Annotated in this window: 57 protein-coding genes and 1 pseudogene (2 of these 58 only partly in view); 33 read left to right on the forward strand and 25 right to left on the reverse strand. The window is 61.4% G+C overall.

What is annotated here, in order from left to right; translation table 11 throughout:
- The 3 genes from V6607_RS07395 to V6607_RS07405 form a co-directional block, all read left to right on the forward strand.
- On the forward strand, window positions 1-370 hold the final stretch of the coding sequence (locus V6607_RS07395; protein WP_134325894.1) for a Zn-dependent hydrolase. It extends 860 nt beyond the left edge of the window; 370 of the gene's 1,230 nt are visible here — the last part of the coding sequence; its start codon lies beyond the left edge, outside the window; its stop codon occupies window positions 368-370.
- A 168-nt stretch (window positions 371-538) separates the two neighbouring features.
- Window positions 539-1,564 (forward strand): histone deacetylase family protein, encoded by a 1,026-nt coding sequence (locus V6607_RS07400; RefSeq protein WP_102604241.1) that lies wholly within the window; start codon window positions 539-541, stop codon window positions 1,562-1,564.
- Between the two features lie 179 nt (window positions 1,565-1,743).
- Complete coding sequence (locus tag V6607_RS07405) at window positions 1,744-3,369, forward strand: methyl-accepting chemotaxis protein (RefSeq protein WP_134325895.1); 1,626 nt, start codon at window positions 1,744-1,746, stop codon at window positions 3,367-3,369.
- Here V6607_RS07405 and V6607_RS07410 read toward each other — a convergent pair.
- Both V6607_RS07410 and V6607_RS07415 read right to left on the reverse strand, forming a co-directional pair.
- The gene (locus V6607_RS07410; protein WP_003211926.1) at window positions 3,338-4,189 is read right to left on the reverse strand and encodes a hypothetical protein; all 852 of its coding nucleotides are present in this window, start codon (window positions 4,187-4,189) and stop codon (window positions 3,338-3,340) included. The genes V6607_RS07405 and V6607_RS07410 overlap by 32 nt on opposite strands.
- 192 nt (window positions 4,190-4,381) lie before the next feature.
- Complete coding sequence (locus V6607_RS07415) at window positions 4,382-5,227, reverse strand: DUF6216 family protein (protein ID WP_003211924.1); 846 nt, start codon at window positions 5,225-5,227, stop codon at window positions 4,382-4,384.
- Between the two features lie 151 nt (window positions 5,228-5,378).
- On the opposite strand from V6607_RS07415, the gene V6607_RS07420 reads away from it, so the two are divergent.
- Both V6607_RS07420 and V6607_RS07425 read left to right on the forward strand, forming a co-directional pair.
- The gene (locus V6607_RS07420; RefSeq protein ID WP_008437880.1) at window positions 5,379-5,624 is read left to right on the forward strand and encodes a hypothetical protein; all 246 of its coding nucleotides are present in this window, start codon (window positions 5,379-5,381) and stop codon (window positions 5,622-5,624) included.
- Window positions 5,621-6,523: a LysR family transcriptional regulator gene (locus V6607_RS07425; RefSeq protein WP_008437881.1), complete on the forward strand. Its 903-nt coding sequence runs from the start codon at window positions 5,621-5,623 to the stop codon at window positions 6,521-6,523. The genes V6607_RS07420 and V6607_RS07425 overlap by 4 nt, the downstream gene beginning before the upstream one ends.
- Here the strand turns inward: V6607_RS07425 and V6607_RS07430 are convergent.
- Together V6607_RS07430 and V6607_RS07435 are read right to left on the reverse strand one after the other, a co-directional pair.
- Window positions 6,515-7,273: a substrate-binding domain-containing protein gene (locus V6607_RS07430; protein ID WP_003211919.1), complete on the reverse strand. Its 759-nt coding sequence runs from the start codon at window positions 7,271-7,273 to the stop codon at window positions 6,515-6,517. The two genes, V6607_RS07425 and V6607_RS07430, sit on opposite strands and share 9 nt — an antisense overlap.
- Window positions 7,274-7,285: 12 nt before the next feature.
- Complete coding sequence (locus V6607_RS07435) at window positions 7,286-8,578, reverse strand: MFS transporter (protein WP_003211917.1); 1,293 nt, start codon at window positions 8,576-8,578, stop codon at window positions 7,286-7,288.
- Between the two features lie 198 nt (window positions 8,579-8,776).
- Here V6607_RS07435 and V6607_RS07440 point away from each other — a divergent pair, with 198 nt between their 5' ends.
- Window positions 8,777-8,923 carry a hypothetical protein gene (locus V6607_RS07440; protein WP_166742144.1) on the forward strand — a complete coding sequence of 49 codons (147 nt, stop codon included), beginning with the start codon at window positions 8,777-8,779 and terminating at the stop codon, window positions 8,921-8,923.
- Window positions 8,924-8,935: 12 nt separating this feature from the next.
- Here the strand turns inward: V6607_RS07440 and V6607_RS07445 are convergent.
- Window positions 8,936-9,022: pseudogene (locus tag V6607_RS07445) on the reverse strand (outer membrane lipoprotein carrier protein LolA); the annotation flags it as partial.
- A 21-nt stretch (window positions 9,023-9,043) separates the two neighbouring features.
- Window positions 9,044-9,436, reverse strand: a complete 393-nt coding sequence (locus tag V6607_RS07450; RefSeq protein WP_008437902.1) for a VOC family protein — start codon at window positions 9,434-9,436, stop codon at window positions 9,044-9,046.
- Window positions 9,437-9,570: 134 nt separating this feature from the next.
- Here V6607_RS07450 and V6607_RS07455 point away from each other — a divergent pair, with 134 nt between their 5' ends.
- The 6 genes from V6607_RS07455 to V6607_RS07480 all read left to right on the forward strand — a co-directional run bounded on the left by V6607_RS07455 (window position 9,571) and on the right by V6607_RS07480 (window position 15,830).
- Complete coding sequence (locus tag V6607_RS07455; RefSeq protein ID WP_003211913.1) at window positions 9,571-10,293, forward strand: GntR family transcriptional regulator; 723 nt, start codon at window positions 9,571-9,573, stop codon at window positions 10,291-10,293.
- A complete protein-coding gene (locus V6607_RS07460; RefSeq protein ID WP_008437903.1) occupies window positions 10,290-11,078 on the forward strand; it encodes an SDR family oxidoreductase in 789 nt (262 codons plus the stop codon). Before V6607_RS07455 ends, V6607_RS07460 begins: the two co-directional genes overlap by 4 nt.
- Before the next feature lie 82 nt (window positions 11,079-11,160).
- The gene (locus tag V6607_RS07465; protein ID WP_008437904.1) at window positions 11,161-12,093 is read left to right on the forward strand and encodes a 3-keto-5-aminohexanoate cleavage protein; all 933 of its coding nucleotides are present in this window, start codon (window positions 11,161-11,163) and stop codon (window positions 12,091-12,093) included.
- Between the two features lie 69 nt (window positions 12,094-12,162).
- Window positions 12,163-13,041: an SMP-30/gluconolactonase/LRE family protein gene (locus tag V6607_RS07470; RefSeq protein ID WP_134325896.1), complete on the forward strand. Its 879-nt coding sequence runs from the start codon at window positions 12,163-12,165 to the stop codon at window positions 13,039-13,041.
- Between the two features lie 75 nt (window positions 13,042-13,116).
- Window positions 13,117-14,439: an MFS transporter gene (locus V6607_RS07475; RefSeq protein WP_003211904.1), complete on the forward strand. Its 1,323-nt coding sequence runs from the start codon at window positions 13,117-13,119 to the stop codon at window positions 14,437-14,439.
- 59 nt (window positions 14,440-14,498) lie between these two features.
- Complete coding sequence (locus V6607_RS07480; protein WP_087692587.1) at window positions 14,499-15,830, forward strand: MFS transporter; 1,332 nt, start codon at window positions 14,499-14,501, stop codon at window positions 15,828-15,830.
- Here the strand turns inward: V6607_RS07480 and V6607_RS07485 are convergent.
- Window positions 15,785-16,030: a hypothetical protein gene (locus V6607_RS07485; protein ID WP_166742145.1), complete on the reverse strand. Its 246-nt coding sequence runs from the start codon at window positions 16,028-16,030 to the stop codon at window positions 15,785-15,787. The two genes, V6607_RS07480 and V6607_RS07485, sit on opposite strands and share 46 nt — an antisense overlap.
- Before the next feature lie 61 nt (window positions 16,031-16,091).
- Between V6607_RS07485 and V6607_RS07490 the strand changes: the two genes are divergently transcribed.
- From V6607_RS07490 to V6607_RS07500, 3 genes are all read left to right on the forward strand, one after another.
- Window positions 16,092-17,027 carry a LysR substrate-binding domain-containing protein gene (locus V6607_RS07490; protein ID WP_003211897.1) on the forward strand — a complete coding sequence of 312 codons (936 nt, stop codon included), beginning with the start codon at window positions 16,092-16,094 and terminating at the stop codon, window positions 17,025-17,027.
- Window positions 17,028-17,053: 26 nt separating this feature from the next.
- Window positions 17,054-18,241: a low temperature requirement protein A gene (locus tag V6607_RS07495; protein WP_008437907.1), complete on the forward strand. Its 1,188-nt coding sequence runs from the start codon at window positions 17,054-17,056 to the stop codon at window positions 18,239-18,241.
- Window positions 18,242-18,311: 70 nt separating this feature from the next.
- Window positions 18,312-18,674, forward strand: coding sequence for a 5-carboxymethyl-2-hydroxymuconate Delta-isomerase (locus tag V6607_RS07500; RefSeq protein WP_102368307.1), 363 nt, complete (start codon window positions 18,312-18,314; stop codon window positions 18,672-18,674).
- Between the two features lie 128 nt (window positions 18,675-18,802).
- Here the strand turns inward: V6607_RS07500 and V6607_RS07505 are convergent, their stop codons facing one another.
- The 4 genes from V6607_RS07505 to V6607_RS07520 form a co-directional block, all read right to left on the reverse strand.
- Window positions 18,803-19,738 carry a LysR family transcriptional regulator gene (locus V6607_RS07505; RefSeq protein ID WP_023659100.1) on the reverse strand — a complete coding sequence of 312 codons (936 nt, stop codon included), beginning with the start codon at window positions 19,736-19,738 and terminating at the stop codon, window positions 18,803-18,805.
- 137 nt (window positions 19,739-19,875) lie between these two features.
- Complete coding sequence (locus V6607_RS07510; protein ID WP_134325897.1) at window positions 19,876-21,063, reverse strand: cyanate transporter; 1,188 nt, start codon at window positions 21,061-21,063, stop codon at window positions 19,876-19,878.
- Window positions 21,064-21,294: 231 nt separating this feature from the next.
- Complete coding sequence (locus tag V6607_RS07515) at window positions 21,295-22,737, reverse strand: aldehyde dehydrogenase family protein (protein WP_134325898.1); 1,443 nt, start codon at window positions 22,735-22,737, stop codon at window positions 21,295-21,297.
- Entirely contained in the window at window positions 22,734-24,359 is a 1,626-nt protein-coding gene (locus V6607_RS07520; protein WP_134325899.1) for a 5-guanidino-2-oxopentanoate decarboxylase, read from the reverse strand. Before V6607_RS07520 ends, V6607_RS07515 begins: the two co-directional genes overlap by 4 nt.
- A 111-nt stretch (window positions 24,360-24,470) precedes the next feature.
- Here V6607_RS07520 and V6607_RS07525 point away from each other — a divergent pair, with 111 nt between their 5' ends.
- On the forward strand, window positions 24,471-25,349 hold the full coding sequence (locus V6607_RS07525; RefSeq protein WP_008437911.1) for a LysR substrate-binding domain-containing protein: 879 nt from the start codon (window positions 24,471-24,473) through the stop codon (window positions 25,347-25,349).
- 118 nt (window positions 25,350-25,467) lie between these two features.
- Here V6607_RS07525 and V6607_RS07530 read toward each other — a convergent pair whose 3' ends face one another.
- Both V6607_RS07530 and V6607_RS07535 read right to left on the reverse strand, forming a co-directional pair.
- Window positions 25,468-26,082 carry an NAD(P)-dependent oxidoreductase gene (locus V6607_RS07530; protein WP_134325900.1) on the reverse strand — a complete coding sequence of 205 codons (615 nt, stop codon included), beginning with the start codon at window positions 26,080-26,082 and terminating at the stop codon, window positions 25,468-25,470.
- A gap of 34 nt (window positions 26,083-26,116) precedes the next feature.
- The gene (locus tag V6607_RS07535; RefSeq protein ID WP_102368312.1) at window positions 26,117-26,989 is read right to left on the reverse strand and encodes an MBL fold metallo-hydrolase; all 873 of its coding nucleotides are present in this window, start codon (window positions 26,987-26,989) and stop codon (window positions 26,117-26,119) included.
- Between the two features lie 104 nt (window positions 26,990-27,093).
- Here V6607_RS07535 and V6607_RS07540 point away from each other — a divergent pair, with 104 nt between their 5' ends.
- Together V6607_RS07540 and V6607_RS07545 are read left to right on the forward strand one after the other, a co-directional pair.
- Window positions 27,094-27,999, forward strand: a complete 906-nt coding sequence (locus tag V6607_RS07540) for a LysR family transcriptional regulator (RefSeq protein WP_003210653.1) — start codon at window positions 27,094-27,096, stop codon at window positions 27,997-27,999.
- 100 nt (window positions 28,000-28,099) lie between these two features.
- Complete coding sequence (locus tag V6607_RS07545; protein ID WP_162835184.1) at window positions 28,100-28,276, forward strand: hypothetical protein; 177 nt, start codon at window positions 28,100-28,102, stop codon at window positions 28,274-28,276.
- On the opposite strand, the gene V6607_RS07550 is transcribed toward V6607_RS07545, so the two are convergent.
- Window positions 28,260-29,156, reverse strand: coding sequence for a helix-turn-helix domain-containing protein (locus V6607_RS07550; RefSeq protein WP_003210655.1), 897 nt, complete (start codon window positions 29,154-29,156; stop codon window positions 28,260-28,262). The two genes, V6607_RS07545 and V6607_RS07550, sit on opposite strands and share 17 nt — an antisense overlap.
- A gap of 189 nt (window positions 29,157-29,345) precedes the next feature.
- Between V6607_RS07550 and pobA the strand changes: the two genes are divergently transcribed.
- Window positions 29,346-30,530 carry a 4-hydroxybenzoate 3-monooxygenase gene (pobA, locus tag V6607_RS07555; RefSeq protein ID WP_177437411.1) on the forward strand — a complete coding sequence of 395 codons (1,185 nt, stop codon included), beginning with the start codon at window positions 29,346-29,348 and terminating at the stop codon, window positions 30,528-30,530.
- Window positions 30,531-30,604: 74 nt separating this feature from the next.
- Entirely contained in the window at window positions 30,605-32,116 is a 1,512-nt protein-coding gene (locus V6607_RS07560) for an MDR family MFS transporter (protein WP_134325902.1), read from the forward strand.
- Window positions 32,117-32,260: 144 nt separating this feature from the next.
- On the opposite strand, the gene V6607_RS07565 is transcribed toward V6607_RS07560, so the two are convergent.
- Genes V6607_RS07565 through V6607_RS07575 form a run of 3 tightly spaced genes read right to left on the reverse strand, consistent with a single transcriptional unit; the run spans window position 32,261 to window position 34,297 of the window.
- Entirely contained in the window at window positions 32,261-33,100 is an 840-nt protein-coding gene (locus V6607_RS07565; protein ID WP_003210658.1) for a cache domain-containing protein, read from the reverse strand.
- A 55-nt stretch (window positions 33,101-33,155) separates the two neighbouring features.
- Window positions 33,156-33,626, reverse strand: coding sequence for a cyanase (gene cynS / locus V6607_RS07570; RefSeq protein WP_003210659.1), 471 nt, complete (start codon window positions 33,624-33,626; stop codon window positions 33,156-33,158).
- Window positions 33,627-33,655: 29 nt separating this feature from the next.
- Window positions 33,656-34,297 carry a carbonic anhydrase gene (locus V6607_RS07575; protein ID WP_338743579.1) on the reverse strand — a complete coding sequence of 214 codons (642 nt, stop codon included), beginning with the start codon at window positions 34,295-34,297 and terminating at the stop codon, window positions 33,656-33,658.
- Between the two features lie 112 nt (window positions 34,298-34,409).
- Here V6607_RS07575 and cynR point away from each other — a divergent pair, with 112 nt between their 5' ends.
- The gene (cynR, locus tag V6607_RS07580; RefSeq protein WP_008437920.1) at window positions 34,410-35,276 is read left to right on the forward strand and encodes a transcriptional regulator CynR; all 867 of its coding nucleotides are present in this window, start codon (window positions 34,410-34,412) and stop codon (window positions 35,274-35,276) included.
- Here cynR and V6607_RS07585 read toward each other — a convergent pair.
- Window positions 35,251-36,027, reverse strand: a complete 777-nt coding sequence (locus V6607_RS07585) for a transporter substrate-binding domain-containing protein (protein WP_008437921.1) — start codon at window positions 36,025-36,027, stop codon at window positions 35,251-35,253. The two genes, cynR and V6607_RS07585, sit on opposite strands and share 26 nt — an antisense overlap.
- A 387-nt stretch (window positions 36,028-36,414) precedes the next feature.
- Here V6607_RS07585 and V6607_RS07590 point away from each other — a divergent pair, with 387 nt between their 5' ends.
- The 6 genes from V6607_RS07590 to V6607_RS07615 all read left to right on the forward strand — a co-directional run bounded on the left by V6607_RS07590 (window position 36,415) and on the right by V6607_RS07615 (window position 44,776).
- Window positions 36,415-37,788 carry a glutamine synthetase family protein gene (locus V6607_RS07590; protein WP_003210664.1) on the forward strand — a complete coding sequence of 458 codons (1,374 nt, stop codon included), beginning with the start codon at window positions 36,415-36,417 and terminating at the stop codon, window positions 37,786-37,788.
- 145 nt (window positions 37,789-37,933) lie between these two features.
- Window positions 37,934-38,584: a class I SAM-dependent methyltransferase gene (locus V6607_RS07595; protein ID WP_134325904.1), complete on the forward strand. Its 651-nt coding sequence runs from the start codon at window positions 37,934-37,936 to the stop codon at window positions 38,582-38,584.
- Window positions 38,585-38,706: 122 nt separating this feature from the next.
- Complete coding sequence (gene rnd, locus V6607_RS07600) at window positions 38,707-39,840, forward strand: ribonuclease D (RefSeq protein WP_134325905.1); 1,134 nt, start codon at window positions 38,707-38,709, stop codon at window positions 39,838-39,840.
- Complete coding sequence (locus V6607_RS07605; RefSeq protein ID WP_003210667.1) at window positions 39,837-40,130, forward strand: YcgL domain-containing protein; 294 nt, start codon at window positions 39,837-39,839, stop codon at window positions 40,128-40,130. Before rnd ends, V6607_RS07605 begins: the two co-directional genes overlap by 4 nt.
- Window positions 40,131-40,247: 117 nt before the next feature.
- Window positions 40,248-41,180 (forward strand): D-2-hydroxyacid dehydrogenase, encoded by a 933-nt coding sequence (locus V6607_RS07610; protein WP_003210668.1) that lies wholly within the window; start codon window positions 40,248-40,250, stop codon window positions 41,178-41,180.
- Window positions 41,181-41,302: 122 nt separating this feature from the next.
- Window positions 41,303-44,776: a hypothetical protein gene (locus tag V6607_RS07615; RefSeq protein WP_134325906.1), complete on the forward strand. Its 3,474-nt coding sequence runs from the start codon at window positions 41,303-41,305 to the stop codon at window positions 44,774-44,776.
- Window positions 44,777-44,856: 80 nt separating this feature from the next.
- On the opposite strand, the gene V6607_RS07620 is transcribed toward V6607_RS07615, so the two are convergent.
- The gene (locus tag V6607_RS07620) at window positions 44,857-45,456 is read right to left on the reverse strand and encodes a nitroreductase family protein (protein WP_008437924.1); all 600 of its coding nucleotides are present in this window, start codon (window positions 45,454-45,456) and stop codon (window positions 44,857-44,859) included.
- 153 nt (window positions 45,457-45,609) lie between these two features.
- Here V6607_RS07620 and V6607_RS07625 point away from each other — a divergent pair, with 153 nt between their 5' ends.
- Window positions 45,610-46,059, forward strand: a complete 450-nt coding sequence (locus V6607_RS07625; RefSeq protein WP_003210671.1) for a YcgN family cysteine cluster protein — start codon at window positions 45,610-45,612, stop codon at window positions 46,057-46,059.
- A gap of 12 nt (window positions 46,060-46,071) precedes the next feature.
- Window positions 46,072-47,310, forward strand: a complete 1,239-nt coding sequence (locus tag V6607_RS07630; protein ID WP_087692570.1) for a hypothetical protein — start codon at window positions 46,072-46,074, stop codon at window positions 47,308-47,310.
- A 106-nt stretch (window positions 47,311-47,416) separates the two neighbouring features.
- Here V6607_RS07630 and V6607_RS07635 read toward each other — a convergent pair whose 3' ends face one another.
- The 3 genes from V6607_RS07635 to V6607_RS07645 all read right to left on the reverse strand — a co-directional run bounded on the left by V6607_RS07635 (window position 47,417) and on the right by V6607_RS07645 (window position 48,842).
- The gene (locus tag V6607_RS07635) at window positions 47,417-47,767 is read right to left on the reverse strand and encodes a DUF2892 domain-containing protein (protein WP_003210673.1); all 351 of its coding nucleotides are present in this window, start codon (window positions 47,765-47,767) and stop codon (window positions 47,417-47,419) included.
- A gap of 69 nt (window positions 47,768-47,836) precedes the next feature.
- Window positions 47,837-48,304, reverse strand: coding sequence for an RNA methyltransferase (locus V6607_RS07640; protein ID WP_003210674.1), 468 nt, complete (start codon window positions 48,302-48,304; stop codon window positions 47,837-47,839).
- Window positions 48,305-48,467: 163 nt separating this feature from the next.
- The gene (locus V6607_RS07645) at window positions 48,468-48,842 is read right to left on the reverse strand and encodes a YajD family HNH nuclease (RefSeq protein ID WP_003210675.1); all 375 of its coding nucleotides are present in this window, start codon (window positions 48,840-48,842) and stop codon (window positions 48,468-48,470) included.
- 148 nt (window positions 48,843-48,990) lie between these two features.
- Here V6607_RS07645 and V6607_RS07650 point away from each other — a divergent pair, with 148 nt between their 5' ends.
- On the forward strand, window positions 48,991-49,905 hold the full coding sequence (locus tag V6607_RS07650; protein ID WP_134325907.1) for a ParB/Srx family N-terminal domain-containing protein: 915 nt from the start codon (window positions 48,991-48,993) through the stop codon (window positions 49,903-49,905).
- Between the two features lie 573 nt (window positions 49,906-50,478).
- A complete protein-coding gene (gene rarD, locus V6607_RS07655) occupies window positions 50,479-51,363 on the forward strand; it encodes an EamA family transporter RarD (protein ID WP_032899734.1) in 885 nt (294 codons plus the stop codon).
- Window positions 51,364-51,385: 22 nt separating this feature from the next.
- Here the strand turns inward: rarD and V6607_RS07660 are convergent, their stop codons facing one another.
- The gene (locus tag V6607_RS07660) at window positions 51,386-52,072 is read right to left on the reverse strand and encodes a hypothetical protein (RefSeq protein ID WP_003210678.1); all 687 of its coding nucleotides are present in this window, start codon (window positions 52,070-52,072) and stop codon (window positions 51,386-51,388) included.
- Between the two features lie 78 nt (window positions 52,073-52,150).
- Between V6607_RS07660 and V6607_RS07665 the strand changes: the two genes are divergently transcribed.
- Window positions 52,151-52,438 carry a hypothetical protein gene (locus tag V6607_RS07665; RefSeq protein WP_003210679.1) on the forward strand — a complete coding sequence of 96 codons (288 nt, stop codon included), beginning with the start codon at window positions 52,151-52,153 and terminating at the stop codon, window positions 52,436-52,438.
- Here V6607_RS07665 and V6607_RS07670 read toward each other — a convergent pair.
- Window positions 52,435-52,908 (reverse strand): cyclic nucleotide-binding domain-containing protein, encoded by a 474-nt coding sequence (locus V6607_RS07670; protein WP_134325908.1) that lies wholly within the window; start codon window positions 52,906-52,908, stop codon window positions 52,435-52,437. The genes V6607_RS07665 and V6607_RS07670 overlap by 4 nt on opposite strands.
- A gap of 82 nt (window positions 52,909-52,990) precedes the next feature.
- Window positions 52,991-55,045: a S9 family peptidase gene (locus V6607_RS07675; protein WP_134325909.1), complete on the reverse strand. Its 2,055-nt coding sequence runs from the start codon at window positions 55,043-55,045 to the stop codon at window positions 52,991-52,993.
- A 21-nt stretch (window positions 55,046-55,066) separates the two neighbouring features.
- Here V6607_RS07675 and V6607_RS07680 point away from each other — a divergent pair, with 21 nt between their 5' ends.
- Window positions 55,067-55,205, forward strand: the 5' portion of a protein-coding gene (locus V6607_RS07680; RefSeq protein ID WP_338743592.1) for an MFS transporter. Its footprint extends 410 nt past the window's final position; only the first 139 of its 549 coding nucleotides appear in the window; its start codon is at window positions 55,067-55,069; the stop codon falls past the right edge of the window.

Here is a 55,205-nt window from a genome sequence, read left to right on the forward strand (position 1 = left end):
CCGCGACGCCGACATAGAAGCCATGGAGCAACAGGTGCGCACCCGCTTGCAGAATATCGCTGCCCAACGTGGTCTGAGCGTCACCGTCAGCCCGCACTGGATCAGCCCGGCGACACCGTTTGATGCCGAGTGTGTCGCCTGTGTGCAGTCCGCCGTGGATGCGTTGGGCTATGCCCAGCAATCGATTGTCAGCGGTGCTGGCCATGACGCCATCCACCTGGCGCGGTTCTGCCCCACGGCGATGGTGTTCATTCCGTGCGTGGGAGGCTTGAGTCATAACGAAGCCGAAGATGTGCTGCCCGAGGACGTTCGCCAGGGTACCGATGTATTGCTCAATGCCGTGTTGAAACGTGCCGGCCAGGCTAATTAATGAAACATTTCTGCAAGGTTGAACACGATCAAAATGTAGGAGCTGGCTTGCCTGCGATAGCGGTGGTTCAGGCAACAAATTTGTATCTGAGCCACCGCAATCGCAGGCAAGCCAGCTCCTACAGGTCCGGTGTTCAACCGCAGATGTGTGCCCATCAGGAGAAATCCCATGCGTACTTATTTCCACCCCGAACAACTCCTGCACCATCCTCGCAGCTACTACTCCCGTGGCCAGATGCGTACCCCGCAGGAAGTCCCGGAGCGCGCCCGCAATCTGCTGCTGGCCGCGCAAAACCTGGGCTTCGACATCCAGCAACCCCACGACCACGGCCTTGATCCACTGCTGGCTGTGCACGGTGCGGCCTACCTGGCCTTCCTCCAGGAAGCCCACCAGCGCTGGAAAGAAATCCCCGAAGACTGGGGCGACGAAGTCATGTCCAACATCTTCGTGCGCGAGCCCAACGCCCTGCGCGGCATCCTTGCCCAGGCGGCGCGCTACCTCGCCGACGGCAGTTGCCCGATTGGCGAACTCACCTGGCGCTCGGCCTATTGGTCCGCCCAAAGCGCCGTCGCTGCCGCCCGGGACATCCTCGACGGCGCACCCGCGGCCTACGCGCTATGCCGCCCGCCAGGCCACCACGCGCGTTTTGATGCAGCCGGTGGGTTCTGCTATATCAACAACGCGGCGGTTGCGGCGCAGGCGTTGCGCGCTGGCTTCGAGCGCGTCGCCGTACTCGACACCGACATGCACCACGGGCAAGGCATCCAGGAGATTTTCTACGAGCGTGATGACGTGCTGTACGTGTCGATTCACGGCGACCCGACCAACTTCTATCCGGGTGTTGCAGGCTTTGCCGAAGAGCGCGGCGCTGCTGCGGGTGAAGGCTTCAACCTCAACCTGCCGATGGCGCATGGCGCGAGTGAGGCGGTGTTTTTCCAAAAGCTGGAACAGGCATTGAAGGCAGTGAAGGACTTCTCGGCGGACGTGCTGGTGTTGTCGCTGGGGTTCGATATCTACGAGCTGGATCCGCAAAGCAAAGTGGCGGTGACACGGGAAGGATTTGCGCGGCTGGGGGAGTGCATTCGTGGATTGGGGTTGCCGTGTGTGATCGTGCAGGAGGGCGGGTATCACCTGGAAACGCTGGACAGTAATGCTCAGGCGTTTTTTGCAAGTGCGCAGGCGTGGTCAATGTAACCCGCTGAATAAAGCGCCCCGGACTGCCTTGGAAATACATTCAAGGCGCGTCCGCCCCGTGGGCCTTTTACGTCGATAATTTATATCTCTTAACTTCTGGTCGACACCCCTAAAGTCCCGCCCTGACTGGCCGAAACTCTGTCATACGATGTCGTATGCCCATAATGAGAACAATCGCCATGTCGCTCCGCAGCCTGTCCATCGCCCGCCGTGCGGGTCTCGGTTTTGCCTTGATTGCCTTGCTCGTGGCGCTGTTGGGGTTCTTTGCGCTCTCGAACATGGCAAGCATCCGCGAAAGCGCCGTGCAGGTTGAACGTGGCCTGGTGCCGAAAATGCGCCTGGTCTCGGATATCCGCGAAATCATGCTGCGCATCCGCACTATTTCCCTGCGCATGGCCCTTGATCCCAATCCCGCGAGCCTCTCGCAATACCGTAGCCAGATGGACACCCGCAGCCAGGATCTGACGAAGAAACTGGCCGACCTGAATGCGGTGATTGATACCCCCGAGGTACGCAATCTTTATGATCAGTTCCAGGTCTCCCTGCGTCAGTATCAGCAAGGTCTCACTCAGTCATTCATCCTCGCCGACAAGCAGCAGACCGCCGAGCTGAACAAGTTGCTGCTGGTGGACATGAAGACCGTGGTCGACGGTTCCGGCAATCAGCTCAATGCCCTGGCCGACTATTACAACGCCCAGATAAACCTGCAGGGCCAGACGGCCGAGTTGCAGTACAGCCGCTCGCGCACGATGGTCTTCGGCTTCGTGCTGCTGGCGGCGTTGAGCACCGTGGCCCTGGCCTGGTTGCTGACGCGCAGCATTGTCGGCCCGCTCAGCCACGCGGTGCGCGCCGCAGAAAACGTCGCCCAAGGCGACCTGACGCAAACCGTTGAAGTGACCGGCGATGACGAAGTGACGCGCCTGCTGGTGGCGTTGCAGACCATGCAAGGCAGCCTGCGCAGTACCTTGCAGCTGATTCGCCAGTCGGCCGGGCAGATGGCCGCATCGGCCACCGACCTCAACGGCATCACCGACCAGAGCAGCCGCAGCCTGCAAAAGCAGACCGCTGAAATCGAGCAAGCCGCCACCGCGGTCAACGAGATGACTTCGGCCGCCGATGAGGTGGCACGTAATGCAGTCTCCACTTCCGAATCCACCCGGCTCTCCAATGAAACGGCCCGCGATGGCCAGCAGCGCGTCGGCGAGACGGTCAGCGCGATTCAGGCGTTGAGTACCAACATCGGTGAAACCTCGAGCCTGGTGCAAAACCTCGCCGATCAATCGCGGGACATCGGCAAGGTGCTCGATGTGATTCGCTCCATCGCCGAGCAGACCAACCTGTTGGCCCTGAACGCCGCCATCGAGGCGGCGCGTGCCGGTGAGTCCGGGCGTGGCTTTGCCGTGGTGGCCGACGAAGTGCGTGCGCTGGCCCATCGCACCCAGCAATCGACCCTGGAAATCGACCAGATGGTCACCGCGATGCGCAGTGGCTCCAGCGAGGCACTGACCTCAATGCAATCGAGCACCCAGCGGGCCAGCGAAACCTTGATCCTGGCCGAAGGCGCCGGTGGAGCCTTGAGCCAGATCACCGACTCCATCGACCAGATTCACCAGCGCAACCTGGTCATCGCCAGCGCCGCCGAGGAGCAGGCGCAAGTGGCCAAGGAAGTGGATCGCAACATCGTCAACATTCGTGACCTGTCCGCGCAATCATCTTCGGGAGCAGGGCAGATCAACGGGTCGAGCCAAGAGCTGGCGCGCTTGGCCGTGTCGCTCAATGAGGCGGTGGCGCGGTTTCAGCTGTAACCGGGTCTAGTCGTGCCACGGATGGCACCAGCTCCAGGATCCGGTCACGACCCCCTTCGGCCACCAGGTACGTTCCCTTCGTCGTACGCACAATCGACTGTGGCGCCTTCAGGAAAGACAGAATCGTCTGCTGGCGTCCTTGCTTGTCGATCAACAACAAACGCGCGCGGTGGGTGGAATCCTCGTTGATCCATAACCCGCGTTCATCGCACATCAGGAAGGTGGGTTTGTTCAATTGGCTCAGTACCACTGGATCGCTACCGTCCTCGGTTAATTCGCGGACCACACCCTTCTTCTTTTCCGTGTAGAGCATGCGCCCATCGGTACAGCGAACGATCGACTCGCCTTCGCTGAGTTGGTCACGCACGACGCTCAAGGTCTTGTCGCTCCAGCGATAGCGCAGTATGCGGGCAGCTACCTTGCGGTCTTCGATGGCGTAAAGGAACTCGCCGTCGTCCCACAGCCCTTGCACGCTGTCGCCCTTGAACAGCTCGGTAACGACGCCGTCCTTGAGGAAACTGACCGGCGCGCCGTCCACTTCCTGGCTGAATACCCAACCGCCTTGAGTGGCGACCATCCCATCCGGTTTGGATAAATTTCCTACCACCTGTTCGCGTTTTCCGTCGGGCAAGATGCGCACGATACTGCCAAGGCTGTTGCTCAATTCCTGGCTGACCATCAGCGAACCGTCAAGCATTGGCATCAGCGACGCAGCCTTTTCCACATTGCGGTGGATCACTTGCACACTCCAGTTATTGGCAGCGCTGACCGGATAGAAACTTTGCCAGGCGAAGAAGCCCAGGGTGGCAAGGCAGAGCAACCCCAGTAGCCACAGACCCAGAAGAAGCGCGCGATAGAGAGGCGCTGGGTTGGAAGTCCTTTTTATTGTGTTATCCATTGAGTGCGCTGCCGGTAGGTAGTCGTGAATAGAAAAGATCTGAATATAAATTAATTGTCGTGGTCACCTGCAAGAGGGCTGCATATCGTGCCCCACCTGAAACGTCTCTGGGAATCACCTGATCCCTCTGGCAAGCCACTGGCGGTATAGCTTACGGGCGACTTCCATTCGCGCGATAAGGATAACCAGCCAGATCATCCCGCCCATCGAGAGCAAGGCGAACCACAGCAGGAGCCCGCGCTGTTCGCTCAAACCGTCGCGCACGTATTTACTGTAGTTTTTATCGATAAAAAATGAGCAGATGACGTCGAGCTTTTCTTCTGGCAGACCGGGAAGGATGAAGGCTTGCAGAGACCCTGATGACCGACATTGCTCAACAGTGAGCCTTGCGTCGGACCATATCCCGAACTTCACGTTTTCTTCGGAGAGGTAGAATGATGGCGACTCCGGAGAGTTTTTCAGTGACACCATCAAATACCCGGATTCAATCAAAGGTGGAGTGATCGCTACGCCTGCCAGCAGCACGATGGCCAACAAGAAACAGCAATTGGTCCTCCACTGCGCGAACCTTCTGGTGATGAAGCTCAAGGCAGTGAAGTCGCTCCAGTCAATGTAGCGCTTCACTCGACCGAAATCGCGTGGGGTGAATCCATTGTTGTACATCCACTCTTCAGCCGAGTCTGCATCCTGCAAGGTGTTTGCAGGAATGTTGAACTCATAGCGGTAGTACTCCAGCTCACGGAGGTCCTTGCGCATGCGTTCGAAACGTTCGGTTTCGAAGTGCGGCTGCCCACCAAAAAAACGCCAAATCCAGTCGCGCAGAAACAACAGAGAGCCGGAGCGTCGGTAGATGAAACAAAGCAGCCACACAACGGCGAGTAGAGTAACGATGCCGCTGAATGCAGGGAAATTTTCAACATACCAAGTCAGCGGTGTGCTTTTGGAGATTGGGGCGGTCATGGCTTAATCCTTAGTCATAACGAGTCGAACGCGCGATTCTAGGCAAACTGGGCAGAGGTGTCTTTGCTTCAGGAAAAACAGGAAGAAGCTGACTTGCACGTAGGAAGCCGGACAGCATCAAGAGGTCATTGAACTGAAACGCTTATACGGTGTGCAGATTCACGTAGACCTGCTGATCAAGGGTTTTGACGGTGCCAGCGAGCGTGTGAAGCTTGATGCCAGTTTTGCGACAATTGACGCCCTAATACCCGAGACCTATGATCAAGCCCAGCTCACTGAGCTGTTAGCAGAGGCAGGATTTTTGTATACGGCAGATACCGGAAAAACCCAGCCTGTTGCTGGGTTTTTTGCATCTGAGCGTTTTTCTCCCGCGACTACCCAACGGCCCACTCGATGATCATCAACTTCGACCTCAACGACCTCCAGGCCTTCCGCGCCGTCGTAGACAAGGGCAGTTTCCGTGCGGCGGCCGAAGCCATCCGTATCTCCCAGCCGGCCCTCAGCCGGCGTATCGAGAAGCTCGAATCCGCCCTCGACGTCAAACTCTTCGAACGCACCACGCGCCGGGTCAGCCTGACCATGGTCGGCCGCGCGTTCCTGCCGCAAGTCGAGCGCATGCTCGATGACCTGGACATCGCCCTGATGGGCATCAGCAACGTCGCCTCGACCCGCATGGGCAATGTCACCATCGCCTGTGTGCCGTCCACCGCGTACTACTTCATGCCCCACGTGATCTCCGAATTCCACAAGCTCTATCCGAAGATTCGCCTGCGGGTCCTGGACGCGAGTGCGGGCGAGGTGTGTGCGGCGGTGGAAAGTGGCGAGGCGGATTTCGGCGTGAGTTTCAGCGGCAGCCTGGCAGACGGGGTGGAGTTCGAGCTGCTGTTGCAGGAGCGTTATGTACTGGCCTGTCGCCGGGAGCATCCGCTGGCGGACCGCGCCAGTGTGACGTGGGCCGAGGCGTACGAGCACGACTACATCACCGTGGACAAGACCTCAGGCAACCGCTTCCTGCTGGACCAGGCCCTGCGCGGCGTGCGGGTGAAGAAACCAAGCATCTGCGAAACCCATCACGTGACGACCATGATCGGGCTGGTGGAGGCGGGGCTTGGGGTGGCGATGGTGCCGTCGATTGCGATGCCGGGCGGCGAACATCCGATTCTGACGAGCGTGCCGCTGGTGGAGCCGGAGGTGGTGCGCAACGTGGGATTGATCAAGCGCCGCGGGCGTACGTTGACGCCGGCGGCACTGGAACTGGAGCGGTTGACGCGGGAGATGCCGTTCCGGTCAGTGTGAGACCGAATCCAGGCCGGTGGATTGCACCACGGGTTGCGCCTGGGGCGAGGCGAGGAATTGCAGAAGCTTTTTCGCCTGCGCCGGGTGCTGCGCATTTACCGGAATGCCGGCGGCAAAACGGGTGACGGACTGCACGTCTTCGGGGATCTTTCCGACGTAGGTCACGCCTGGAATCGGCAGCAGTTCGGACACCTGTTGCAAGCCCACTTCGTAATCACCCTTGGCCACCTGTGAGGCCACCGGGATGCGTTCGATCATGGTGCCCTTGGACGGCATGCCGAGCTTCTTGAACAGTTCCTTTTCGACGTAGACGCCGCTGGCGCTGTCCGAGTACGCGACGGATTTGGCGTTGGTCAGTACCGTCTTCAGTTCGGCATCGGTGGCAATCGAGGGCTTGGCCGCGCCTTCCCTGACCACCAGGCCGATGCGCGAGTCCGCCAGTTCAACCCGGGACGCCTTGTCGACCTTGCCTTGCTTGATCAGCTCATCCAATGCGTAGCCGACCATGATCACCACGTCGGCGTGTTCGCCACGGGCCAGGCGGTTGGGAATCGCTTCCGGCGCCTTGCCCATCGACGGGCCGAGGATGGTGTCGAGGGTGTCGCCGCTCTGGGTGGCGTATTGCGCACCCAGCACCTTGTAGGCAGCGGTGAAGCCGCCGGAGGTCATGACTTTCAGCTCTTCGGCGTGGGCGACCATCGCCAGGGAACCGATCGCCAGTGCCGCCAGTGTTTTCAGCATGGGGTTCATCAGTGCGACTCCTCAGGCAACTTGCAGACGGGCGCTGGCGCGGCGATACAGCGCGAACGTCGCGCACAGGGCGCACAGCGCGGCGAACATCAGCCAGTAGGCGGGCGATGCCTTGTCGCCCGTCTCGTGGATAAACCAGGTGGAAATCGCCGGGGTAAAACCGCCGAAGATCGCGGTCGCCAGGCTATAGGCCAGGGAGAAGCCCGCCACACGCACTTCCACCGGCATGATCTCGGTCAGGGCCGGGATCATGGCACCGTTGTACATGCCGTAGAGGAAGGAGAACCACAGCAGGGTTTCCAGCATGTGCGCGAAGCTTGGCGCATTGACCACGTAGGAAAGTGCCGGGTAAGCGGTCAGCACGGTCAAAGCAGTCATGGCGATCAGCACCGGCTTGCGGCCAAAACGGTCACTGAGGGTGCCACCGATGGGCAGCCAGATGAAGTTCGACACGGCCACCAGCAAGGTCACCAGCAGGGCGTCGGCGGTGGTCAGGTTGAGTACGGTTTTGCCGAAGGTGGGTGCGTACACGGTGATCAGGTAGAAGGCCGTGGTGGTCATCGCCACCATCATCATGCCGCCGATCACGATGGTCCAGTTCTTCACCAGGGTGGCCAGCACTTCGCGCATGGTCGGGCGATGCTTGCGGTTGGCGAACTCTTCGGTTTCCTGCAGGTTGCGGCGCAGGACGAAGATGAACGGGATGATCACGCAGCCGATGGCGAACGGAATGCGCCAGCCCCAATCGGCAACCACGGCTGGTTCCATCCACTGGTTCAGGCCATAACCCAGGGCGGCCGCGACCACGATGGAGATCTGCTGGCTACCCGATTGCCAACTGGTATAGAAACCCTTGCGGCCCGGGGTGGCCATTTCGGCCAGGTACACCGACACGCCGCCCAGTTCGGCACCGGCCGAGAAACCTTGCAACAGCCGGCCCATCAGCACCAGCAGCGGTGCCCACAAACCAATGGTGTGATAGCCGGGCACCAGCACGATCAGCAGGGTGCCACTGGCCATGATCGCCAGGGTCACGATCAAGCCTTTGCGACGGCCCACATCATCGATGTACGCGCCGAGGATGATAGCCCCCAGCGGACGCATCAAAAAGCCCGCGCCGAACACGGCGAAGGTCATCATTAATGACGCAAATTCATTAGCGGCAGGGAAGAAGGCGGCGGCGATATAGGTGGCATAGAAACCGAACAGAAAGAAGTCGAACTGTTCGAGAAAGTTGCCGGAGGTGACGCGAAAGACCGCGCCGACTTTGGAGCGGGCAGAGTCAGGCCGTGAAGGGTTTTGCATTTTCTTGTGTCTCCAGCGTTCTTTTTAAAGTGCTTGTTTCGCTTAAGACCGCGGATAGTGGCTGACACATTTGGAAATGATAAGTGAGTTGTTTACATGTATTGATGCGTCGTGGTTATCAATTGCCGGATGCACACAAAACCGCTCCCTCATCTATGCTTGCCCAGTGTGTCCAATTCTTACGGATGGGAGGTGGGTATGAGCAACGAACAGAAGCAGCGCGAAGAGTTGGAGCAGGAGCGGGCGAGGAAGCTTCGCGAGGAAGAAAAGCCGCAGACCTGGAAGCATCCGGACGATGGCACCGAGCTGTCGGAGCGCGATCAGGAGCGCCCGCTCAAGCCTTGAGTCCTTGTTTCCTGTAGGAGCGAGCTTGCTCGCGAAAAACCTGAGGGCGACGCGGGGCACCTGATTTCCCGCGTTATCGTTAACGACCTTCGCGAGCAAGCTCGCTCCTACAGTGTTTCTTCAGTTTTGAATCGGCGTACACAACTCCACCAGCGTCCCATCCGGGCACCGCACATACGACACCACCTGCCCCCAAGGCTTGGTGCTCGGCGCAGCAAGTTCTGTCGCACCCTCGGCCAGCGCTCTGGCATGAGCCTTTGACACATCCTCGGTAACAAACCCCAACTCCATCCCCAGCGGTTGCTGTGAAGCATGCGCCTCCACATGCCCGCCCTTGAAGTTCATCTCGCCCAACTCATGCGCTGCAAAAGAGAGGGTTGTATCACCGGTATCCAACTCGCCATAGGTCCCCGATTCATGCAGGAAACGGCGACTGAAGCCGAAGGCTTTTTCGAAGAATTGCAGGGATGCAGCGACGTCCGGGACGTAGACGATGGTGTAGGCAAATTTCATGGTTCAGCGGTCCTTGCTGGAGAAAGGGCTCATTAGAGTCAGCGTCGTGCATACCGTCAACGGGAAACTATTTGACATATTTGATTTGTGATCACATATTGGAGCCATAAGAACGACAACACAGGTTTTGACTCATGACAGATGGCCCGCTTCTCCTTCCGACCTTGCGCCAGGTGTCCCGCGATACCTTGCAAGACCAGGTCTATCGCCAGATCCGCGAAGCCTTGATGAGTGGTCGTTTCCAGCCCGGCCAGAAACTCACCATCCGCGGCCTCGCCGAAGCCCTCGGCTCCAGCCCCATGCCGGTGCGCGAAGCCCTCCAGCGCCTCAGCGCCGAAAACGCCTTTGAAGTCACCGAAACCTCCCGTCTGCGGGTACGCATGATGACGGTCGAACGCCTGCGGGAAATCCGCGATGCGCGGGTCGCCCTGGAAGGTTTGCTGGCAGAAAAGGCCGTATTGCTCCTGGAAAAAGCCGACCTCGACGAAATCTCCGACCTCTGCCAACAGATGCAACAGGCCGCCGACGAAGTCGACGTTTCCCGCTACCTGTGGACCAACTTCGCCTTTCACCGTCGGATCTATGCCGTCGCCCAGGCCGAATTGACCATGGCCGCCGTGGAAAACTTCTGGCTGCACATGGGCCCGTGTTTTGCCCTGGTCGCCCCCGATAAAGCTCACTTGCAACGCTCGATGGAGGCGCATACGCGCATCGTCGAGGCCCTGGCCGCCCGCGATGGCGCCGGTGCCCGCGCGGCCGTGACCGATGACATCATGCAGGCCGCCGATTCCCTGGCGCGCCTGCTCGTCAAGAACGACCGTTCGCGGTCGTCTGTTTCAGGAGGTAAACGTGCATGAGTGTCCTACAGCGGCTGCAGCCCTATCCTGGGTTACGTGTGTTGATTTCCGGCGGGGCTGCCGGCATCGGTGAAGTGTTGGCGGCGGCCTATCTGGAGGCGGGTGCCAAGGTGCATGTGTGTGATGTCAGCGAACCGGCCCTGGCGGCGTTTCGCGACAAGTACCCGGGCACTGTCGCCACCCGTGCCGACGTGAGCGATGCCACGCAGATCGAGGCGGTGTTCCAGGTGCAGCGCGAGCAATTCGGCGGGCTGGACGTGCTGGTCAACAACGCCGGGATTGCCGGGCCCACCGGCGGCATCGACGCCATCAGCGATGCCGAGTGGCAAGCCACGATCAATATCAACCTGACGGCGCAATACCGCTTTGCCCACCACGCGGTGCCGATGCTCAAGGAATCGTCCCACGGCCATCTGCTGCATATCGCCTCGGTCGCCGGGCGCCTCGGCTACGCCTGGCGCACGCCGTATGCGGCGACCAAATGGGCCATCGTCGGCCTGATGAAATCCCTGGCCTCGGAGCTGGGCGAAAGCGACATCCGCGTCAACGCCTTGCTGCCCGGCATCGTTGAAGGCCCGCGCATGGACGGCGTGATCCGCGCCCGTGCCGAACAGGTCGGTGTGCCGGAAGCCGAGATGCGCCAGGAATACCTGAACAAGATCTCCCTCAAGCGCATGGTCACCGCCGAAGACGTCGCGGCCATGGCCTTGTTTCTCTGCTCGCCTGCCGCCCGCAATGTCACCGGCCAGGCGATCAGTGTCGACGGTAACGTCGAGTACCTGTAGGCCGCGTCAGCGTTAAGCCAGGGAAGAACACACAAGTTACACCCGGGATTTTTTTCATAAGAATAAAAGTCGGAGAATCGTCATGTCCAAAAATCGTCCTGTGATCATCACCTGCGCCGTCACCGGTGCCATCCATACGCCGTCGATGTCGCCGCATTTGCCGATCACCGCGCAGGAAATTGCCGACGCCGCCATCGGTGCCGCCGAAGCCGGCGCCGCCATTGTCCACCTGCATGCCCGTGATCCCATCGATGGCCGTCCCAGCCAGGACCCCGCGCTGTTCGCCGAATTCCTGCCGCACATCAAGGCCGCCAGCGACGTGGTGATCAATATCACCACCGGCGGCGCACCGACCATGGGCGTCGAAGAACGCCTGCAACCGGTGATGCAGTTCAAGCCGGAACTGGCCTCGCTGAACATGGGCTCGATGAACTTCGGCCTGTACGAAATGCTCAACCGCTTCACCGAGTTCAAGCATGACTGGGAGCGTCCGTACCTGGAAGAAAGCGACGACCGGATCTTTCGCAATACCTTCCGCGACATTACCCACATCCTCAATTCCTGCGCCGAGAACCGCACCCGTTTTGAAATCGAGTGCTACGACATCGGCCACCTGTACACCGCCGCCCATTTCCTGGAGCGCGGCCTGCTGAAACCACCGTTGTTTATCCAGTCGGTATTCGGTTTGCGCGGCGGCATCGGCGGGCACCCGGAAGACCTGGCCCATATGCGCCGCACCGCCGACCGCCTGTTTGGCGACGACTACGTGTGGTCGATCCTCGGCGCCGGCCGTGGGCAAATTCCGCTGGCCACCATGGGCCTGTCCATGGGCAGCAACGCCCGAGTCGGCCTGGAGGATTCGCTGTGGGATGGCCCGGGCAAACTGGCCGCGTCCAACGCCGACCAGGTACGGCGCATTCGCACAGTGATCGAAGCCCTCGGCCATCAGGTCGCCACGCCGGATGAAGCGCGGGAAATCCTCGGGCTCAAGGGGCGCGACCAAGTCAATTTCTAAGTGATAAACCGGCCGCGTCACGGCGCGGCCATGCCCATCCCGCACAACAACAAAAAAGGGGATAACACCATGCGTATCGAAGTGCTTGTGGACGTGAAGACCACCCTGGGCGAAGGCCCGGTGTGGGACGTCGAACAACAACGGTTGTACTGGATCGACAGCGCCGACGGCCGGATCCTGCGCTGCACCGAGGATGGCCGCGAACTGCGCGCCTGGGATGTGGGCCAGAAAATCGGCTCCATGGCCCTGCGCCATAGCGGCGAGCAAGCCATCGTCGCCCTGCAAAACGGCGTGCACCTCCTCGACCTCAACAGCGGCGAACTGGCCCTGGTGATCGACCCGGAACCCGCACTGCCCAACAACCGCCTCAACGACGGCAAGGTTGACCGCCAGGGGCGCTTTGTCTTCGGCTCCATGGACACCCTCGAAGACAGCGCCAGCGCCAAACTCTACCGACTCGACGCGGACCTGAGCCTGCACACCCTGGACGAAGGCATCATCGTGTCCAACGGCCCGTGCTGGAGCCCGGCGGGCGATACGTTCTACTTTTGCGACACTTGGTCCGGCGAGATCTGGGCCTATGACTACGACCCAGCCAGCGGCGCGGTGAGCAATCGACGCACCTTCGCCAAGGTCGATACCAGCGGCGGTGGCGCCGCCGACGGCTGCACCGTGGATGCCGAAGGCTGCCTGTGGCAGGCGCTGGTCTACGCCGGAAAACTGGTGCGCTACACACCCGACGGCGAGGTCGACCGGATCATCCAGATGCCGGTGAAAAAAGTCACCAGCCTGACCTTTGGCGGGCCGAACCTGGACACCCTGTTTGTCACCTCCATGGCCAAGCCACCGTTGCCGCGTTTCCCGGCCGACGGTCAGCAGCGCGGGGCGCTTTTTGCGATCACCGGGCTGGGCGTGCAAGGAATAGCCGAGCGACGGTTCGCCAGCTAGCGCGTTTTTTTCAACAAGGCACTTTCCTTTCGCAACCTTGTGTCAGTGCGCGCCCTCGCGCGCCTGGAGAAACCCATGGCAACCTTGAAAAAAGCCTCGCTGCGCAGTATTCACCGGCACTCCTGGGTGTCGCTGCTGGTGTGCTGGATGATCTGGATCCTCAACGCCTACGACCGTGAGATCGTGCTGCGCCTGGGGCCGACCATCTCCAAGCATTTCGATTTGTCGGCCGACCAGTGGGGCACCATGGCCACGGTGATCATGCTCGCCCTGGCCCTGCTGGATATTCCCGGCTCCATGTGGAGTGACCGCTACGGCGGTGGCTGGAAACGTGCGCGGTTCCAGGTGCCGCTGGTGCTGGGCTACACGGCTATTTCGTTCCTCTCCGGGTTCAAGGCCCTGAGCGGCAACCTCGCGACCTTTATCGCGCTGCGGGTTGGCGTCAACCTCGGCGCAGGCTGGGGCGAGCCGGTGGGCGTGAGCAACACCGCCGAATGGTGGCCGGTGGAGCGTCGTGGTTTTGCCCTTGGCGCGCACCACACCGGTTACCCGATCGGCGCCATGCTCAGTGGCATCGTCGCCAGCTTTGTCATCAGCACCTTCGGTGAAGACAACTGGCGCTACGTGTTCTTCTTCGCGTTCGTGGTGGCGTTGCCGCTGATGATTTTCTGGGCGCGGTATTCCACCGCCGAACGCATCACCGCGCTGTACGTCGACATCGCCGCCAAGGGCATGACCCCGCCGGACAACGCACCGGCCAGCCAAGTGAAGGGCCACGCCTGGCGCACGTTTATCGCCACGTTGCGCAACCGCAATATCGCCCTGACGGCGGGTAATACGATGCTGACCCAAGTGGTGTACATGGGCGTCAACATCGTGCTGCCGGCCTACCTGTACAACATCGCCGGGCTGTCCCTGGCCGAGTCGGCGGGGATGAGCGTGGTGTTCACCTTGACCGGAATTCTCGGGCAACTGGTGTGGCCGTCGCTGTCGGACATCATTGGCCGGCGCGTCACCCTGATCATCTGCGGGGTGTGGATGGCCGCCAGTGTCGGTGCGTTCTACTTCGCCAACACCCTGACCCTGATCATCGTCGTGCAACTGCTGTTCGGCCTGGTGGCCAACGCGGTGTGGCCGATCTACTACGCGGTGGCCTGCGACTCGGCCGAGCCGTCGGCGACCTCCACCGCCAACGGCATCATCACCACCGCGATGTTTATCGGTGGCGGCCTGGCGCCGGTGCTGATGGGCAGCCTGATTGCCATGGGCGGCGGCTGGACCACCTTGCACGGCTACACGGTGTGCTTCTTCGTGATGGCCGGCTGTGCCCTGGGCGGGGCGCTGCTGCAACTGTTTTCCCATCGCCCGCCGGCGCTGGTTGCGCAACTCGAACCCTAGAACAACACCGATGCGTCCCCCAGCCGTTGCGCTGGCGGGGCGCCAAGAGGAATTGCCCGATGAAGACTGCCAACACCGCCCGTGAACCACGGGAGTTGAACAAACTGATGTTCGTCAAGCTGATGCCCTTGCTGATCATCGCCTACGTGCTGAGCTTCCTGGACCGCACCAACATCGCCTTGGCCAAGCACCACCTGGACGTTGACCTGGGGATTTCAGCAGCGGCCTATGGCCTGGGCGCCGGGCTGTTTTTCCTGACCTATGCGCTGTCGGAAATCCCCAGCAACCTGATCATGCACAAGGTCGGCGCGCGGTTCTGGATAGCCCGGATCATGGTGACCTGGGGCCTGATTTCGGCGGCCATGGCGTTCGTCCAGGGTGAGACCTCGTTCTATATCCTGCGCCTGCTGCTGGGCATTGCCGAAGCCGGCCTGTTTCCCGGGGTGATGCTGTACCTCACCTACTGGTTCAACCGCGAGCAACGGGCGCGGGCTACCGGGTATTTCCTGCTCGGCGTGTGTTTTGCCAACATCATCGGTGGCCCGGTGGGCGCGGCGTTGATGCGCATGGACGGGCTGCTCGGCTGGCACGGCTGGCAGTGGATGTTCCTGCTCGAAGGGCTGCCGGCAGTCGCGTTTGCCTGGGTGGTGTGGTGCAAGTTGCCGGACCGTCCGAGCAAGGCGCCATGGCTCTCGGCCGCAGAGGCGCGCGGGATTGAACAGCGCATCGCGATGGAGACCGAAGAGGGCGCAGGCGAGGGCGGGCATTCCCTGAAGAACTGGCTGACACCGCAGATCCTGCTGGCGATCTTTGTGTATTTTTGCCATCAGATCACCATCTACACCGTGATCTTTTTCCTGCCGAGCATCATCAGCAAATACGGTGAATTGAGCACCATGAGCGTCGGCTTGCTGACCTCATTGCCGTGGATTGCCGCAGCGGCCGGCGCTGTGTTGCTGCCGCGCTTTGCGACCACGCCCACCCGTGCCCGACGGCTGTTGATTACCGGTTTGCTGACCATGGCATTGGGGCTGGGGATTGCCTCGGTGTCGGGGCCGGTGTTCAGCCTGCTGGGCTTTTGTGTGTCGGCAGTGATGTTCTTTGTGGTGCAGTCGATCATCTTTCTCTACCCGGCCTCGCGCCTCAAGGGCGTGGCGCTGGCGGGCGGGCTGGGCTTCGTCAATGCCTGCGGATTGCTCGGCGGGTTTGTCGGGCCGTCGGTGATGGGCGCGATCGAGATGAGCACCGGCAATGCCACGAATGGCTTGAAGGTAATTGCCGTGGTGCTGGTGGTGGCCGCGTTGGCCGCCTTGCGTTTGCGTCAGGGGCAGGAGCAGGAGCCCGGTCACACCAGCAACGAGGTAGGAAACCCCGAAGCCAGCACCAGGTAAGCCACGACTGCCGCCAGGCACAAACCGACAAATACCCGTAACAGTGTCCTGGCGGTGGGATGAGCGATGAATTTGATGGCCCAGAGCAAAATCCCGGCAACCAGGATGCTCAAGGCAGAAATGACCAGCACGATGGTGTTCTCGCAAGCCTTGGAAGCTGCTTTATAGTCCCAAAGGCCCGTGTTGAACAGTGTGCGCATAGACGCAGGGCCCCGGGTGTTTCTAAACTGCGACTTATCCAGGGCAGTGGGGCGGTCGCCGATGAATCGCAATGAATTACGCAAGGCCGACATCAATTTGATGGTGGTCTTTGAAACCTTGATGCTCGAACGCAACGTGACCCGGGTGGCGGAGAAGCTGTTTCTCGGGCAACCCACCATCAGTTCGGCCCTCAACCGCCTGCGTACGTTGTTCAATGACCCGCTGTTCATTCGTGTCGGCCATCGGATGGAACCTACCGCGCGGGCCGAGGAAATCATCAAGCACCTGTCGCCGGCCCTCGACTCCTTGTCGTCGGCCCTGAGCCTGACCCACGATTTCGACCCGTCCATCAGCACCATGACCTTTCGCATCGGCCTGTCCGATGACGTCGAGTTCGGCCTGCTGCCGCCGCTGCTGCGCGCCTTGCGCCAGGAAGCGCCGCAGGTGGTGTTCGTGGTGCAGCATGTGGATTACTGGCGCATCCCGGACCTGCTGGGTTCCGGGGATATCACCGTCGGCATCACCCAGACCCGCGGCCTGCCGGCCAATGCCAAGCGCAAATTATTGCGGCATATCCGCCCGTGCCTGCTGCGGGCGGATGCCTCGGACAAACCCCTGACCCTCGACGAATATTGCGCACGGCCCCATGTGCTGGTGTCCCACACCGCCAACGTGTCCGGGTTTGCCGATGAGTGGCTGGCGGAAATCGGTCGCAAGCGCCACGTGGTGCTCTCGGTGCCGCAATACAGCGCATTGCCAGCGCTGCTCGCCGGCACCGACATGATCGCCAGCCTGCCGGATTACACCGCCCAGGCCATGGCCGCCGGAGGCAATCTGTTCTGTGAACCGTTCCCGTTCGAAACTCCGACCCTGGATTTGTCGATGGTCTGGCTCAGCCACGTTGACACCGATCCGGCGGAGCGCTGGATGCGTTCGCGGCTGGAGGCGTTCATGAGCGAGCGGGACATGCTGCCGGTGGTCGCACCCAAATCTTGAGATAAAACCTTCAGGGAGATCCAGGCATGGCCCCATCCCGTTCCTTGCTGCGTGGGCGCGGCAGTCATGACAGCGGCAAGGTTGGCATGGTCGAGCTGTTTTTCGACCTGGTGTTCGTGTTTGCCGTGACCCAGTTGTCCCATTCGCTGCTCGCCCACTTGTCCATCGGCGGTGCCGTGCAGGTGGCGTTGATGATGGTCGCGGTGTGGTGGGTGTGGATCTTCACTTCGTGGGTCACCAACTGGCTGGACCCGGAAAAAATCCCGATCCGCATCGGCCTGTTCGGTTTGATGGTGGCGGGCCTGTTGCTGTCCTCGTCGATCCCCAAGGCGTTTACCGATCGCGGGCTGTTGTTCGCCGGCGCCTATGTGTTCATGCAGGTAGGACGCACGCTGTTTGCGTTGTGGGCGGTGCGCGGCGAGTCGCTGAACATGACCCGCAATTTCCAGCGGATCCTGGCGTGGATGCTGTTTTCCGGGGTGTTCTGGATCACCGGTGCGCTGCTCGAAGGCGAGCAGCGTTTAGCCTTCTGGGCCCTGGCGCTGTTGATCGAGTTGATTTCCCCGTCGGTGTATTTCTGGGTGCCCGGGCTTGGGCCCTCGACGCTTGCGGACTGGAATGTGGAAGGCAACCACATGGCCGAACGCTGCGGCCTGTTTGTGATCATCGCCCTCGGTGAGTCGTTGCTGGTGACCGGCGCGACCTTCGCCGAACTGCCCTGGAGCGTGGACGGGCTGGCGGCATTCCTGGTGGCAGTGGTGGGCAGTATCGCCCTATGGTGGATCTATTTCGACAGCGGCGCCGAGCGCGCCCACCATCGCATTGCCAGCTCTGCCGACCCGGGCCGTCAGGCGCGGATCGCCTACACCTACCTGCATGTATTGATCGTCGCCGGGATTATCGTCAGCGCCGTGGCCGACGAACTGGTGCTGGTGCATCCGGGGCATGCCAGCCAGGCAGGCGTGGTGGCGATCATCGCCGGCCCGTGGTTGTTTTTGCTGGGCAGTGCGCTGTTCAAGTGGGTGATGAGCGACCGGCCGTTGCCACCGTTTTCGCACCTGGGCGGCTTGCTGATGTTACTGGTGTTGCTGCCGCTGGGATTGCAGCAGGTGTTTTCGGCGTTGGTACTGGGGGCGTTGACGTCGGCGGTGTTGGTGATCGTGGCGATCTGGGAAAATCGCTCGCTGCACAGCCTGACCGAAGTTTCACACTGAAAGCGGTCTGATTCCGCCCGGCCCCGTGCTATATGTATGACTCTTTTCCTACAACAACTCGGAGCCTTTCATGCCGCATCTGCATCTGGAATACACCGCCAATCTCACAGAGCTGGCCGTTGAGAAAACCTTGTTGCGGCTCAACAACGTGCTGATGGCGTCCGGGCAGTTCGGTTCCGAGTTCGATATCAAAAGCCGCGCGCTGAAGGTGGAGACATTCCAGGTTGGCACGTCCATCAGCCCGCGCGCTTTTATCGCGGTCAAGCTGTCGCTGCTCAGCGGGCGTTCACCGCAGGTCAAGAAGCAATTGTCGGAAAGCCTGTTGGCGGCGCTGCAGGACCTGGGCGATTGGCCTGCAGACCTGCAGGTGCAGCTCAGTGTCTTGCTGGTCGATATGGATCGCGAGTCCTACAGCAAAGTCACCATCGGCTGACGTGCAATACTCTGAGGCGAGGGAGCTTGCTCCCGCTGGACCGGGCTGGCGCTGCAGTGCGAAGCGCTCCCAAAATTCTTGGGGCCGCTACGCAGCCCAGCGGGAGCAAGCTCCCTCGCCACAGGGGGTCATAATAACCCCTGATCCGCACACACCTTCACCACCTGCTCCCTGAACCACGTGTTGGCGCTGTCCTGCGCGCTGTGTTCATTCCACTGCATATCCAGGGTAAACCCCGGCAAACCGTTCGGCGCTTCGCAATGCCCGAACACGGTCGTGTCTGCCAGCAGCTTCAGCACTCGACGGGGCAAGGTGACGATAAAGTCAGTGCCGGTGATCATCTTCAGCGCCGCGCTGTAGCTGTTGGCGCGGGCGATCACCTGGCGTTTGTGGGACTGGCGCGCCAGCCAGCCGTCGATCATGTTGGTGTCGGAACTCCAGGGCGTGGGGAACACATGGCGCCGGGCGACGAAGGATTGCAGGCTGAACGCCGGTTCCCGGGGCGCCGAGTGTTTGTCGAACACGCACACCAGGTCGTCCTCCAGCAGCATCTGGGTCTTGATGTCCTTGTGCTCGCGATGAAAGTGCGGCCCGAAGCAAATCACCAGGTCCAGACGCCCGTCGCGCAAGGCGTCGGCCGGGACCTCGGTTTCGAGCTTCTGCACGTTGACGATCACCGGCAGGTCGGCGCGGTCGAAGTTTTTCAGCAGGCGCGGCAGGATCAACTGTTCGAAGTATTCGGGGGCGCAGACGTTGAAGGTCACAGCCTTCTGGGTGGGGTCGAACGTTTGGCTGCCGGCATGGCACAGGTTGATGCTTTCGAGGATTTTCTGCACATGCCCGTACATGGTGGCGGCTTTGTACGTAGGACGCATGCCCGCCCGGGTGTTGATAAACAACTCGTCTTCGAAGCTCGTGCGCAGCTTCTTCAGGCTGTAGCTCACGGTGGACTGGCTGACGAACAGGGTTTCGGAAACCTCGGTGACGCTGCTTTGGTCGTAAACAGCGACAAACACCATCAGGTCCTGCATATCGAGCTTTCTAAGCAAGTTGCTGTTTAGCATCCGTTCCGTCCGCAAGCGCTTTGTACCGAAATCGGTACAAGACAATACAAAATGTTAACGGAACGCTCGTACCAATAGAAAGCTCTGTCGGACCTTTCTCTGTTTGAGGTGGGACAAATAATGTTTACAACACGACCTCAGCGAATATGCCGCGCGTAATGCCGGGGATCGAAGCGCAGTACGATCAGCAGCATCACCACCACTACGGCCGTCAGTGACCACCAGGCCCACTCGAAGCTGCCCAGTTGGTCGCGGATCATCCCGGCAATCAGCGGCGACAAACCGGCGATCAGGTAGCCGATGCCCTGCACAAAGGCCGTCAGGCCACCGGCGCGGCGCGGGTTGTCGAGGTGGTCGAGGGACAGGATCAGGCTCATCGGAAACAAGCCGCCAATCCCCAGGCCGAGCAAACACGGCCACAGCAGGCTCAGGTATTGCGGGCTCAGGATCAGGCCGCAGAAGCCGGCGATGATCAGCACCAGCAGCACCGCTACCACACCCCGCTTGTCCCTCCGGCGGTTGGCGATGGCCGGGGTAATCAGGCCGGAGACCACTTCCATGGCCGTCAAAAAGCCCAGCAACAGGCCGGCGTTCTGTTCACTCCAGCCTTGTTCCACGTAGTACGGCGCCAGCCAGGCCAGCACGCAGGTGTAGGACGCGGTACCGAGGCCGAAGAAAATCGCCAGCAACCAGGCCCGGCGATTGCCGAAGAATGACGCCTGCGGGCCTGCGCCGGCTTGCGGCAGCGGCGGCAGCACCGAGCGTTGGGCGTACCAGAACACCAGCGCCAATACCGCGAGAACCGCCCAGATCGCCAGGCCGATGCGCCAGCTGCCGGTTTGCACCTGGATAAACGGCGAGAACGAAGCGGCGAGGGCCGCGCCGCCCATGATCGCGGTGACGTACAGGCCCATGAACAGGGAAACGTTGTCGCTGAAGCGCGACTTGATCAAGGCGGGCATCAACGCCTGGATCATCGCGATGCCTACGCCGGCGGCGATGGCGCTGAGGATCAGCTCAACCGCCGAGTCCAGGAACAACCGGGAGACGGTGGCCAGGCCGATCACCACCAGCGACAGCACAATGCTGCGATGCTCGCCGAAGCGTTTGGCCACGCCCATGCCAAAAAACATCGCCAGGCCCATGGCCATGACGGGCAGCATGGTCAGCAGGGAGGCCGTGCTGAAACTCAGGGCCACATCGGCGCGAATCGACGACAACAACGGGCCGACGGCGGCCATTGACGGGCGCAGGTTGAGGGCAACCAGCACAACGCTGATCATCAGCCAAACGGCGGTGACGGGTTTTGCGCGGACGTTTTCCATGGGCGAGCCTTGAACTGACAAGGGCAGTATTAGGCCGGGCGTGGGGGAGGGCGGCAAATGAGAAAGTCGTTGGCGCTATTGAAAAAATGCATCTGCTGACACGGCACAAATCAACAGGTAGGAGCTGGCTTGCCTGCGATAGCGGTGGCTCAGGCAACACATCTGTGTCTGATAGACCGCAATCGCAGGCAAGCCAGCTCCCACAGGGAACAGTGGTGCTCTTGAGTGTTTCTACACCGCCCGGATCACATGCTTGATCTCCTGAAACGCCTGCAACCCCCACGGCCCCAGTTCCCGGCCAATGCTGCTCTGCTTGTAACCACCCCACGCCGTTTGCGGGAAGATCACCTGCGGCGCATTGATCCACACCAAACCCACCTGCAAAGCATTGGCCACTCGCTCAGCCGCCTCCACGTTGCTGCTCAGCACGCTCGCGACCAGGCCAAACTCACTGTCATTGGCCAGCGCCACCGCCTCGGCCTCATTGGCAAAACTGCGCACGCACAGCACCGGGCCGAAGATCTCCTCGTTCCACAACGCGCTGTCCAACGGCACTTCAGTGAAGACCGTCGGGCGAATGAAATACCCATGAGGCAAATCCGCCGGGCGCCCGCCGCCACACAGCAGCTTCGCGCCGGCTTGCACGCCACGTTCGATATGCCCCAGCACCCGCTGGTACTGCGCACGGTTGACCAATGCGCCCATTTCCACGTCTTCGGCAAACGGGTCCGCCACGCGAATGCTCTCGGCCCTGGCCTGCAAGCGGGTGAGAAACTCGTCCGCCAGTTCGTCGGCCACCAACACCCGGCTGGTGGCGGAACACATCTGCCCGGCGTTGAAGAAACCACCGCCGCAGGCCAGTTCCACGGCCAGGTCGAGGTCGGCGTCCGCCAGCACCAGCAACGCGGATTTGCCGCCCAGTTCCAGGCTCACACCCTTGACCGTTTCGGCGGCGCGCTGCATCACCTGCACGCCCACGGCGTTGCTGCCGGTGAAGGAAATTTTCGCGATCCGTGGGTCAGCCGCCATCGGCGCGCCCACCGCCAGGCCAGTGCCGCAGACCAGGTTGAACACACCGGCAGGCAAGCCCACCGAGGCGATGATCCGGGCCAGTTCCAGCTCTGCCAGCGGCGTCACTTCCGAAGGCTTGAGCACCACGCAGCAACCGGCCGCCAGCGCGGGGGCGAGTTTCCAGGCGGTGGTCACCATCGGGAAATTCCACGGCACGATCAGGCCCACCACGCCGCAGGGTTCACGGCGTACGCGGGCGCTGAAGTCCTCGGTGGGCAGCGCCACCGGACGGTCCTGGGTGGCGTCCATTTCGTCGGCCAGGTTCGCGTAATAGGCAAAGGTGGCGATCACGTCATCCACATCGATGCCGGCTTCAAACAGCGGCTTGCCGTTGTTGCTCGATTGCAGTTGCATCAGGTGTTCACGCTCTGCGCTCACACCCTCGGCGATCTTGCGCAACAGTGCGGCGCGGTCGCGGCCGGTGCTTTTCGACCAGTCCGGGAAGGCCGCGCTGGCGGCGCCGATGGCCTCAGTCACCGCGCCTGCATCACCCACGCTCACTTGGGCCAGGGTGGCCTCGGTGGCCGGGTTGATCACGTCCAGCACGTCATGGCCGGCACGCCACGCGCCATTGATAAACAGCCCATTCAATACCGCGCTCATACCGCCACCTCCTTCATCCAAAGCCCCTGGTCGATTTCAATCAGCGTCGGGCCCTGGCGATCAGTCGCGGCACGCAAGGCGCTGCGTAATTCCTCAACACCCTGGATGCGCTGGGCAGCAGCGCCGAGGGCCTTGGCCACGCCGATAAAGTCCGGGGTGTAGATGTCCACGCCCACCGGTTCGATGGCGCGGTTGACCATGTATTTCTTGATCTCCTCATAGCCCTGGTTATTCCACAGCAGCACGATCACCGGCGTGCGCGCTTCCACGGCGCTGGCCAGTTCCGGCAGGGTGAATTGCAGGCCGCCGTCGCCGATCAGGCACACCACCGGCGCACCGTTGCCGCGCCCCAGCCACGCACCGATGGCCGCCGGCAAGGCGTAGCCGAGGGTGCCGTAGCCGGTGGAGGAGTTGAACCAGCGGCGCGGCTGGTCGAGGTTCAGGGTCAGGTTGCCGGTGTACACCGGTTGGGTGGAGTCGCCCACCAGTACGGCGTCGGGCAGTTCGTCCAAGACGGTGTTGAGGAACAGGGTTTGCGCGCGGGTGGCGGCGTCCCAGGTGGGTTCCAGTTCGCTCCACAGGCGGGCGACGCGGCGGGCGCCCCAGTTGCTGTCGCGGGCGGCCAGGGGTTTGTTGCCCAGCTCGGCAAGCAGTGCCTGCGCAGCGATTTGCGCGTCGGCTACCAGCGCGACTTGCGGCGGGTAATTGCGCACGGTCTGGTCGGAATCGATGTCGATGCGCAGCAGGGCGCCGGGAATGTCGAAGCCGCCGGCGAAGGTTACGTCGTAGTCGGTTTCCGCCAGCTCGGTGCCGATCGCCAGCACCACGTCTGCCTCGGCCACCAGCGCGCGGGTGGCGACCAGGGTTTGGGTCGAGCCGATCAGCAGCGGGTGGTTGGCGGCCAGCATGCCCTTGGCATTGATGGTCAGCGCCACCGGAGCGCCGAGGGCTTCGGCCAGTTGCGTCAACTCGGGTGCTGCGTCGATGGCGCCACCACCGGCGAGAATCAGCGGGCGTTTTGCCGCCGCCAGCAACTGGCTCATCTGCTTGACCGCCGACGGCGCAGCGCCAGCGCGGGAAACGCTGACCGGTTCGCTGCCGAGCAACGCGTCGGCGTTTTCCACCAGCACGTCCAGCGGGATTTCGATGTGCACCGGGCGCGGTCGTCCGGCCTGGAACAGCGCAAATGCCCGGGCCAGTACACCGGGCAACTCGGCCGCCGACATCAAGGTATGGGAGAACGCCGCCACGCCCGCGATCATCGCGTTCTGGTTCGGCAGCTCGTGCAGCTTGCCGCGCCCGCCGCCCAGCTGGCTGCGGGACTGCACGCTGGAGATCACCAGCATCGGGATAGAGTCGGCGTAGGCCTGGCCCATGGCGGTGGTGATGTTGGTCATGCCGGGGCCGGTGATGATGAAGCACACGCCGGGCTTGCCGCTGGTGCGCGCATAGCCGTCGGCCATGAAACCGGCGCCCTGTTCGTGGCGCGGGGTGACGTGGCGGATGCTCGAGCGCGCCAGGCCCCGGTAGAGTTCCACGGTGTGCACGCCGGGGATGCCAAACACCTGGTCCACGCCGTAGCCTTCCAGCAGGTTGACCAATACTTCGCCGCAGGTCGCCATTGTCGTCGCTCTTATTGTTGATAAAGGCCCGTATTGGAACGGCTGGCCCGTAGCGGCAACAATCGATAAAAAGTCATACTAGCCATGTCCTCACGTCATGGCTGCGCCCTTATGAAACGTCTTCCGCCGCTGCCGGCCCTGCACACCTTTTGGGTCACGGCCCAGTGCTGCAACTTCACCCGAGCCGCCGAGCAATTGCACATCACCCAGGGCGCGGTGAGCCGGCAGATCGCCGGGCTGGAAAGTCATCTGGGCTATGCGCTGTTCCAGCGCCAGGCTCGTGGCTTGAGCCTCACCGAAGAGGGCCGCGAATGGTCACTGCGGGCGCAGCAGGTGTTCGGCCTGATCGGCGAGGCGGTGGAGCAGATCGGCACCCGCCGCGAGACCTTGCAGCTCAAGGCCTCCACCTGCGTGATGCGCTGGCTTCTTCCACGGCTGATGCAGTGGCAGCAGGAACGCCCGGATGTGCCGGTGGAGTTGACCACCACCGTGGCCTACACCGTCGACTTTCGCCGCGAGCAGTTCGATGCCGCGGTGATCTACGCGCCGATTGCCGAGCAGTCGGCCCAGGCCCGGCATCTGTTCGATGAGCGCCTGACACCGGTGTGCGCGCCGGCCTTGCTCGGTGGCTTGCACACGCCCGCCGATTTGCAGCAACAGGTGTTGTTGCACCCTACGCGGGATGAGCGGGATTGGGCGTTGTGGTTGAAAGCGGCGAATACACGCTTGAGCAATCTGGCCCAGGGGCATCATTTTGAAACCCTGGACCTGGCGATGACGGTGGCGTCCCAAGGCTCGGGCGTGGCAATTGGTGACAGCGCGCTGATTGGCGAGGACCTGAAGGCGGGGCGGTTGGCCACGCCGTTTGAACTACGGGTGCCGACGGGGATGGGGTATTACCTGGTGTACCCGCCGGGCACTGAGCCCTCGGCGGGGTTGGAGCAGCTTATGGACTGGCTGGTGAGCCAGGCACAGTCGCCGTCACAATGAAGATCAAAATGTGGGAGGGGGCTTGCTCGCGAAGGCGCCGGGTCAGCCAATACATCTGTTGACTGACACACCGCATTCGCGAGCAAGCCCGCTCCCACATTTTTAGTGCGCGTCAGCCTTAGTAGCCGACGGTAAACCGCTGGCGTGAATGCTTCGGTGTTTCCACTTCATCAATCAGCGCAATCGCAAAGTCGGCAAAGCTGATCCAGCTGCGGCCTTCACTGCTCACCAGCAATTCATCCTGGCCCAGGCGGAATGTGCCGGTGCGTGCGGTCTCGACGAACTCCGCCGAAGGCGACAGGAAGGTCCAGTCCAAGTCTTTTTCCTGGCGCAGGGTATCGAGGAAAACACTGCCGGCGCTGGCTTCGGCTTTGTATTCCTCGGGGAAGCCCGGGCTGTCGATCACTCGGCCGCCGCCCGGCAACAACAGCGAACCGGCACCGCCGACCACCAGCAGGCGCTTCACGCCGGCTTTTTTCACCGGGTTGATCACCGCTTCCGCAGGCAGGGTGGCGAAGTGCGCCGCGCTGATCACCACGTCGTTGCCGCGGATGGCCTGTTCCAGCGCCTGGGCATCCAGCGCATCGACTTGCTTGGCGGTGACGCCAGGGCGCGCGCCGATCTTGTCGGTATTACGTGCGATGGCCGTGACGGTGTGCCCGCGACGCAGCGCTTCTTCCAGCAGTTGGCTACCGGCACGACCGGTGGCACCAATGATTGCGATCTTGCTCATGACGTTCTCCAGTACGGTTAAGGGTTGAATCAACTCACCACTGCATTTCGCCCTTGGCGACTTTGGCGCCCAGTTCCAGGGTGCTCTCGTCACCCAGGTTCGGGTAACGCTTTTGCATCGCCGCAATCAGGGCGGCGGAGTCCTTGGCCTTGGCGGTTTCTTCGTCAAAGGCCTTGATGTAGTCGGCGGTGAACGCCACGGATTTGAGCGACGGCGTGCCCAGGTAGTGACCCGGAATCACCGTGCGCGGTTTCAAGTCCTGGATACGTTGCAGGGTGGCCAGCCAATCGGTGTGGGACTTCGCGGTCTGCGTATCGGCCATCCACACATGAATGTTTTCCGCGACGACTACACCACCGACCACCGCCTTGATCGACGGGATCCACACAAAGGTGCGGTCCGGTTGTGCGCCGTCGAGGCCGATCACCTCCAACTGCTTGCCTTCGAGGGTCAGGCTGTGGCCCTCAAGCACCTGGGGAATGACGGCTTTACCAGGCTTGTCCGCGCCCAGTTTCGGGCCCCAGAACGCCAGTTTGTGTTCAACGGTGGCCTTGATATGGTCCACCACCGGCTGCGGTGCCAGGACTTTGGCCTGGGGGAAGGCGGCGGTCAGGGTATCGAGGCCGAAGTAGTAGTCCGGGTCGCCGTGGCTGATGTAGATGGTAGTCAGGCGCTTGCCGCTGGCGCGGATTTTTTGCACCAGTTGCTCGGCCTGGGTCTTGCCGAATTGGGCGTCCACCAGGATCGCATCTTTGTCGCCGCTGACCAGTACCGAGGTGACCGGCATCATCGCGGTTTCGCCCGGGTTGTAGGCGTCCAGGGTCAGGTCGGCCGCCATGGCGTGCGCGGCGAAGGCCAGGGAGGCGGCGGCCAGGGCCACGCGCTTGAGCGGGGAGAATCCAAACATGTGCAGCTCCAGTCATCGGTAAGGTGTGGACAGAGCTTAGTTGCACCAAACGCTACAAAAAATGCGATGCTTGGACATAGTTTGTTTCTAAAAGCGGGCAAATCATGGATCGTCTTCAAGCAATGCGGGTGTTTGTCGCGGTGGTGGACTTGGGCAGCCAGTCGGCGGCAGCCGACCATCTGGACCTGTCGCGCCCGGTGGTGTCGCGCTACCTGGCGGAGCTGGAAGACTGGGTCGGCGCGCGCCTGATGCACCGCACCACCCGCAAGCTCAGCCTGACCGCCGCCGGCAGCGAAACCTTGCCCCGTTGCCGACAGATGCTGGAGTTGTGCAGCGACATGCAGGCCGCCGTCAGCGAACCGGACGAAGCACCCCGTGGCCTGCTGCGCCTGAGTGTCAGCACCTCGTTCGGCCAGGCGCAACTGGCCGATGCCATGGCCGAATACGTCAAGCGCTACCCGCTGGTCAACATCGATATGCAGATGCTTGATCGCACGGTGAACCTGGTGGATGAGCGCATCGACCTGGCGATCCGCACCAGCTTCGAACTGGACCCCAACCTGATCGCCCGCCGCCTCACGCTGTGCCGTTCGGTGATCTGCGCATCGCCCGCTTACCTGCTGGAGCATCCGCAACCCCGGCAGGTACAGGACCTGGCCCGGCACAATTGCCTGACCCACTCCTACTTCGGCAAAAGCCTGTGGCACTTCATGGAAAACGGCGAGCCGGTGTCGGTGCCGGTGCAGGGCAATATCAGCGCCAACGAGGCCAGTACCTTATTGCGGGTGACGCTGGCGGGAGCAGGGGTGTCGCGGCTGCCGAGTTATCAGGCGGGCGACTACATCCGCAGCGGCGAGTTGATCCGCTTGTTGCCCGAGGCCGAGCCGCAGCAGATGAACATCTACGCGGTGTACGCCTCGCGCAAGCATATGCCGGCGGCGCTGCGCAGCCTGCTGGATTTCCTGGTATTGAGGTTTCCGGAAGAGCCGGTGTGGGACGTCGGTCTCTAAGCCGACATAAACAGGTTGAATGTCGCCCGATAATGGCGACTTGCCCCAGCTGACCTATGCTTATCAAAGCACCTTCTTGATCGGATCAGAGGTCAGCATCATGTCGATCAAAACAAGAAAGTACCTGATGATTTTCACCCTGTGCGCCGCCGCCACCGCGCTCTATGGCACTGCCGCCTACCGCGTCGAACAGACCCGCATGCAGCCGGGGTTCGCCTCCAGCTGCAATCACGGTCAATGCGTTGGCCACATGGCTGCCTTCAGTTCGCTTCGCTAGCGTCCTGGTCGGCTTTCAACTGCTCCCGAAACGCCTTCGGGGAGAACCCGACGCGTCGGCGAAACAGCCGTGAGAAGTTGGTCGGGTCGGAAAAGCCCAAAACCTCCGACATTTCATTGATGGTCATGCTGGTGTAGGTCAGCAGGCGCTTGGCTTCCAGCAACTGGCGGTCGTGCATGATCTGCAACGCGGGCTGCCCGCCCAACTCCCGACACGTACCGTTCAGGTGTGAGACCGAGATCCCGAGCTTGTGGGCCAGGTCTTCGATTTTCGGGTGCTCGCGATAATGTTGCTCTACCAGCTGGGTGAACCGGCGGAAGTATTCGCGGCCCCGCGGTGCCCGTGGATGGCGACGCTGGATGGCCTGGCGGCTGATCCACACCAGCAGTACGCTGACCAGGGCGTGCATCATCATATCTCGCGCCGGTTGGTCGCTGGCGTACTCCTCCTGCAGGCGCGCAAACAGGCTGTTGAGGTAGTCACTGTCGTTACCGGCAGGGTAGCTGCCCAAGGCGTTCAGGCCATCCAGCGCAGCCCCAAGCTGCCCCTGCAAATGCGCCATCAGCGGCGCGGCCAGCGTGACCACAAACCCCTCGACGTCTTCGGAAAAGCGAAAGCCATGCACGCATAACGGCGGCAGCACCTGCAGCGTCGATTCATTCAGGGTGCTGCGCTGCCCCTCGATCTCCAGTTGTGCCTGGCCTTTGTGCACGTAAAGCAACTGACACAGGTCCGCATGCCGGTGGGGCTGGATTTCCCACTGGTACTCACGGCTGCGCCGGGAGATGGTTTCACAGTGCAACAAATCCGGGGTCGGCCATTGCTGGCTCTCACCGTAGAGTTTGAACACTGGAATCGCGGCACTGGCAGTTTTGGTCATGGCTTCATCCGATACTTCGGGAGAGTTGTGCGGTAATCGCCCCAATTGGCGAAAAGCGCAGCTTTGGGCTCAGTTTTCACCTTCTTATGCCGGGCACTCAAGTGAAAAATGCCAGCAACACCTTCAATGACAACTCTTTCACCGGATACGTTCGGATGAAGCTTGCGGGCCATAAAAATAATGAAAACGCTGAAAACCCAAGTCGCCATCATCGGTGCCGGTCCCTCGGGGCTGCTGCTCGGTCAACTGTTGCACAACGCCGGGATCGAAACCCTGATTCTTGAGCGCCAGACGCCGGATTACGTGCAAGGGCGCATCCGTGCCGGGGTGCTGGAACAAGGCATGGTCGACCTGCTGCGCCAGGCCGGCGTGAGTGCGCGGATGGATGCCGAAGGCCTGGTGCATGAGGGCTTTGAGCTGGCGCTGAATGGGCAACTGACCCATATCGACCTCAAGACGCTGACCGGCGGCAAGACGGTGATGATCTACGGGCAAACCGAAGTCACCCGCGACCTGATGGCCGCGCGCCAGGCCAGCGGCGCGACAACGTTGTATGAAGCCGGCAACGTGCAGCCCCATGATCTGAAAAGCCCGGAGCCGTGGCTGAGCTTCGAACATAAAGGCGAGCATTACCGGCTGGACTGCGACTACATCGCTGGCTGCGATGGTTTTCACGGTGTGGCGCGCCAGTCGATTCCCACCGAGGCATTGAAAGTCTTTGAACGGGTCTATCCGTTTGGCTGGCTGGGCATCCTCGCCGACACCCCGCCGATCCACGATGAACTGGTGTACGCCAAGCACGAACGCGGTTTTGCCCTGTGCAGCATGCGTTCACCGACCCGCAGCCGTTATTACCTGCAGGTGCCGGCCGATGAGTCGGTGGACGACTGGTCCGATGCACGCTTTTGGGATGAACTGAAAACCCGCTTGCCCAGCTCACTCACCGAGCAACTGGTGACCGGCCCGTCCATCGAAAAGAGCATCGCGCCACTGCGCAGTTTTGTGGTGGAGCCGATGCAGTACGGCCGCCTGCTCCTGCTGGGCGACGCCGCCCACATTGTGCCGCCCACCGGCGCCAAGGGTTTGAACCTGGCGGCCAGCGATGTCAGCACCTTGTTCAATATCCTGCTCAAGGTGTACCGCGAGGGCCGAGTGGAATTGCTGGAGAAGTACTCGCAGATTTGCCTGCGGCGGATCTGGAAGGCCGAACGGTTTTCCTGGTGGATGACCTCGATGCTGCATCAGTTTCCTGAGGCAGACGGCTTCAGCCAGCGCATTGCACAGAGCGAATTGGAGTATTTCGTGGACTCAGAGGCGGGGCGTAAAACCATTGCAGAAAATTACGTCGGACTTCCTTACGAGGCTATCGAATAGTCAGCTATCTAGTACACTGACGAGCATTCCCGTGGGCCTCCTTTTCCCGCGGGCCCTTGCTCGCAGGTTCTGCCGTGACCAACCTCAATCAGCCCGCCACACCCGCCGTGCGCAGTGTCCTTGTCGCCTTGATGATGGCGATCTTTCTCGGGGCCCTGGACCAGACCATCGTCGCCGTTTCCATGCCGGCCATTTCCGCGCAGTTCCATGATGTAAACCTGCTGGCCTGGGTGATCTCCGGCTACATGGTGGCAATGACCGTGGCCGTGCCGATCTACGGCAAGCTCGGCGACTTGTACGGGCGCCGGCCAATGATGCTGATCGGCATGGGGCTGTTCACCCTCGCTTCACTGTTCTGCGGCATGGCCCAGAGCATGGAGCAACTGGTGCTGGCGCGGATCCTCCAGGGCATCGGTGCCGGCGGGATGATTTCGGTCAGCCAGGCGATTATCGGCGACATCATCCCGCCCCGTGAGCGCGGGCGCTACCAGGGTTACTTCAGCAGCATGTACGCGGTGGCGAGCGTGGCCGGCCCGGTGTTGGGCGGCTACATGACCGAGTACCTGTCGTGGCGCTGGGTGTTCCTGATCAACCTGCCGCTGGGCGCGGGCGCCTGGTGGGTGGCCCATCGCACGCTGGTGGGGCTGCCGGTGCCGCAACGCAAGCCGGTGATCGACTACCTCGGCACTGTGCTGATGATCGTCGGTTTGACGGCGCTGTTGCTGGGTGTCACCGAAATCGGCCAGGGCCATCATTGGCGCGACGATGAAGTGCTGGGGCTGTTGGTCTGTGCCGTGGTGGCGTTGACGGTGTTTGTGTGGCACGAGCGTCGGGCGCGGGAGCCCTTGTTGCCGATGCACCTGTTTGCCAACCGCAGCGCGGTGTTGTGCTGGTGCACGATTTTCTTTACCAGTTTCCAGGCGATTTCCCTGACGGTGCTGATGCCGCTGCGCTACCAGACCGTCACCGGTTCCGGTGCCGACAGTGCCGCCTTGCATTTGCTGCCGCTGGCGATGGGCTTGCCGATGGGGGCGTATTTTGCCGGGCGCATGACCTCGGTGACCGGGCGTTATAAACCGATGATCCTGATTGGCGCCTTCCTGAGCCCGATCGCGATTTTCGGCATGGCGTTGAGTGCGCCTCAGGCGGTGGCGGTCACCAGTCTGTTTATGTTGCTGTGCGGGATTGCCGCCGGGATGCAGTTTCCGACTTCCCTGGTGGGTACGCAGAACTCGGTGGAGCAGCGGGATATCGGGGTGGCGACCAGCACCACCAACCTGTTCCGTTCCCTGGGCGGTGCGGTTGGGGTGGCATGCATGTCGGCGCTGTTGCTGGCGTTGTTGCAGGACTCCAGTTTTGCGCACCTGGCCAGTGGGGCGCTGGTCGCGGAAGGGAGTTCGGGGAATGTGCTGCTGGATGGCTTGAATGCTGCGCCTGGGCCGGCGCAGGATGCCTTGCGGGGGGAGTTGTTGATTACCTTCAGGCATTTGCTGATGGTCAGTGCCGGGGTGTCGTTGTTGGGGTTGGCGGCGGCGATTGCCATGCCTGATCGCGTGTTGCGGGGGCGGGAAGACAAGGCTAAATAGTCGAAAAAATGAAGATTAAATGTGGGAGCGGGCTTGCTCGCGAATGCGGTCTGTCAGCTGATAAATAGGTTGGCTGATACACCGCATTCGCGAGCAAGCCCGCTCCCACATTCGATTGCGTTCCAGCATTTAAATAGCTGACATTCACGGGCTGTAATACCCCACAGCCACCATGAAATGTCCGGTTTTGCGCAAATACGCATGCTTGTTCTCAACCTTTCCGGTCACCGGATTTTTCCAGCGGTACTTGTATTCCCCCTGATCCTGCTCGGCCATGACCGCCAGGATCGGCTCACCCACCGGCTTCCCGTCGGGATCCTTGATCTTGCTGAAATCCGTATTCACCAACCGCGGAGTCGTGCCATGGGCCACGTAGCGCTGGGTGTCGAGGTCAACCACAAACACATACAAATCGTCCTGTAGAAAACCACCCTGCATGGCGTTGATGGCCTTGAGCGTCCCAACCGGGTCTTTCTCCAGCGCCTTGACGGCTTTGTTTCGCAGCGCTCTGGCATGTTCCGGCGTCGCCCGCGGCAGGTAGTAGCCAACGGCCAAAATCCGCTGCCCGACGCGCTGGTAATACACATGCTTGCGTTCCACCTTGCCGTCATTCCAGTTCTGCCACCGGTAATCGGCCTGCTGGATGCCACTGCCTTCCGGCACCGCCAACGCCTCCTTGAACGACTTGTTCAGATCCGGCCCCAGTACCTCGGAAACATTGCGCCCGATCAACGCAGAAGAGGGCCCGCCACTCGCCAGCAGCACGCCCTTGGTGTTGACCACGAACACGTAACGGTCCTGGTCGACGAATTCACCCTGGCGGCTGAACGCCGCAAAAGCCTTGTCACCATTCGTCTGGTAATACGCCAAGGCCTTTTCCAGCAAGGCCTTGGCGGCTTGGGCATCCGCCTCCTCAGCGGTGGCGGCGTGCACCTGGCCAACACATAACAGCAGCAGCCAGGTGGCTCGGAGCATTGCCTTCATTACCCGTCCCTCGTTCTTGTTGGTGTGCCAAGAGCGTAGACGGTTTGCCGGCAAATCAGAACGGTTTGGTCGGCAGGTATTTGCCATCCAGGGTGATCACCGCGCGGGAGCCGCCGTCCGGGTCTTCGACCTTCTTGATGTCCAGCTTGAAGTTGATCGCGCTGATGATGCCGTCGCCAAATTGTTCGTGCACCAGGGCCTTGAGGGTCGAACCGTAGACCTGCAGCATTTCATAGAAACGGTACATGGTCGGGTCCGTCGGCACGCCGCCCGGAAAGCTGCCGCGCAGGGGCACGGTTTGCAGCAGGCGGCTGGCGTCCTGGTCGAGGCCAAGCTTGTCGCAGACCACATCGGCAGCGTCCTTGGGCAGCGGATGCTGGCCGAGCAGGGCGGCGGTAACGAACGCCAGGCTCAGGCCGGTGCCGTCGGTGAGGTCCTGCCATGACAGGTTCTTGCGCGCCTTGATGTCGATGACGGTGTCGGCCAGGGCCAGGCGTGGGGATTGGGCGAATTGGGATTGCAGCATGGTGATGTCCTCTTGGGTTTGAATAAGGTTCAGGCGGCGTAGGCACGGGTGGCCGGGTGGTCGAGCAGCGACACGAAGCGCCCGCTGCGGCCATCCAGGGCGTCGATGGCGCCGCTTTCGATGTCGTAGACCCAGCCGTGCAGGCTCAGCCGGCCTTGTTCCAGGGCCAGGGCCACGGAAGGGTGGGTCTTGAGGTTGGCCAGTTGGGCGACCACGTTTTCCCGTACCAGCGAGTTCAGCCGGTCGGCATCCGATGCGTGAGTGCGGGCGGCGTTGATCACCTTGGCCGACTCGGCGTGGCGCAGCCAGTTGGCCACGGCGGGCAAGTGGTCGAGGCATTTGCAGGTGGAGATCGCGGTCATGGCACCGCAGTCGGAGTTGCCGCAGATCACGATGTCGCTGACGCCGAGAACGGCCACTGCGTATTCGACGGTGGCCGACACGCCGCCAGGCTCCGGCCCGTAGGACGGGACGATGTTGCCGGCGTTACGGATCACAAACAGGTCACCGGGTTCCTGCTGGGTCAGCAGTTCCGGGACTACGCGGCTGTCGGAACAAGACACGAACAACGTGCCGGGGTTTTGCGTGGTAGCCAGGTGTTTGAACAGGTCGCTGCGTTGGGTGAAGGCTTCACCCTGGAACTTGCGAAAGCCGTCGATGAGATCTTGCATGGTGGTTCTCCTTGCGTCGCTGATGGGGCAAGGATGGAAGTTTTCAGCTATAGCGTCCAAGACCGGCTTATTATGGTTTCTATAAGTCATGCCTATAGTTGGAGCGCCTTCCATGTTGCTGCGTCATATCCGCTACCTGCTGGCCGTTGCCGAGCACCGTAATTTCACCCGGGCGGCGGAGGCGCTGCATGTGTCGCAGCCGACCTTGTCGCAGCAGATCCGGCAACTGGAAGACACTCTCGGTGCGCCACTGCTGGACCGTTCCGGCAGAAGCGTCAGCCTGACCGATGCAGGCGAGGCCTATGTGCGGTTTGCGCGCCTGGCCTTGCAGGATCTGCAGGCCGGCACCCGCGCCATGCATGACGTGCAGGACCTGAGCCGTGGCAGCTTGCGCCTGGCGATGACGCCGACATTTACCGCCTACCTGATCGGGCCGCTGCTGGCACGATTTAACGGGCTGTATCCGGGGATTACAGTGAGTGTCGAGGAGCTGACCCAGGACCGCATGGAGGCGGCACTGACGGAGGATTTGCTGGATATCGGCATCGGTTTTACCGGCGAGCATTTGCCGGATATCGAGTGTGAAGGGGTGTTTGTCGAGGCGTTGAGCGTAGTGGTGAGCGCCGCTCATCCCGGCATTGATCGACAGTCGTGGCTCCAGCAGCCGTTGGTGCTGCTGAATGCCGGCTTCGCCACGCGTCGCTATATCGATGAGTATTTTCGCAGCCAGGCGGTGAAACCGCTGATCACCATGGAGGCCAATTCCATCAGCGCGATTATCGAAATCGTACGAAATACGCAGTTGGCGACCATCCTGCCCAGCGCGATTGCCCAGGTGCAGCCGGGGTTGCAGGCGGTGCCGCTAAGCCCGCCGTTGCCGCAACGCACGGCGGCGTTGCTCAGCCGCAAGGGAGGCTATCGCAGTGCGGCGTGCAGGGCGTTTGTCGAGCTGGTCAGGGCGCAGCCAGCCACTGATTGATGATGCCGTCATACACGCCGGTCACCGTGCTCAAGTGCAGCCACTGGTCCACGTAACTCTTCCATGCGACATCATCGCGGGGCAGCAGGAACGCTTTTTCGCTGTACTGCATGTACCGCTCGGGATTCACCGCGCACAGTCCCGGCTTGAGCTTCTGCTGATACCGCGCCTCGCTGGCGTCGGTGATCATCACGTCCGCCTTGTTCGCCAGCAGTTCCTCGAAAATCGTCACGTTATCCGGGAACAGCGTCAGTTGTGCCTTGCCCAAATGCGCCCGCGCAAATACTTCATTGGTGCCGCCCGCAGGCTCGATCACGCGTACCTGCGGCTGATTGATCTGCTCCACCGTCTGATAGCGCTGCACATCGGCGCAACGCACCAGCGGGATCTTGCCGTCGACGCCCAATGGTTGGCTGAAAAACGCCTTTTTCTGCCGCTCCAGGGACACTGAAATACCACCCACCGCAATATCACAGCGCTGGGCCAGGAAGTCCGGCATCAGGGTTTTCCAGGTGGTCGGCACCCACTTCACCTGCACCCCAAGGCTCTTGGCCAGGGACTGGGCCATCGAAATGTCGATGCCTTCGTAGCTGCCGTCCGGGCGCAAATAGCTGTAGGGCTTGTAGTCGCCGGTGGTACAGACGCTCATTTCGCCGCGCTGGAGCACTTCATCCAGGCGCGACGCAGGGCTGTCGGCCAGGGCCTGGGCAGACAGGCCGGCCAGCAGGGAAAGGGTCAGCAATGCTTTCATGCGGTCGGGTCCTTGGGCATGGGCAGGGCCGCCATTATTTGCAAATGTTTAGCCACGGCACAACCAAACTCCATCAAGACTGGATTTAACGGCTTAACCTCGCGTGTGAGGCTGCCCGGCATCTCTTTACTGTGAATCCCGCATGGACGGTTCCCCCGACACACACCCTGAGACATCGCCAGGCGCCACCGCGTCCAGCCGTCCGGATGGTCGTCGAGTCACCGCTGATGCCCTCCCTTCCGAACTCGCCTTCTGGGCGCTCTGGCACTGCCGCCACGCGCGCCCACCGGACACCTTTCTCCTACGTTGATTTGCCCGAATGGATGCCCCGCGCATCTGCCCGGCAGCGCCCGCGCGCCTGCCTGACGCGAACGTATGAGAATGCCCATGAGCACGCCCTTTGCCACCCTGCACGAAGCCCAGTCCTTTCTTGAGCAGAACCCGGATATCGAGATGTTCGAGCTGTTCATCCTCGACAACAACGGTGTGCCTCGCGGCAAACTGCTGCACCGCGATGAACTGCTGGCGGTCTATGAAAGTGGCCGGCCGCTGCCGAGTACCATCCTCGGCCTGACCATCAATGGCGACGACGTGGAGAACTCCGGGCTGGTCTGGGAAGTCGGTGATATCGACTGCCGCGCTTACCCGGTCAGCGGCAGTTTGCAGCGCATGCCGTGGCGCCTGATCCCGACGGCAGCAGTGCAAGTCAGCATGCACCCCACCGAAGGCATGCCCGCTACCGTGGCCGATCCCCGGCACCTGCTGGCCAGGGTGATTGACGACCTCAAGGCCGACGGCTATTACCCGGTGATGGCGGCGGAGCTGGAGTTCTATTTGCTCGACCAGAAACCCGACAGCAACGGCCGCCCGCAACCGGCGCGGGATGTCGACGGCGGGCGCCCGCGCTCGACCCAGGTCTACGGCCTGCGGGAGCTGGAGCAGATCGAACCGTTCCTCGCCGACCTCTACAGCGCCTGCAAACTCCAGGGCATCCCGGCGCGCACGGCGATTTCCGAATACGCCCCGGGCCAGGTGGAAATCACCCTGGAACATCGCAGCGATGCCCTGCAAGCCATGGACGAGGCGGTGCGTTACAAGCGCCTGGTCAAGGGCGTAGCCCACAAGCACGGGATGACCGCGTGTTTCATGGCCAAGCCGTTCGACGATCTGGCCGGCACCGGCATGCACATGCACGTCAGCCTGGCGGACCGCGACGGCAATAACCTGTTTGCCAGCGAAGCGCCCGACGGCACGCCGCTGTTGCGCCACGCGGTGGGCGGCATGCTCAGCACCTTGCTCGACTCGTTGCTGATGTTCTGCCCCAACGCCAACTCCTATCGACGCTTCCAGACCAACAGCTACGCGCCGCTGGCCGCGACCTGGGGCGTGGACAACCGCACCGTCACACTGCGGGTGCCCGGCGGACCGGCGTTTTCCCGGCATATCGAACACCGTATCTGCGGCGCCGACGCCAACCCGTACCTCGCGGCGGCCGCGATTCTGGCCGGTATCCACCGGGGCATCCGCGAACAGCGCGACCCCGGCGCGCCGGTGGAGGGCAACGGTTATGCCCAGGCCAAGGAGTTGCTGCCCACCGATTGGCTGACCACCTTGCGTGCGCTTGAAGGCTCGGTTTGGGCGCGGGAGGCGTTCGGCGGCGAATTCCTCGGCGTGTACCTGGCGGTCAAGCGGGCCGAATACCGTCAGTTCATGGGCGAGGTGGGCGAGCAGGATTGGCGCTGGTATCTGCACCAGGCCTGAAGATGAAGGCGTTGATCACAGACAGTTAACAGACAGGCAGCGGGCTGGATACTGGTTCTGCATTAACGGCGAACAATCCTTCGACCTTTTTTTCACGAGACGGTGGTTAAGCTGCGAATGTCTGATCCATTAACAGAGTCGTGTGATGCCGTCGCAACCGCCGTCTTCCATCGAGATTGAATTTGCCGAACGCGCTGGCCAGCAGCATGCCCTGGTCTGCGCCGACACGCGTCCGCCGGGGCTGTTGCGGCGCCTGGGGTTGTGGCGCGATGAGCAATTGGTGCGCCGTGCACTGAAGATCGCCGGCGAGCCTGGGCTGATTCTCGACCTGGCGTGCGGCTCCGGGCGCTTTTGGCCGGTGCTGGCCGAGCACAGCAACCGGGTGATCCTGGCGTCGGACAATTCCCAGGACATGCTCGACCACGCCCGTACCCACCACGCGCCGGGCTTGCTCAAGCGGATCAAGACCTTCCAGGGCTCGGCATTTTCCATCGGCCTTTCGGCCAACGCGGTGGACTGCATTTTTTGCCTGGAGTTGTTTCGCCATGTGCCAACGGCAGAAGGGCGCCTGGCCCTGCTCGGTGAGTTTCATCGGGTAAGCCGCGACACGGTAATTGTTTCGGTCAACAGCGACAGCGGCTACCGGGCGTTGCAGCCTGGCCCGTCGGCAGTTGCCAGCCACCGGGCGCAAGTGGAGGCGGAGTTTCGCCTGGCGGGTTTCAAGGTCCTCGGTCAACAGGAGTTCATGCCCGGCTCAGCCATGTGGCGGGTGTATGTCCTGCGTAAGAGAGGATAAGTACCGACTGTCGGACTATTCTTCAGCTCCTATAAGAGTTTTCATGGCGGATGCTGTACTGCGAATGCTCGCAACTCCCTTTCGCGATATATACTGCGCGCCATTCTTCAAGGGAGAGCCGTGTGGCCATCGATATTCACTGGATCTGCGACAACGATAGCCTCGGCCAGCACTGCGCCGAATGGCAGCAGTTGCCATTCGTCGCCCTCGACACCGAATTCATGCGGGTCGACACTTTTTATCCCATAGCCGGGCTGATCCAGATCGGTGATGGCGCGCGCGCTTACCTGATCGACCCCCTGACCATCGACAACTGGCAACCCCTGGCCGCCTTGCTGGAGAACCCGGCGGTGATCAAGGTGGTACACGCGTGCAGCGAAGACCTGGAAGTGTTGCTGCGCCTGACCGGCAGCCTGCCGGTGCCGTTGTTCGACACGCAACTGGCGGCGGCCTACCTGAACCTCGGTTTCTCCATGGGCTATTCGCGGTTGGTGCAAGCCGTCCTCGATATCGAGTTGCCCAAGGGCGAGACCCGCTCCGACTGGTTGCAGCGGCCATTGTCCGAGACGCAAATCAGCTACGCCGCCGAAGACGCGGTGCACCTGGCAGAAGTCTACACACGCCTGCGCCCGAAGCTTTCCGACGACAAATACGCCTGGGTCCTGGAAGACGGTGCCGAACTGGTGGCCAACCTGCGCCGCGAAGTCGACCCGTACGAGGTTTATCGCGACGCCAAGCTCGCCTGGAAACTCTCCCGTGCCCAGCTCGCCGTATTGCGCGAACTGTGCGCCTGGCGCGAACAGCAAGCCCGTGCCCGTGACCTGCCGCGCAACCGGATCATCCGTGAGCACTCGTTATGGCCCCTGGCCAAATCCCAGCCGGATAACCTCGCCGCGCTGGGCAAGATCGAAGACATGCACCCGCGCACCGTGCGCCAGGACGGCGAGTTTCTGCTGGGCCTGATCAAGCGCGCCGGCAGCGTGCCCATGGACCAGTGGCCACCGGCGGTTGCCGAGCCATTGCCGGTGGACGCCGCCACGCTGATCAAGCAACTGCGCGCCCTGGGCCAGGCCGAGGCCGGACGCCTGGACATGGCGCCGGAACTGATGCTGCGCAAGAAAACCCTTGAAGCCCTGGTCAAGAGCGGCTACCCCGAGGGGCCTTACCAATTGCCAGATTCGCTGCGTGGCTGGCGCCGCGAACTGATGGGCCAGGCGCTGCTGGACAGCCTGGCCACTGCCGGAGAACAGCCTTGAAACGTATCTGCTCCATCTATCGCAGCCTCAAACGAAACGAGATGTACCTCTACGTGCTGAAAAGCGATGCACTGGAGCGCGTGCCGGAAAGTCTGCTGGCCGCCTTCGGCAAGCCGCACCACGCCTTCGACCTGGTGCTGAGCCCGGAGCGCAAGCTGTCCCGCGAGGACATCACCGTGGTTCTGGAGAACCTCGAAAAGCAGGGTTACCACCTGCAAATGCCGCCGGCCGAGGACGAGTACATCGAACACTTGCCCGAAGAGCTGCTGCGACGCAATGACCCGATGTGATCGGTCAGTGCCCCGTCCGGGGCACATTCATCAATGGAATTCAATTTTTGGCGGCGGCCGCACGGTACAGTGAACTGGACCGGCGGCCGCCTGCAGTGTTTTTGAAAGGTTTGAACCATGCGCGTTCTGATTGCTGAACACGATCACCCGCTGTACGCCCGGCTGCTGCGCGAAGCGGCGCCGGACCTTGAGGTCATGACCAGCGGCGACTCCGCCGAATTGTCGCGCCTGGCGGCCGATTGCCCGGTGTGGCTGGGCCAGCCGGATCTTCTGGCCACCTTGCTGCGCCAGGGGCACCAGCCACAATGGCTGCAATCCACCTGGGCCGGCATCACGCCGCTGCTGGCCGACGGCCTGCCGCGGGATTACCGCCTGACCCGCGCCGTGGGCATTTTTGGCCAGGTGATGGCCGAATACGTGCTGACTTACATGCTTGGCCATGAGCGTGAAGTGCTGGCGCGGCTGGTCAGCCAGGTCGAGCGCAAGTGGGATAACCGCATGGGCCAGAGCCTGGCGGGGCGCAAAGTGCTGATCGTCGGTACCGGTGATATCGGCCGCAGCGTTGCGCAATTCCTGCAGCCGTTTGGCGTTGAGCTGTACGGCATTGCCAGTGAGGCCCGTGAGCAGGCGCCGTTTGTCGAAGTTGCCGGGCTCGACGCGTTGCCGCGCCTGGTGGGTGAGGTGGACTACGTGGTCAACCTGCTGCCCAACACGCCGAACACCCACGATTTGTACAATGCGGCGCTGTTCAAGCAGTTCAAGCCGACCGGGTTGTTCATCAACGTCGGGCGCGGTGTGGCGGTGGTCGATGCGGACCTGGTGGAAGCGTTGAAGGAAGGCCATCTGGCCGGCGCGGTGATTGACGTTTGCCGTCAGGAACCATTGCCCCAGCGCCATCCGTTCTGGACCGCCTGGGGCTTGCTGTTGACCGGCCACAGCTCGGCGCCGACTTCGCCGGGGATGATGGTGCAATTATTTGTCGAGAATTTGCGCGCGTACCAGGCGCAGGAAACGTTGCGCGGCGAAGTGAGTTTCGAGCGCGGTTACTGACAGCGCGAAGGCTCGGCAACGCGTGTTGCCGGGCGCTTACAAATTTCTGCAAACACTAATCAGATGTTCGTTTCGCAGGCCGTATGTGAGGCTCGTACCCCTCTCCAGATGGGTACATTCTCATGTTGAATGCTGGCACTGTGTCTCTCCCTCCACGGGTAACTCCGCAACTTTCCCTGCTTTCTACCGAGCCGGCGGCGCTCCCTCTATTGCCCTCTGCTCTGGGTGCTACGGCCGATCGCGATACGCTGGCCCTCGCCCCAGTCCCCCGGCAATCCGGTCTCACCGCGGCGTTGGGCGACCGCGAGAATCTGCGGACACTGGGCCAGAAGCTCAACGAAATCGCCAGCCGTCTTGGCGTGAATGCCAGCCCTCAAGCGGTGCTGGCCGCGCTGCAAACGACACCGATGCAAATACACCCCGACTCGTCCTACCCGACCCAGGCGGGTAAAGCGGCGACGGTAGAGACCTTTCTCGGAAGTATCGGCTTGGGGTTGCCCACCAATCATTTTCAGCTGACCGGTCATGCCCATGCGGTGAGTGACAGGGCACTGGAGCATCCGCTCGGCAATTTTGGCGGCGGGTTGTCCTGGCCTGTTCCCATGAGCGCCGCTGAACAGCGCAGGGTACTGGCGGCGGCTACCGACCATGGCAGCCAGAACCCCAATGCACCACACATCGGCGCAAGCGTGGGTGTACTGGAATATCTGAACGCGAACCAGCCGTTGTCGGGCGAGGCATTGGCTGATCCTGCCAAGGCACTCGAAACCCTCGTCAGCTCCACCCGCGGGCAGGCACTGGGGCAAGCCATACAGGACCAGCTTGGGGGCGCCGCCTCCGAGACCAGCGTGAACGAGTACGCACTGAGTGCGATCCATCTGCTGCTTGACCCGGAGTCCATCACGGCGCCGCACCGTAACCGCGTGGCGGGTTTCGACCTCGCCCAACAAGCCCGTTGGGGCAAGCCGGCTTCGACAGTGCTCGAGCGCCTGAGCACTTACCTGCACGAAAATCACAAGACCAGTCCCGAGATGGCCAAGGCCGGCGCCTATTTGTTACTGGCACGAAAGGCGCCCGAGTTTTTGATCAAGGACATCCCCGACCGCGTGACCTACGGCAGCCCGGCCTGGGTAAGCCTCGCGGTCGCAGCGGCGGCCATAGAGGCGCAGTTCCCCGGAAAGGTGGCGCACATGACCTTTGCCCAAGTCATGTCCAGCGCGGAAAACGCGATCCTGACGAATCGAGCCGCCGCCGAACATGCACAAAAGGCGGCATTGGTGGACTGGGCCGTGGTCAACGGGATCGTCACATGCCAGCCAGGTGATCATTACAGCGACGATGAGATAGACCGTGCAAGGACGGCATTCAACGCACAACTGAAGTCGACGCTTGCGGCTACCGGTTTGTTGGAAGCCGAGATTCCAAGCCGTAAAGACATTGCGTTGGCTCATTTGAAGGAGCGGTTTGGCGAACACGTACCTTTTGAAGAGAAACGACTGAAGGTCGTTGACTCGAAACAACCGTCAGCCCAACCACTTTATGATCCGAACCGGGCGCCCGGCGGGCTTTTCTCGTTGTTGGACATCGCCATGAGCGGACTTGGCCAATACCCATGGGAAACCAGGGACTCGAGCATTGCCGAGGCAATCAAAGGCAAGAGCCTGGATTTCAGCGTGAACAAAATCTTCAACGAAGAATTTGAACAAGCAATCACTTCTCGCCAGCAAGGGGTTCGCAGCGTCATCAAGCACCTTGTCGCAACACTGCCCTTGGTTGACCGGGAAAACCTGGAGTTTGCAAAGCTCGAGTTTTTTCAGAAAAACACTTATGAACTGGGCCTCGACTTCTCCTCTAAAAAACGACAAGGCGCGGAAAACAAACTGTGGGTCAAGGCCACCGGAAGGAATGGCAACACTGTTTATGAAATTGATTTGAACGCAGGTGCAATCAAGTCGGTGCCGACCTCGGAGTTAACACCAAAACGCGAGCGGCAGGCCAACAAGGAGTTCAAGACGGAGCCCTTCAAGCCCAAGACCGTGAGCGAGGCTGCCCTTGGCCAAAAGAGCCAGGACGGCTTGTCAACGCCGCCCCCCAGTTTTTCCAGTGCGCGAACCCAGCACATCGCCGATGCCTTTGTTGAGCATCTTGATCTCGACAGTGATGACATAAAAACCTATGCCCGGGGTGTCACCTCGTTCGATAAACAAATGGCAACCGAGTGGAACGTCACCCACTTTTTTCTTGACCTGATTCCGCTCAGGTCCGCCATCGTGAATTTTTCCAGGGGCAACCACCTGGAAGGTGCCAGTGACCTGGCGCTGGATGTCTTTGGTTTCGTCACGGCGGGCGCGGGTGTGGCGGCGAAAGTCACGAAGGCGGGGGCCAAGGTCGCGAGCGCCGCCGCCAAGGCCATTCAAGTGGCAAAAGTCATCGGTGTGGCTGCCATTCAAGCATTCAACCCATTGGATGGCTTCAGCGAACTGGTCGCGGGCGGTGCCCGGTTGCTGGGCAAAGGCGCCAACTTTGTATGCGCCACGGGTGCAGAGGTGGTCAACAAGCTCAGGGGCGCGAGCGGCAGCTATGACCTGTTGAAGGCTGCCAGTAAACATTATGACGCAGCAGCGACGGGTACCTTCAAGGTCGCCGGGCAAAGCGTTGATGGAGGCGCGGTACTCCAGAACGGTCGATGGTATGCGTTTGATGTGGACAGGATGCGGCCTTACGGCAGCCCTCTTGAAGGCTTCACCGCAAAAACGAGTGCGATGGATGGGGCGATCATCACCACGCCTGCCGAGCCGGGCAGCGCCCTGAACAACCGGTTGCTTGGCGACTACAGCGTGGCCGAATCGAAAATAGCCGGGCTTGCGCGCAACAGTCAGGGGATCTATGTGGCGGCGGACGGTCACTTGTCCCACATCCGCCATACCGATACTGCCGGCAACACTGCGGTCTACGAAGTGCGGCAAGTGACTCGCACCGCCGACGGTGCCGTACAGGCGCAGATTTATCACAACAACCGGCAAACGCCGCTGCTGGTGCAGCACCTTCAGGGGGACCAATGGCAGCGCCTGGGGGCACGCGGCGGTAACCCGCCTTCTGTGGCATCAGACCTGGGGCCGGAAATTGGCGGGGGCGGTGAGGGGACGATCTACGACAGTCTCGACGGGAAAAGTGTCTATAAGGACTATGGCCCTTCATCCATGACTTCTGCCGACGACTTTGTCGATAACGAGACCCTGTGCCTGAACAGCTATTACGGTGACGGCTTTGCAACCACGATATTTGAAAATGGTCGCCGTTATTTGAAAATGGGCAAGCTGGACGGGGTGGATGTAAATACCCTGGCAAGGGGAAGTTTGCCCCCAGAGGCCAGGCTTTTACTGGATGACGCATTTCGGCGCATGGAACAGAAAAATCTTTACCACAACGATCTGCAGTTAAGTAATTTCCTGTATTCAGCGAGGGATAATAAAATCTATCCAGTGGACTTGAACGCAAACGGTCTTGAAGACATGACACCGTTTCTCGCGAGTATGTACAAGCGTGATCGAGACGAGCTGCGCAGGGCCTATTACGCGCTGATCGCCAAGGCGTAGCTGCACTTGTGGCGGGTGTACCCTGCTGTGATCGCAGCAGCAGGGTTTTGACGTGACCGTCAACGACTGCCAGAGCGTGTTCAGTCCTGGTGGTTGAAGTCGCCTTCGGACACCAGCTCGTTCAATGGACGACGCGGGCTCGGGGTTTCCCGGGCTTGCAGGTAGTCGGCCAGGGTCGATTTGTCGCCGAGCTTGCCAATCGCCACCGCAGCGTGCAGGGCGTAACCTTCAGGAATCTTCAGTTCCTTGCGGGTCAGTTCCTGGTCGAAACCGGCCATGCCGTGGGTGTGCCAGCCGCTGAGGCTGGCTTGCAGCGCCAGGTGGCCCCAGGCCGAGCCGGTGTCAAAGGTGTGCCACAGGGCCGGGGTTTCTTCGGTGGCACCAGGCACGGCAAAGGTCGTCTTCGACGCGACGATCACCAGGGCCGAGGCATGCTGCGCCCAGCCACGGTTGAATTCGTTCAGCAGGCCCAGGAAACGTTCCCAGTTCGGCGTGTCGCGGCGCGCATAGAGAAAACGCCATGGCTGCGAGTTGTAGGCCGAAGGTGACCAGCGCGCGGCTTCGAAGAAGCTCAACAGGGTGTCCACCGGGATGCTTTCGCCGGTGAAGGCGCGCGGCGACCAGCGGTCGGTGAATTGTGGGTGGATCGGATAGTCGGCGACGCGTGGGTTGCTGCTCATTGGGCTGATCCTGATGAAAAACCGGGGTTCAAAACTACTTCGCCGCCGGGTGGCTGACAAGTCTTGTTCTACCGACAGTCGTAAGCGCTTGGCCCCGGGGGCCATGGGCACTAGACTGGCGGCCTTTTAACATACCGATATTGATGTAGAGCCATGGCCGCCAAAGTCGAACCTTTCTGGATCCGCAAAACCCTCGAACAACTCGACCAGGACGAGTGGGAGTCGTTGTGCGACGGCTGCGGCCTGTGCTGCCTGCAAAAGCTCGAGGATGAAGACGACAACAGCGTCTACTACACGCGCATCGCCTGCAAACTGCTGGACCTGAAAACCTGCCAGTGCACCGATTACCCCAACCGTCGCGCCTCGGTGCCCGATTGCATCCAGCTCACTCCGGGCCAGGCCGACCAGTTCAAATGGCTGCCGCCCACCTGCGGTTACCGGCTGGTCAGCGAGCGCAAGGATTTGCCGCTGTGGCACCACCTGGTCTGCGGCGATCGCGACGCTGTGCACCAGGAACGCATTTCCCAGTCCGGGCGCATGCTCAGCGAAGGCAGCGTGCCCGAGGATGACTGGGAGGATTACCTGATTTTTCGTGCAGGCTGAGAAGGAGTGTGTATGACGGTTGGAGCCAGGCTGGCGGCGAGCCTGCTGTTGTTGGTATTGAGTGCGCCGGCGTGGGCGGCGAAGAAAGTTGACCTGGACTATCACGTCAAGCTGTTGCCCCAAAGTGATCAGGCAGAAGTGCGCCTGAGCCTGTCCCAAGGCTCGGCGGTGCGCAGCCTCAACTTCGACCTGGGCCGCGACGGCGACTACAGCGACTTCAAGGCCGATGGCCAGTGGCAAGTGTTGCCGGGCAATACCCCGGGTGACAGCCGCGGCCTGTGGCAACCGAGTGCCGACAAGGCCAGCCTGACCTACCGTGTACGCCTCACCCACGCGCGCAAGAAAGGCGTCTATGAAGCGCGGATGACCCCGAGTTGGGCGCTGTTTCGCGGCGAGGACCTGGTGCCCACTGCACGTCTGGATCAACAGGACGGCATTGAACTGGTGTCGCGCCTGGTGTTTGAACTGCCTGCCGGCTGGAAAAGCGTCGAGACGTCCTGGCCGCGCATCGGCAAGAACAAATTCCGCATCGATAACGTTTCCCGCCTGTTTGACCGGCCCACCGGCTGGATGCTCGCGGGTACGCTGGGCAGTCGCAGGATGCGCCTGGGGGAAACCGAAATCACCGTGGCGTCGCCCAAAGGGCAAGGCATGCATCGCATGGATGTGCTGACCTTGCTGACGTTTGTCTGGCCGCAAGTGCAAGCGGCATTCCCACGGCACCCGGCGAAATTGCTGGTAGTGGGCGCCAGTGACCCGATGCGCCGCGGTGCGTATTCGGCGCGGGACTCGATCTACCTCAACAGCCGTACGCCGTTGGTCAGCGAGAACGGCAGCAGCCCGTTGATCCGTGAAGTGGTGCAGGCTATCGGCCGCTTCAACGACCACCAGGGCAGCGATTGGATCAGCGAGGGCTTGGCGCAGTACTACGCCATTGAGCTGATGCGCCGCGCAGGGGGGATCAGCGACGATCGTTATGCCGCCCTGCAGGCCCGGCTGGCCAGCGAAGGCAAGGACGTGACCACTCTGCGGGTCGAGCACGCCAGTAGCGCGACCGTCTCACGAGCGGTGGTGTTGTTGCAGGAGCTGGACCGCGAGATTCGTGTGAAAACCCACAACAAGCGTTCGCTGGATGATTTGACCCAGGCGGTGATGCGCTTGAACAGCATCAGCACAAAGGAATTCGTGCAGCTGGGGGAGAGCATTATTGGCGAGTCGTCGGTAGTACTCGATACCAAACTGCTGCACTGAAACCAAGGTGGGAGCGGGCTTGCTCGCGAAAGCGGTGTATCAGAAACACAGTCAGTGACTGACACTCCGCTTTCGCGAGCAAGCCCGCTCCCACTTTTGATCGGGGTTAACCCACAGTTTTGCTGGCGTTTTCAGCCGCCACTTCAGCCTTGGTCTTGAGGTTTTTCAGTTCCTCACCGGCGCGTTCGATCTTGGTTCGCACGCTGTTCATTTCCTGGCGGCTGCGCTCCAGCAACTCTTTCGCCGAGCTATGCCCGCTGATCCCGCGTGCCAGCGCTACGCCGCCAATCGCCACCTGGATCAAACCGAAAAAGCCGCCACGGCGCAGGCCTTTGCCCATCATCACCACACCGCCAGCCAGGGAGCCGATGCGTTCCCAGCCCTGGACGTTTTGCGTGGGTTGGGGCTCGAACGGGGTGGACCGGATAACGGGTCGCAGGGTTTTGCTGTCGCTCATGATCTGTCTCCAACAAGGGCTGATTGATATGCAGCTGACTGCACACAGGCCGCGGATGTTCCCAAAAAATCAGTATTTGGGGCCCGAGCGGGTGTTGTTGCCCTTGGCCAGACGGTCGTAAAGCACCACGTTGACGGTGGCGGCGAGGTTCATGCAACCGGTGGTCGGGATGTAGATCACGTCTTCACACCAGTCGCGAATCTCTTTGTCGAGGGAGCCGTCTTCCGGACCGAAGATATACAGCGCACGGTCCGGATGGGTGTATTCGGGGAGAGGGCGGGCGCCTTCCACCAGCTCGACGGCGACCGGGATGCAGCCCAGGGGCAGGATCTTTTTCAGGTCGTCGATACCGATCAGCGGAATGTCGTGGTGGACCTTCTTGGTGTCGGTAATAAAGTCCCGGGCCCGCTCATAGCGCTTGCCGGTGTAGAACACCGAGGCCACGCCGTAGCAGCCGGCGGCGCGCATCACCGAACCGACGTTTTCGGGGGATTTGGGGTTGTACAGACCGATGCAGCTGTAGCGTTTATTGCCCACGGGAAAGGGTGCCTTCGAGAAAAACCGCGATTATACGGCCTCGGGCTAATGCATTGCTTGGGCGATCGCTATCGCGGGCAAGCCCGGCTCCCACATTTGGAATGCAATCCCTTGTGGGAGCCGGGCTTGCCCGCGATGAGGCCGTCACATTCAGCGAAGATACTCAGTCGTCTTTCTTCATCAACCCGGCCAACGCCGCAAACGGGTTGTGCGTCGCCTTGGCGATCGTCGGGCTGCTGGTGGAGCCTTCGCCGAAATACTGCTGGTCGGTATAACGCGAGTGTTCGTTGTCGTGGCAATACAGGCACAGCAACTCCCAGTTGGAGCCGTCCTGGGGGTTGTCGTCATGGTTGTGGTTGCGGTGGTGCACGGTCAGTTCGCTCAGGCGCTTGCCGGCGAATTCACGGGCGCAGCGGCCACACACGTGGGGGTACATCTTCAGGGCTTTGTCGCGGTAGCCCATTTCCCGGTCGCGCTGGGCATCGGCGAGGATGCGGTCCAGCTTGGCGGTGTGGGAGGGCGGGTTGGTCGAGCTCATCATGGCTCCTGTCTTTTAGTGGATCACGGATAGCGTTGATTCTAGCTGCTTGCGGGCTAATAAACCTCCGGCTTTTTCAGGCGCGGTCATGCCGGTGAGGGGGATTGTTTGTAGTATCGACGAACTGAATTCATAAGGAGCGGTACTCATGCGGATGCATTCATGGTTGTGGGCGCTGCTGTTGTGCGCCATCAGTGTTCAGGTCCAGGCGTTTTCCACGCCCCAGCCGGGCGAGGTGATCGATGTGGCGCTGGAGCAGCTCCACCCGACCCAGGCCGTCATCGGTTTTGATCAGATACATTACAAGCTGGGGGTATTTGCCGAGTCGCCCAAAAAAGTGTTCGACGAATACTGTGAAACCAACGGCCAGGGCGGTGTCGACAAGGTGCCTGAAGATGCCGATCTGCATAAGCCGGGCAGCTTCACCTGCAAAGACCCGGTAGGCGCTCACCCGGCGGATATGAAAACCGTGGTGGTCGGCCCCGCTGGCCAGTTGTACCTCACTGACGGCCACCACTCGTTCAGTACCTTGTGGGAGCAGCCAGGTGCCGGCGCCAAACTGAAGATGTGGGTGCGGGTCACCGATAACTTCAGCGACAGTCCCGACCTGGCGACTTTCTGGAAACGCATGGAGCAGGGCCGCAAGGTCTGGCTCAAGGACGGCCAGGGCCAGACCATCACGCCTGAGCAAATTCCGGCACACCTGGGCTTCAAGGACCTCGGCGACGATATGTTCCGCAGCCTGGTTTACTTCTCCCGCAAGGCGTCCTACGGCAAGCCGACCTCTGGTGAGGTGGTGCCGGAATTCCTGGAGTTTTACTGGGGAGGATGGTTGCGCACGCAGATTGACCTCGGCGCGTTCAACCTGAACAAGCAAGGCGGGTATGAAAAGGCAATCGAGGCGGTAGCCAAGCGCATGGTCAGCCTGGCGCCCGAGGCACCGGTAGGGGACAGCGGCTTCAGCGCCCGGCAGTTGGGCGGCTTCACGTCACTTGACCGCAAAGAACTGAACGATACGTTCAAGAAGAAAGTGCCCTACGTTATCGACAGTAGAAGTAACTAAGTGACGAACCGGCAGGGGCGGCCTTGTGCTGTTTCTGTCGGGCGTATAACGGCTTAATATACAGTAAAGATCCGGCAAATATCGATTTAAATGCCGTGGGGCATTTAATTGGCTTCAGGATGATAAAGTGTTGGACTAACTTTGCCAGTTTGTTTAATGTGGCGCCTCTTGGCCTACTGCCGTTAGTGTGTTCTGTGGTGGCGTCAGGTAGTCAATACGTCAGGTCTTTCCTGGCGACTGTAAGTTTCCCGCAAGCCGGGCTTTCCTTTCACGATATCAACCCCCGTGGTTGACGTTGTGGCGTTTCAAATCAGAAGCGCTCATCCAGAGCGTACTGCTTCCAATAACCGAAGTCGGGTGGTTGAAGTGTCTGATGATCGTCGTGCAAATAATAAAAAATCAACGCGTTACCCTGTTGTTATAACTTGAATATTCGGGATAGGTGTCCTGTGCAAGTTGTAAGTTTATGGTGCCCGTTAATAAACTTCTGATGTTCATCTCACTGACATTCACACTGCGTGAATGCAACGGCCTGCTTCAATTGAATGCATGCAATTTTTTGTAGAGGCTGTTGTGTCTAAAGGCGTTGTTCTGGCGGTTTCCGCTTCCTTCCTGTTTGGTGTGCTGTATTTCTTTACCTCCCTTCTTGAACCCTTGAATGGCCAGCAGATATTTGGCTGGCGAATGCTCATCTCCTTGCCCTTCATGACGTTGCTGCTGTGCCTGTCCGGAGACTGGAAGTGGGTGCCGTTGATCTACAAGCGTCTGCGGGAGAAACCCGCATTGCTGCCTTGTGTCGTGCTCACCAGTGCCCTGGTGGGTGTGCAGTTGTGGATCTTCATGTGGGCGCCCCTCAATGGCCACGGCCTGGATGTGTCGCTGGGCTATTTCCTGTTACCGCTGACCATGGTCATCACCGGGCGCATCGTTTACGGCGAACGCCTTTCCCATCTGCAAAAAATTGCCGCTGCGCTGGCGGCGGTGGGCGTGGCCAACGAGCTGTATCGCACGGGCGGGTTCTCCTGGACCACCCTGGTGGTGTGCGTCGGTTATCCGCTGTATTTCGTAGTGCGCAGGCGTTGTGGCACCGACAACCTCGGCGGGCTGTGGCTGGACATGATGCTGATGATTCCGGTCGCGCTGTGGTTCGTCCTCGGTAGTGAGCCCATCAACGAGACCCTGGCGCAGCGCCCGGCGCTCTATTGGCTGGTGCCACTCATGGGGTTGGTCAGCGCGGCGGCGGGTTATTCCTACATCCTGGCCAGCCGGCTGTTGCCGTTCAGCCTGTTCGGTTTGCTCAGTTACGCGGAACCGGTGCTGCTGGTGGCCGTGTCGCTGATGCTGGGAGACGCCCTCAAGCCGGGCCAATGGATGACCTACCTGCCGATCTGGCTGGCGGTGGTGGTGTTGGTGCTGGAAGGCTTGAGGCATTTGAATCGACTGCGCCGGTCGATCTGACTTCAACCCACGCAGTTAATGCTTAGCCCTTGAGCTTTTCAGCAATCCAGATGGTATGCCGCGTGCCCTTGTTACCATGGGCAAACACTTGCACTTCCTCGGCCTTGAAGCCGGCCTTGCGCAGTTTGTCGCTGAACTGCTTGTCGGCGCTGGCCGACCATACCGCCAGCACGCCCTTGGGCCGTAGCGCCTTGGCGCAGGCGCTTAGGCCACCGGCGGAATACAGCCAGCTGTTGGCTTTTTGCGTCAGGCCTTCGGGGCCGTTGTCGACGTCCAGCATGATCGCGTCAAACCCCTGGGGCTCGGCCTGCAGCACCTTGGCCACGTCTTCCAGACGGATCACGGTGCGCGGGTCCAGCAGCGGGCGGCCGGACTTTTCCCCCAGGGGCCCGCGATTCCACTCGACCACGCCGGGCACCAGCTCGGCAACCACCACTTCGGCAGTCTTGCCCAAATGCTTGAGCGCTGCCGCCAGGGTAAAACCCATGCCCAGGCCGCCAATCAACACCCTGGAGCCGGGCCGACCGGCGACTTTGCGGCACGGAATCTCCGCCAGCGCATCCTCGGAACCGTGCATGCGCGTGTTCATCAACTGGCCACCGTCACCGCCCTGAATCTTGATGACAAAATCCTCACCGTATTCGAACAGGCACAAGGCACCGCCGTTGTCGGGGATCGGAGTGGTGTCCAGCAGAACGAAACGTTTCATGGAAATCTCATTGGGAAGGGCATTCTTGCGCGGTTGGGAGTAGCCTTACGACTTTACGGTCAGGCCATGGAGCCATCGATGAAGTGCAGCATTCTAACGGTCATTGTGTGGAGCGCGCTCGCCCTTGGCGGTGTGGCCCAGGCTCAGGAGTCGCAAACCGTGCCGATTACCCCCGCGCCCACGGCGGGTTCACCGGGTACTGCAACGCCCACGCCTTACCCGCAAGTCACGCCACCGGCAACGCCAAAGGCGGCCGGCAGCGGTGAGCCATTGTTGGCGCCGATCGTGCTGCCCGCGCCGCCGAAGGACCAGACGATCCCCGGCTTGCAGCAAAACGACATCAAGCCCAAGACCCCAGGCGGCTAAAACTGATGTGACAGCAATTGCCCGTCCGCCATGCGCAGGCGCCTGGACAGGGCGATAGCAATCGCACGAATGATCTTGGCCGCGATTTTCGGTGCATCGTTGAGCATCTTTTCCAGGGAATCCTTGCCCAGGTTCAACAGCACGCAATCGCTGGCCGCCACACAGCTGGCGGAGCGGCGTTCGCCGTCCAGCACAGCCATCTCGCCAAAGGTCCGCCCGCTGCGCAAGGTGGCGATAGTCAGGCGCTGGCCTGCATGGTTGGTCTTCTGCACCGCCACCTGGCCTGAGTGAATGATGCACATGAAGGTGCCCGCGTCGCCCTCGAGGAAAATCACCTCATCGCGGGCGATGCTGCTGATGTTGAAATAGCCCGCCGCTACGTGGAAGTCTTCCGGCAGCAACGGGTCGAACAGGCCGCAATCCATCAGCATGTCGCGGATTTCGTTATTGAGTAAGGTCGGTTCTGGCATGAGGCTTACAGTCTTTGTCCATAAATCGTGCAGGGCGCGCCCGGCGGTCAAGTGTTCAGACCGGCCCGCCAGGCGGAGTTCCTTAAATCAGCCCCAGCGCCTTGAAAACAAATGCATATTCGAGTGCTACGTCACGTAATCCCTGGTAACGACCACTCATGCCGCCGTGGCCGGCGCCCAGTTCGGTCTTGAGCAGCAACAGGTTGTCGTCGGTCCTGGTGTCGCGCAGCTTGGCCACCCACTTCGCCGCTTCCCAGTACTGCACGCGGCTGTCGTTGTAGCCGGCGATCACCAGCGTGGCCGGATAGGCCTGGGCGCTGACGTTTTCGTACGGTGCGTACGCCTTGATCCGCTCATACACCTCGGGCTCCTGCGGGTTGCCCCATTCGTCGTACTCGGTGATGGTCAGCGGCAACTCGGGGTCGAGCATGGTGTTGAGCACATCGACGAACGGCACTTCGGCAATCGCCGCCTGGAACAGCTCCGGGCGTTGATTGAGCACCGCGCCGATCAACAGGCCACCGGCGCTGCCGCCGCTGATGGCCAGTTGCTTGGAGGTGGTCAGGCCCTGGGCGATCAAGTGTTGGGCGCAGGCGATAAAGTCGCTGAAGGTGTTTTGCTTGTGCTCCTGCTTGCCGCCGCGATACCAGGCCTCACCCAGTTCGCCGCCGCCGCGTACATGGGCAATGGCGAAGGCCACGCCACGGTCCAGCAGGCTCAGGCGGGCGTGGGAGAACCACGGGTCGAGGCTGTGGCCGTAGGCGCCGTAGCCGTACAGATACAGGGGCGTCGGCTTACCCAACTGATCGCGTCGGACGACAAGACTGATCGGCACCTGAGTGCCATCGGCCGACGTTGCCCACAGGCGTTGGCTGACGTAGTCGTCGGCGTTGAACACGCCCAGCACCGGGGTTTCCTTGAGCACTTGTTGTGCGCCGCCGGCCAGTTCCAGCTGACGAACCTGGGCCGGGCGGTTCAGCGCCTCATAGCGCAGGCGGATCTTGTCGCTGGCAAATTCCAGGCTGTTTTGCACATAGAGGCTGTAGGCCGCGTCCGGTAACTCCACGCGATAAGCGGCTTGCCCCTGTGGGTGCACTTCGATGATCGGCAGGCCGCCGATCCGCAGGCTCAGGGTCATGGCCCGGGCATTGAGGCTTACGCCATCGAGCATTACCGCGTCGTCGTGGGGGATCAGGTTCAGCCAGTCGTCCTGGGTCGGCACACTGCCGGTGTCGGCCGCCTGGAACAGCGCAAAGTTGATGCCGTCACGGTTGCTGCGGATAAACCAGGTCCACTGGTCGTCCAGCTTGCCGTGGTCGACGTCATATTCATGGCCTTCGACCCGTGGCGCCATGCAGGTAAACGCCTGCTGCGGCTTTTCGGCGTCCAGGGCCCAGATCTCGCTGGTGGTCTTGCTGCCCAGGGCCAGCAGCAACTGACGCTCGGAGCTGGAGCGGTAGCAGTGCAGGAAGAAACGTCCGTCAGGCTCGTGGAACACTTCTTCGGCGGCAGTGCCGTCCAGGCGATAGCGATACAGCTTGTGCGGGCGATGGGTGTCGTCCAGTTCGGTGAAGAACAGGGTCAGGCTGTCGTTGGCCCAGGTCATGCTGCCATCGCAGTCTTCAAACTCCAGTTCGCTGACCTTGCCGGTGGCCAATTCCTTCACGTAGAGGGTGTAGATCTCTTCGCCGCTGGTATCCAGGCTGTAGGCCAGGCGCTGGTGGTCCGGGCTGATGCTGAAGGCGCCGAGGGAGAAAAAGCCGCCATTGGCCAGTACGTTCGGGTCCAGCAGCAGCTCTTCCGCGCTTTCGTCGACCTGTTGGCTGTCGTCCGCCGGGCGCGGGCAGCGGTAGTGGCGGGCGTATTCGTCGCCGGCGGTGGTGCGGGTGTAATACAGGTACGGGCCCCAGGGCGAGGGCAGGGACAGGTCGGTTTCGAGAATGCGGCCCTTGATCTCCTCGAACAGGGTCTCGCGCAGCGCCTGCTGGTCGGACAATTGTGCTTCTTGCCAGGCATTTTCCGCCTTGAGGTAATCGAGCACCTCGGCGCTGTCACGCGCTTGCAGCCAGGCATACGGGTCGGTGCCTGGGGCCTTGCGGGCGATCGGGGCGGCAGTGATGTGGGTCGATGGGGGCATGGATCACTCTCTGTCTGGCGGTTGGCCGACGGCATTGCAGCCTCGGCACTGAAAAGCCGTTATCATAGCGGCCTGTTTGCCTACCTTGCCATGGACACCATGACCGAGAACGACTATCTGATCGCTTGGGGCCTCTACGCCTTCGCAGCCCTGGGTTGCC

The organism is Pseudomonas sp. KK18 (assembly GCF_037094675.1).
Lineage (GTDB): Bacteria > Pseudomonadota > Gammaproteobacteria > Pseudomonadales > Pseudomonadaceae > Aquipseudomonas.

Excerpts from the sequence above, each read along its gene's own strand:
- V6607_RS07610 (WP_003210668.1), top strand. The coding sequence starts at position 40,248 with ATGCGCGTTCTGATTGCTGAACACGATCACCCGCTGTACGCCCGGCTG.
- V6607_RS07620 (WP_008437924.1), bottom strand. The coding sequence starts at position 45,456 with ATGAGCAGCAACCCACGCGTCGCCGACTATCCGATCCACCCACAATTC.
- V6607_RS07480 (WP_087692587.1), top strand. The coding sequence starts at position 14,499 with ATGAAGACTGCCAACACCGCCCGTGAACCACGGGAGTTGAACAAACTG.
- V6607_RS07450 (WP_008437902.1), bottom strand. The coding sequence starts at position 9,436 with ATGAAATTTGCCTACACCATCGTCTACGTCCCGGACGTCGCTGCATCC.
- V6607_RS07595 (WP_134325904.1), top strand. The coding sequence starts at position 37,934 with ATGCCGTCGCAACCGCCGTCTTCCATCGAGATTGAATTTGCCGAACGC.
- V6607_RS07565 (WP_003210658.1), bottom strand. The coding sequence starts at position 33,100 with ATGAAGGCAATGCTCCGAGCCACCTGGCTGCTGCTGTTATGTGTTGGC.
- V6607_RS07635 (WP_003210673.1), bottom strand. The coding sequence starts at position 47,767 with ATGAGCGACAGCAAAACCCTGCGACCCGTTATCCGGTCCACCCCGTTC.
- V6607_RS07425 (WP_008437881.1), top strand. The coding sequence starts at position 5,621 with ATGATCATCAACTTCGACCTCAACGACCTCCAGGCCTTCCGCGCCGTC.
- V6607_RS07660 (WP_003210678.1), bottom strand. The coding sequence starts at position 52,072 with ATGAAACGTTTCGTTCTGCTGGACACCACTCCGATCCCCGACAACGGC.
- V6607_RS07625 (WP_003210671.1), top strand. The coding sequence starts at position 45,610 with ATGGCCGCCAAAGTCGAACCTTTCTGGATCCGCAAAACCCTCGAACAA.
- V6607_RS07670 (WP_134325908.1), bottom strand. The coding sequence starts at position 52,908 with ATGCCAGAACCGACCTTACTCAATAACGAAATCCGCGACATGCTGATG.
- V6607_RS07545 (WP_162835184.1), top strand. The coding sequence starts at position 28,100 with ATGTCGATCAAAACAAGAAAGTACCTGATGATTTTCACCCTGTGCGCC.
- V6607_RS07440 (WP_166742144.1), top strand. The coding sequence starts at position 8,777 with ATGAGCAACGAACAGAAGCAGCGCGAAGAGTTGGAGCAGGAGCGGGCG.
- V6607_RS07430 (WP_003211919.1), bottom strand. The coding sequence starts at position 7,273 with ATGAACCCCATGCTGAAAACACTGGCGGCACTGGCGATCGGTTCCCTG.
- V6607_RS07590 (WP_003210664.1), top strand. The coding sequence starts at position 36,415 with ATGAGCACGCCCTTTGCCACCCTGCACGAAGCCCAGTCCTTTCTTGAG.
- V6607_RS07460 (WP_008437903.1), top strand. The coding sequence starts at position 10,290 with ATGAGTGTCCTACAGCGGCTGCAGCCCTATCCTGGGTTACGTGTGTTG.
- V6607_RS07575 (WP_338743579.1), bottom strand. The coding sequence starts at position 34,297 with ATGCAAGATCTCATCGACGGCTTTCGCAAGTTCCAGGGTGAAGCCTTC.
- V6607_RS07530 (WP_134325900.1), bottom strand. The coding sequence starts at position 26,082 with ATGAGCAAGATCGCAATCATTGGTGCCACCGGTCGTGCCGGTAGCCAA.
- V6607_RS07475 (WP_003211904.1), top strand. The coding sequence starts at position 13,117 with ATGGCAACCTTGAAAAAAGCCTCGCTGCGCAGTATTCACCGGCACTCC.
- V6607_RS07510 (WP_134325897.1), bottom strand. The coding sequence starts at position 21,063 with ATGGAAAACGTCCGCGCAAAACCCGTCACCGCCGTTTGGCTGATGATC.
- V6607_RS07505 (WP_023659100.1), bottom strand. The coding sequence starts at position 19,738 with ATGCTAAACAGCAACTTGCTTAGAAAGCTCGATATGCAGGACCTGATG.
- V6607_RS07650 (WP_134325907.1), top strand. The coding sequence starts at position 48,991 with ATGCGGATGCATTCATGGTTGTGGGCGCTGCTGTTGTGCGCCATCAGT.
- V6607_RS07485 (WP_166742145.1), bottom strand. The coding sequence starts at position 16,030 with ATGCGCACACTGTTCAACACGGGCCTTTGGGACTATAAAGCAGCTTCC.
- V6607_RS07535 (WP_102368312.1), bottom strand. The coding sequence starts at position 26,989 with ATGTTTGGATTCTCCCCGCTCAAGCGCGTGGCCCTGGCCGCCGCCTCC.
- V6607_RS07455 (WP_003211913.1), top strand. The coding sequence starts at position 9,571 with ATGACAGATGGCCCGCTTCTCCTTCCGACCTTGCGCCAGGTGTCCCGC.
- V6607_RS07500 (WP_102368307.1), top strand. The coding sequence starts at position 18,312 with ATGCCGCATCTGCATCTGGAATACACCGCCAATCTCACAGAGCTGGCC.
- V6607_RS07665 (WP_003210679.1), top strand. The coding sequence starts at position 52,151 with ATGAAGTGCAGCATTCTAACGGTCATTGTGTGGAGCGCGCTCGCCCTT.
- V6607_RS07525 (WP_008437911.1), top strand. The coding sequence starts at position 24,471 with ATGAAACGTCTTCCGCCGCTGCCGGCCCTGCACACCTTTTGGGTCACG.
- V6607_RS07435 (WP_003211917.1), bottom strand. The coding sequence starts at position 8,578 with ATGCAAAACCCTTCACGGCCTGACTCTGCCCGCTCCAAAGTCGGCGCG.
- cynR (WP_008437920.1), top strand. The coding sequence starts at position 34,410 with ATGTTGCTGCGTCATATCCGCTACCTGCTGGCCGTTGCCGAGCACCGT.
- V6607_RS07615 (WP_134325906.1), top strand. The coding sequence starts at position 41,303 with ATGTTGAATGCTGGCACTGTGTCTCTCCCTCCACGGGTAACTCCGCAA.
- V6607_RS07520 (WP_134325899.1), bottom strand. The coding sequence starts at position 24,359 with ATGGCGACCTGCGGCGAAGTATTGGTCAACCTGCTGGAAGGCTACGGC.
- V6607_RS07495 (WP_008437907.1), top strand. The coding sequence starts at position 17,054 with ATGGCCCCATCCCGTTCCTTGCTGCGTGGGCGCGGCAGTCATGACAGC.
- V6607_RS07630 (WP_087692570.1), top strand. The coding sequence starts at position 46,072 with ATGACGGTTGGAGCCAGGCTGGCGGCGAGCCTGCTGTTGTTGGTATTG.
- V6607_RS07585 (WP_008437921.1), bottom strand. The coding sequence starts at position 36,027 with ATGAAAGCATTGCTGACCCTTTCCCTGCTGGCCGGCCTGTCTGCCCAG.
- V6607_RS07400 (WP_102604241.1), top strand. The coding sequence starts at position 539 with ATGCGTACTTATTTCCACCCCGAACAACTCCTGCACCATCCTCGCAGC.
- V6607_RS07470 (WP_134325896.1), top strand. The coding sequence starts at position 12,163 with ATGCGTATCGAAGTGCTTGTGGACGTGAAGACCACCCTGGGCGAAGGC.
- V6607_RS07540 (WP_003210653.1), top strand. The coding sequence starts at position 27,094 with ATGGATCGTCTTCAAGCAATGCGGGTGTTTGTCGCGGTGGTGGACTTG.
- cynS (WP_003210659.1), bottom strand. The coding sequence starts at position 33,626 with ATGCTGCAATCCCAATTCGCCCAATCCCCACGCCTGGCCCTGGCCGAC.
- V6607_RS07405 (WP_134325895.1), top strand. The coding sequence starts at position 1,744 with ATGTCGCTCCGCAGCCTGTCCATCGCCCGCCGTGCGGGTCTCGGTTTT.
- V6607_RS07675 (WP_134325909.1), bottom strand. The coding sequence starts at position 55,045 with ATGCCCCCATCGACCCACATCACTGCCGCCCCGATCGCCCGCAAGGCC.
- V6607_RS07465 (WP_008437904.1), top strand. The coding sequence starts at position 11,161 with ATGTCCAAAAATCGTCCTGTGATCATCACCTGCGCCGTCACCGGTGCC.
- V6607_RS07515 (WP_134325898.1), bottom strand. The coding sequence starts at position 22,737 with ATGAGCGCGGTATTGAATGGGCTGTTTATCAATGGCGCGTGGCGTGCC.
- V6607_RS07550 (WP_003210655.1), bottom strand. The coding sequence starts at position 29,156 with ATGACCAAAACTGCCAGTGCCGCGATTCCAGTGTTCAAACTCTACGGT.
- V6607_RS07490 (WP_003211897.1), top strand. The coding sequence starts at position 16,092 with ATGAATCGCAATGAATTACGCAAGGCCGACATCAATTTGATGGTGGTC.
- V6607_RS07415 (WP_003211924.1), bottom strand. The coding sequence starts at position 5,227 with ATGACCGCCCCAATCTCCAAAAGCACACCGCTGACTTGGTATGTTGAA.
- V6607_RS07645 (WP_003210675.1), bottom strand. The coding sequence starts at position 48,842 with ATGAGCTCGACCAACCCGCCCTCCCACACCGCCAAGCTGGACCGCATC.